Raw genomic sequence first — 57,671 nt, 5'->3', positions numbered from 1 at the left:
ACCTCTCCCGAAACCAGCCATTGCAGCGGTTCGGCTCCCGCGTCCCACCACTGAATGTGGGACTTGATCTGCTCCAATTTGTGAAACGCCCTATCAACGCCACTGCTTTTTCGCAGGGCGGGATATACCTGCGACACCTTCACGCCGTCCGCCAGCAGCGCGAGCTCCAAGGACAATCGGGCACTGTGGTGCAACCCACGGCGTCCCGGAAACGCCGCCAGGTCCCAGAAATCGGCCCAGTGGGTGGGGGCCCATGGCAGGGCCTTGGGGTCGTAAACCAGCGTGGTCGCCCAGATGTAAGTCTTGAACATGGAGAATCTTCCTTTTTTTCCAGGCCAAAACGGCAAGCCTAGTCAGCCGTCGTAACCATTGAGGTGGAATAAAAGGCAGTGTTCCAGGGAGGTTTTTTCCAATCTGACAGCGTAAGTCTCCTCTGGCACCGTCAGATTTCTCAAGATCGAGGTCATGGATGAACAGCAACCTACGCTCCCGGTCACCCTTTGAGCAGGCACTGGCCAAAACCGCCCTGCACCGGATCAACGACTATCGCCTGCCCAGCCTCGATGCCCTGCTGGCCTTTGCCGTCGCGGCACAGATGATGAGCATTGACCGGGCCGCGAAGTCCCTGTCGCTGACCAACAGCGCTTTGCGCAAACGTATCTTCACCCTCGAGCAGTTACTGGGACTGCAGTTGTTCGATCGCCAAGGCGGGCCCCTGGCATTGACCGTCGAAGGCCAAATTTATCTGGATCAGATCACCCCGATACTCACGCAACTACTGGCTGTGCCCTTGCACCGCCGTCAGGCCCAGCGCAAGCAACGGCTGACACTCAACTGCCCGCCCACCTTCGCCCGACAGATCCTGGTGCCGCGCCTGGCGGAGCACAGCCTGGCTCATCCAGATATCGATTTGCAGATCCAGCTCTGTGCACCGCTGACCCGGCGCACAGGTCAGGACATCAATATCTGTGGTGACAGCGCCCATGTGGCGCCCCAACAGCGTCTGCTCAATGAACTGCTGCAACCCATGGCGGCACCGGCCCTGTTGGCACGCTTCGGCTATCTGCACCTGCCACGGGACTTCAGCCGCCTGCCGCTGCTGCGCTCGCCCCTGGAGCCTTGGCGCCCGTGGTTGCTGGAAGCACGCCTGAGCCTGCCGGAACCTGACCATGGCCCGGCCCTGCTGGATCTGGGAATGATGCTGGAGGCTGCCGCCAACGCCCAGGGCGTGGTGCTGGCTCGTCCTTCCCTGGCCCACTCGTGGCTGGCAGACGGTCGCCTGCTACCTCTGGGACGGGTGCGCTGCCAACCGGCCTATCACTACGCGCTGCATCAGCACAGTTCGTCGCCCGCTGCGCAAACCCTCTGTAACTGGCTACGACAGGTATGCCGCGACGCGGTGCATCAGGCGGAGAAGCAATTGCAGAACCCGCTTTGAACGCTGCCACAAAAAAGGGCCTGCACAACGTGTGCAGGCCCTTTTTCCTCAGCGCATCAGTAGCCTCTCAACGGGCCGCCCAGGCGTTGAAGCGTTGCTCCAGCTCCTCGCCATGATCGACCCAGAACCCAGCATCCACCGCCCGCGCGCCTTGCAGGTTGGCCTCGTAGGTCGGCAGTTGCTGCTGCACCGCCTCAGGCAACAGGGGCAGTGCCTGACGGTGCACCGGTCCATAGGGGATGTTCTCCGAGAACACCTTCTGCGCCTGGGGCTGGCTGGCGAAGAGAATGAAATCCTCGGCCAGGACCTTGTTCGGCGAGCCTTTGACCACCGCCCAGTACTCCGGGTCGTACAGGCTCTGGGGCCAGAGGATACTCAACTGCATGCCCTCTTTCTGGGCCATGGCAATGCGTCCGTTGTAGGCCGCGCTCATGACCACATCACCGGCCACCAGCCATTGCGCAGGCTGAGCCCCGGCTTCCCACCACTGGATGTAGGGTTTGATCTGATCAAGCTTGGCGAAGGCTCGGGTCACGCCTTGCGGGGTGTTGAGCACCTGATACAACTGGGCCGGCGCCACACCGTCCGCCAGCAGGGCGATTTCCAGGGTGTACTTGGCACTCTTGCGCAAACCGCGCTTGCCGGGGAAATCCTTGAGGTTCCAGAAGTCGGCCCAGGATTCGGGAGCCTTGGCCAGCTTCTGCGGGGCGAAGGCCATGACCATCGACCAGACGTAAGTGGCCACGCCGCACTCGCTCAGGGTGCCCGGAACGAACTGCGCCGGATCACCGAAGCGGGCCAGGTCCAAAGGTTCGAACAAGCCCTCGTCACAGCCGCGCAACAGCTCCGGGCTCTCCACTTCGACCACATCCCAGCTGGTCTTGCCGACATCGACCATGGCCTTGATCTTCGACAGTTCACCGTTGTACTCACCCGCCACCACTCGGGCGGCGCCGCTCTGGTTGAAGGGTTGGAAATAGGCTTTTTCCTGGGCCTGTTTGGTCGCTCCGCCAAAGGAAATGACGGTGAGGTTCTGTGGTTGAGCCGAAGCCCCGGTGCACAGCAGCACCCACGACAATGCAACGCCGCAACGCAAGGTGTTGGACATGAAACCCATCCTCAAGAAAGCCGGCTCGCCCGCACGAACCCGCACAGCAGGAGCCTGGAAGCGACCGTATTCACGGGCGGTACTGCACCAGGCACTACGAGTCTTGGTCAGCGGTGTAAGGCGCCTCGCAGCACAGGCCACGTGGCCGGATCCTCACCGTTGCGGGCTCTGTGGCCCCGTTCGTTTGGAGTGTTTGCAACCGGTCCGGGGTGAGCGGACGCGGTCTTGCTCGAATGGCGGTTCATCGCTTGCTCCCTGTTGTTTTTGTAGGAAGAACAAATCGATCGGCAGTGCATCGCCGGATGCGCCCGTGGCAGTCGGGCAGGCGTATGCAGGGGGTCATTGTTTCCATAACCCGGAACGTTGCGAAACGAGGTTTTTGTGAGGCACAGGCAAGGGAAAAGCTGCTTTGCGGGCAACTGTTGCAGGTTCTCCCAGGGGTATCAGCCCCGCGGCGAACGCCGCGGGACAGGCAAACAAAACACCCCGCAAGCGCATGACGCTTGCAGGGTGCTGAGGCCGGTCATCAACCGGCAGGCTTGAGCATCAGTCCAGCACGACCAGCAACCCCGAGATCACTCCGATGCCCATCACCGCGGAGAGCAGCATGCTGCTGGAGACCTCCGTCTCATAGGTCTTGTAGCGCGACGCCAGGATGAAAACGTTAACCGCCACCGGCAGCGCCGCCATGATCACCGCAATCTTGACCAGGAAGTCGCTGAGGCCAAATACATACCTGGCGGAAACGAACACCAGCACCGGCAGCACCACCACCTTCAACAGAGCCAAAGCGAGGGCGTCGCCCTTGATCAGGTTCTGATTCCTGTGCACGGCAAAGGCAGCGCCCAGGGCCACCAGGGCCAAGGGGCCGGTAGCATTGGTCATCTGCGTGGCGAAGATCTGCAGCGGACCGGGCAACTGCCATTGCAGCGCAATGAACAGCACCGCCAGCAACACCGCCAGGATCAGTGGGTTGCTGACAATGGAGCGGGTCGTGGTGAGCAGCACCCGGGCCAGGTCCGGCTTGGCCTGTACCTCCTGCTGCGCAGTGAGCTCCATGATCAATGCCCCACCCGCCAGGATCATCAGGTTGTCGGCCATGGTGATCATCAACGTCGGCAAGGCCGCCTCATCGCCAAAGGCCATGACCATCAAGGGCAAGCCCATGTACCCCACCACTCCCGATATGGACGACAGCCCACGCAGGCCGGCTACGCGCCCATTACCGCCCCAGATCAGCCGACCGCCCACCGCGGCGATGATGAAGGTCACCAGGCAAGCCAGGTAGTAGGCGCTGAGCAGCCCCCAGTCCAGCTCGCCGTGATCCCGGGTGCCCAGGGTCTTGATGAAAATGAAGCATGGCAGGAACAGCCAGAACACGACCCCCACGAGGCCCTTTACCGTTTCCTTGCCGATGACCCCGATCCGCACTATCCAGTAGCCGGCGAAGATCATGGCAAACAGCGGCATCACCACCGTAAAGACCTTATCCATGAGCGGCATGCCCCCGAACAATCCGCCGTTCGGCATACAACGCCAGTTGCCGGGGGGTGTAAGTCGAGGCGCGGTAGAAATCCATCACCCCGCCCATGACCCGGCGATAGTGGGACTCGATATCCTTCATGGAGGCCTGCATCTCCACTTTCAGGCTGTCCACTATGGGCCACAGGTCTGCATCGGCAATCGCGGCCACATCCAGTCCTGCCGTTGAATAATGAGTCAGGGCCTGGCGAATGGTCTGCGGATGCAGGCCGACATAGTTGACGAAGTACCCCTTCTCATCATTGGTTTCAAGAAAGTCCGGAATATTCAGGACGCCGTAGTTAGAGAGTGTTTCAAACTTGCCGCTCACCGGCCGATAAACACTGGGCAATTGCAAGAAGGTGTCTTCACATTGATGAGCTGCGTTGATCAACTTATCCAGATCAAGTTCACAGGAACCCAAGTTTATATTATTGACCTTGCACAACTTGACCACTTGTTCCAGGGGCGCAATACCCGATCTATTGCCAAAACCGGCCAACGCCCCTTCAACCATCTGAAAGCCCGAATGAATGGCTTGCATGGTATTGGCAAGGGCCAGTCCGTTGTCGTTATGGGCATGCAGGCAAAACACCAGATGGGGGTAATCCTGCACCAGCTTCGAGCACAGCCACTGGGTCACATGGGGCTGCAGCGAGCCCACCGAATCGTTGATCCTGATGACCTCCACCCCGAGGCTGGCCGCCCAGTCGATCTGCCGGCAGATTTCCCCATAGCGCTGGTCAGACACACCCTTGCGAAAATTGTTGAGCACACTGGCCTTGAACCTGACGGCGCCGATGCTGCGGAACGCCTCGATGGCCCGCTCGAACTCCCGCTCACCCTGCCTGTAGGTGATCATGCCGAAACTGAACACCGTGTCGGCGATCCACTGGCGATGTTGCTGGCGGGACTGGAAATAGGCGAAAGCGGTTTCCCAGCAGTTGAGCAGAATGATGAAGGTGGCCCGGGTATCGGCGGGCAGTTCATGGGCTTCCCGGGCCTGGTGCAGACGGTCCCAGACCAGCGGCTCTTCAGGCCCGCAGCCCACCACGAAATCTCTCAATCCTGCTGCCGCCATGGATTTGAGAATCGCCACCTTGGCGTCCACAGAAATGGGAAAGGCCGTACGTTCAATACCTTCCCGAAGGGTTTCATCCACTAGATAGGGGACCGAATAATCACGATAGCGAAGTCCACTTTCAACCGTCATTGCCCTGCTCCTTGCCGGTTCGATTATTGATATACCCACTCACGTTGAAACTTTGAACAAGTCCAATAACCGCCACACCATATAACACCGACTAAAAAAGACAAACTAAGACAATTCTTAAAAATTCCAGCAACAAACAATGACAAACAACTCACAAGAAGTCGCTTGACATAAACTCTATAAAAGATAACCAGAGAACACTCGACATTGAATAAACACCTGTTTCAATTTCAATACTTCACTCTGTACACAAACCATATTCGCCACCATCCACTTCACTCCCCTTGAACCTGCCAGTGCCTTTGCCCCGGGCCTGGCCCAACACACCCTGCCGGCCACCCTCAGGGAAGGCTAGAATCCCTTCCACCCTCCCCATGCGATTCGACGAGACCCGTTCATGAGCTTCGATTTCGATACCCTGCATCCCCGCCAAGGCACCGGCAGCACCAAGTGGAGCCGCTACCCCGAGGACGTCCTGCCCATGTGGGTGGCGGACATGGACTTTGCCGTGGCGGATGGCATTCTCCAGGCCTTGCACCAACGCCTCGAGCACCCGCTGCTGGGCTACAGCGTGGCCCGGGATGAACTGCGCGAAGCCGTGGTCGCCGACCTCTGGAACAAGTACGCCTGGCGTGTGCAGCCCGACGAGTTGATCTTCCTGCCCGGGGTCGAGCCCGGGTTCAACATGGCCCTGCACGCCTTCGTCCAGCCCGGGCAAAAAGTGCTGGTACAGACCCCCAACTACCGCCCGCTGCGCATGGCCCCGGACAACTGGCGCCTGGACAAGGTCGAACTCCCGTTCCAGCTCACCGAGCAAGGCACCTATGTCACCCCCATGGACGCGCTGCGTCAGGCCTTGCAAGGTGCTGGCGCCCTGCTCCTGAGCAACCCTCACAATCCCTTGGGCAAGGTCTTCCCCCGGGAAGAACTGCAAGCCGTGGCCGACGCCTGTCTGGATCAAGGCGCACTGATCATTTCTGACGAAATCCATGCCGAGCTGTGCTTCGACGGGCGCCGGCATATTCCCACCGCATCCCTGAGCCCGGAGATCGCCCGGCGCACCATCACCCTGATGTCAGCGAGCAAGGCCTACAACATCGCCGGGATGAAGACCTGCTTCGCCATCGTCCAGGACCCGGCCACCCGCCTGGCCTTCAACAATGCCCGCGCCGGCATGGTGGACAGCGTCAGCCCCCTGGGCCTGGAAGCGACCCACGCCGCCCTGACCCACGGCGGCCCCTGGCTGCAGGCACTGCTCGGCTACCTGCAAGCCAACCGTGACTACCTGCTGCACGCGGTGCAGACCCGCTTGCCGGGCATTAGCATGCACGCGCCCCAGGGCACTTATCTGGCCTGGCTCGATTGCAGCGCCCTGGGCCTTGCCGACCCCTACGCCTTCTTCCTCAAGGAGGCCAAGGTCGGCCTCAGCGCCGGGCTGGAGTTCGGCGACGACTGCGGGCAATTCGTGCGACTGAACTTCGGCTGCCCGCGGGCCATGCTTGAAGAAGGCATCCAGCGCCTGCAGGACAGCCTGCAACGGCGCTGATTGCCGCACAAACCCACCCCCGCCACCGCAGCCGCCAGATTCCAGCCCCTGGCGCTGCGCCCTCCTGGCCTAGCCCCGCAACCACGCCCCGCCCTGGCGCAGACGGTGTCCTGACACGCGCTCAATGGATCCATAAAAATCGCTCAATGGATCCATAGCCCCCTAAAACCTCAAGAGCAACCGATTATCGAACAAAATATCCGTGCATTCGTTTGACACTCCTAGAGCGCGAACCCTTTAATGGATCCATTAAATAAAAACAACAAACGCCTGGAGAGACGTCATGTACCCAAAAAATGCCTGGTACGTTGCCTGCACCCCCGATGAATTGCAGGGCAAGCCCCTGGGCCGGCAGATCTGCGGCGAACGAATGGTGTTCTACCGCGCCCATGAAGGCCGGGTGGCCGCCGTCGAGGATTTCTGCCCCCATCGCGGCGCCCCGCTGTCGTTGGGTTATGTCGAGAATGGCAACCTGGTGTGCGGCTACCACGGCCTGGTGATGGGCTGCGACGGCAAGACCGTGGAAATGCCCGGTCAGCGGGTACGCGGCTTCCCTTGCAACAAGACCTTCGCCGCGGTCGAGCGCTACGGTTTCATCTGGGTCTGGCCCGGCGACCAGAGCCTGGCCGATCCCGCGCTGATCCATCACCTGGAATGGGCCGACAACGAACAGTGGGCCTACGGCGGCGGGCTGTTCCACATCCAGTGCGACTACCGGCTGATGATCGACAACCTGATGGACCTGACCCACGAAACCTATGTCCACGCCTCCAGCATCGGCCAGAAGGAGATCGACGAGGCGCCGCCACAGACCACAGTGGACGGCGATCAGGTGGTCACCGCCCGCCATATGCACAACGTCATGCCGCCGCCGTTCTGGCGCATGGCCTTGCGCGGCAACCAGCTGGCCGACGACGTGCCGGTGGACCGCTGGCAGATCTGCCGCTTCAGCCCGCCCAGCCATGTGCTGATCGAAGTCGGCGTGGCCCACGCCGGCCACGGCGGTTACGACGCCCCCGCGGCATTCAAGGCGTCGAGCATCGTGGTGGACTTCATCACCCCCGAAAGCGACACCTCGATCTGGTACTTCTGGGGTATGGCGCGCAACTTCAACCCGCAGGACCAGGCCCTCACCGCCAGCATCCGCGAAGGCCAGGGCAAGATCTTCAGCGAAGACCTGGAGATGCTCGAACGCCAGCAGCAGAACCTGCTCGCCCAGCCCCAGCGCAGCCTGCTCAAATTGAACATCGACGCCGGCGGCGTGCAGTCGCGACGGGTACTGGAACGCCTGATCGCCCAGGAGCGCGAGCCCCGGGAAGCACTGATCGCGGCAAGCCGATAAGTCCCTCTCCGCCCCCGACAGCCAGCCGGCCCGGATGCGGCCACTGGCGAGGACCGACAATGATCGACGTACTGGTGGTCGCGCGCCACAGCGAAGCCCTGGACATCTGCAGCTTCGAACTGGCCGCGGCCGACGCAAGCCCCCTGCCCGCCTTCAGCGCCGGCGCCCATATCGACGTGCATCTGGCCAACGGCCTGGTGCGCCAATATTCACTGTGCAACCACCCCGAAGAACGCCACCGCTACGTGATCGGAGTACTCAAGGACCCCGCCTCGCGAGGCGGCTCAAGCAGCCTGCACCAACAGTTGGAGGTGGGCGCGCGCCTGCGCATCAGCCAGCCACGCAACCTGTTCGCCCTGGCCCCCGGCGCGCGGCGCAGCCTGCTGTTCGCTGGCGGCATCGGCATTACCCCGATCCTCAGCATGGCCGAGCACCTGGCCCACAGCGGCGCGGATTTCCAGCTGCACTACTGCGCCCGTTCGGCCGAGCGCGCGGCCTTTGTCCCGCGCCTGCGGCAATCGCCTTTCGCCGAGCGGGTCAGCCTGCATTTCGACGAACAGCCCGAGACTGCCCTGGATATCGCGCACGCCCTGGGCGCGCCGCAGGATGATCTGCACCTGTATGTCTGCGGCCCCAGCGGGTACATGCAGCACGTGCTGGACAGCGCCAGGGCCCTGGGCTGGAAGGAACAATGCCTGCACCGCGAGTACTTCAGCGCCGCGCCCGTGGACCACAGCTCCGATGGCAGCTTCGCAGTCAAGCTGGCCAGCAGCGGGCAGGTGTTCCAGGTGCCGGCCGATCGCAGCGTGGTCCAGGTGCTGCAGGACCAGGGCATCGAGGTGGCGATTTCCTGCGAACAAGGGATCTGCGGCACCTGTCTGACCCGGGTGCTGGAGGGGGTGCCGGAGCACCGCGACCTGTTCCTCACCGAGGAAGAACAGGCGTGCAACGATCAGTTCACGCCCTGCTGTTCCCGCGCCAAGACCCCGTTGCTGGTGCTGGATCTCTAACGCCTCACGGCGAGGGCAGGATCAACTTCATGCGCTCGTCGGCCAGCGCCGAACCGAAGATCTCGGCGTAACGCAAGGTGGCGTTGGCATGCTCGCGCATCAACGCTTCGGCCCGTGCGCCCTGGCCGTTGACCAGGGCGTCGAACACCGAATGATGCTGCATGTGGGCGTAGTTGAAGCGCCGGTATTCCCGGGCCATGTCCTGGCGGTCCACCGCCAGGGCGGTAACCGAGGCAAACGGCAGGTGGTCGTTGCGCGCCAGGGCATCGGCGATCGCCGGGTTGCCGCTGCCCGCCACGATCACCTGGTGAAAACGCATGTTGAGGTCGTGATAGACCTCCAGGTCTTCCTCGTTGACATAGCCCTTGTCGAACAGCGCATCGCCCTCGACCAGGCAACGTTCGAGAATCGCCCGGCCCTCGGCCGACAGCCCCCGTTCGGCGGTCTGGCGCGCCGCTAGGCCTTCCAGCACCCCGCGCACCTCCACCGCACCGGCAATGTCCTGGGCGCTGACCGAACGCACCTGAAAACCGCGGCCGCCGAAACGCACCAGCAGGCCTTCCTGCTCCAGGGTGCGAAAGGCCATGCGCACCGGCATGCGCGACACCCCGAAGCGCTCGGCGGTAGGCACTTCCATCAAGCGCTCGCCTGCCGCCAGCTCGCCCGAGGCGATCATCTTGCGCAGCGCGACCAGCACCGTTTGACCGGGTTTGCTCATCCGGGCAGCTTCCTGAAAAAAGGTGGGCGGCCATAGTAACGCAAGGCCCGCCGCAACGCGTATCCAGGCGTAGCCTGGCGCCGCCGCCGGGCCACGGCGAGGCGGCGCACAGGCCCACAGGGCCTTGCCTGGCGATCTACCGCAAGACCTCCCGCGCCCTTGCAATCGCCGCCTGCGGCAGCGGCTACAGGCTATTCACAGCGACAACGGGTAGCTGACGATCAGCCGGGTCTGGTCGAAGTCGCTGTTAAAGCTGCGCCGGTTGGTAGCGTTGTTCAGCCGCAGGCTGAGGTTCTTCAGGGTGCCGCTTTGCAGGGTGTAGCTGATCTCGGTATCGCGCTCCCACTCATGGCCGTCCTTGCCGACCTTGGTGGTGGCGTTGTCGCCACGCCCGTAACGCACCATGGCCAGCAGCCCGGGAACCCCGGAAGCGGCGAAGTCATAGTCGTAGCGCAGCTGCCAGGAGCGCTCGCCGGCGTTGCTGAAGTTGCCGTTGAACATGTCGTTGCCCAGGGTCCGGCCGCTGCTGCCGTAGACCGACATCCAGGGGCTGTCACCGCTGACCTTCTGCAACCCCAGGTACAGCGTGTGCCCGGCCCGCGCGGCGGAAAACAGGCCATAGGCGGTGTGGCTGTCGACCCGGCCGATGCGCGCGCTGCCATCGTCGCGGTCGATGAAGTAGCCCAGGTTGCTCCCCAGCACCCAGTCGCCCACCGGCTGTTTGTGCTGCAAGTTGAAATAGCTCTGGCGGTAGATGTCCTGCAGTTGCGAATGCCAGGCGCCGAGCAGGGTGCGCTGCTGGTTGAAGCGGTATTCGGCGCCGGCGTAGTTGAAACCATCGGACTTCACCCCCGGCGCGGCCCAGGCCGAAAGGTCCTGCATGTCCGATGAGTTGCGCAGGCTCACGGCCCGGTACTGCCCGGCCTGCAGGCCCAGGCCGTCGATCTCGCGGGACACCAGCATGGCCCCGCGAAAGGTCTGCGGCAGCAGGCGGCCATCGTCATAGCGCAGCAGCGGCACGTCCGGCAGCAGCTCGCCGAGCTTGAATTCGGTGGCGGAAATCCGCGCCTTCAACGCCGCCCCGGCCCGGCCGAAATTGTCCGCCGCGCGACCATCGTCGTGCACCGGCAGCAACTCCGAGCCGCTGACCCGGCGGCTGCTGTCGAGCTTGAGGCCGAACAGGCCGATGGCATCCAGGCCAACACCCACGGTGCCCGGGGTGTAGCCGGAACTGAACTTGAGGATGAAGCCCTGGGCCCACTCCTCGATCTGCCCCTTGGGCGCGTCGTGGTCGCGAAAATCCCGGTTGAAGTAGTAGTTGCGCAGCAGCAGGTCGGTCTTGCTTCCCTCGAAGAAACCGCTGTCGTCGCCAGCCCAGGAAGGGGCGCACAGGCCCGCTGACAGACAAGCCCCAACCAGGGAACGGCAGAGCATCGGATGACGGGTGTTCATTATTATTGTTCTCCGTTTTTCATAAGCGCAGCCGTGCCCCGACAGGCCGGTAGCGGCCCGTCCGTTCACGGATGCGCAAGTGCCCGGCCTGGGCGGCCGGGGGTTGTTCAGGTCAGCCCGTCAGAAGGGATACTGACGTGGCCGGTGCTGCACGCTAATCCAGTGGTCGCGGGTGAACTCGTCGATCGCCCAGTCGCCGTTGAAGCGCCCCAGCCCGGAGTTCTTCTCGCCACCGAACGGCGCGTTGGCCTCATCGTTCACCGGCACATCGTTGATGTGGGTCATGCCCGCGCGCACCTGGCGGGCGAAGTTCACCCCGCGCTCCAGGCTGCGGGTGAACACCGCGCTGGACAGGCCGAACTCGCTGGCATTGGCCAGCTCCAGAGCGTGAGCTTCGTCCCGGGCGCGCAGCAGCCCCACCAGCGGGCCGAAGATTTCATTGCGTGCCAGGTCCATGTCGGCCCGCACCTCGCCGTAGACATGGGGTGCCAGCAGATTGCCGTTCACCCCGCCCTCGTACAGCGGCTCGGCGCCCTGCTCGCGGGCCAGGGCGATCTTGTCCTGCAAGCCCTGCAACTGGCGGGCGTTGATCACCGGGCCGATCACGGTCTCCAGCGATTGCGGATCCCCCACCTTGAGCTGCTTGACCCGGGCCACGAAGCGCTGGGCAAAGGCGTCGTAGAGCCGTTCATCGACGATGATCCGGTTGATCGCCATGCAGATCTGCCCCTGGTGCAGGAACTTGCCGAACACCGCGGCGTTCACCGCTTGCTCCAGGTCGGCATCGTCGAGCACCACGAACGGGCTGTTGCCCCCCAGCTCCAGGGCCACGTGCTTGAGATGCTCGCCACCACTGGCGATGCGACCGATGCCGCGCCCCACCGGGGTCGAGCCGGTGAAGGTGATCAGCGCCGGCACCGGGTGCTCGACAAAAGCATCGCCAATCTCGCTGCCGGCCCCCACCACCACACTGAACACCCCGGCGGGCAGCCCCGCCTCCTCGAAGATCCTGGCCAGCAGCAGGCCACCGCACACCGGGGTATCGCTGGCCGGCTTGACCACCACCGCGTTGCCCAGGGCCAGGGCCGGGGCGATGGAACGCTGGGTCAGGTGCAGCGGAAAGTTCCACGGGCTGATCACCCCCACCACCCCCAGGGCACTGCGGTAGACCCGGCTTTCCTTGCCCGGCACATCGGACTCGACAATCCGCCCATGCACTCGTGCCGGGAACGACGCCGACTCCAGGGTAATGGCCCGCGCCGCGCCCCATTCGGCCAGGGCCTTGATCCGCGTGCTGCCGGATTCGCGGATGATCCAATTGACGATTTCCTCCTGGCGCCGGTCGAAGATCGCCACCGCCCGGTGCAACACTGCCGCGCGCTGCGACGGGCCCAGGGCCGCCCATTCCGGCTGCACCTGGGCGGCCTTGGCATAGGCCACATCCAGGTCGCTACGGTTGGCCTGGGCCACTTCCAGCAACAGCGCACCATCGAACGGATTGGTCACCGCCAGGGTCTTGCCGGCGGCTCCGGGGCGCCACTGCCCGGCGATGGGTTGCAGATGCAGATCGCGATAGACCGCGTTGGATTCACTCATGAAAAATCTCCTCATGGAACAGCATTCATAAACCGATGTGTCGCCCATAAACCGCCGGTGTAGGCGCTGGCTTGCCAGCGAAGATACCCACCAGAACAACACAAGACTCAAGGCCCTCTTCGCCAGCAAGCCGGCTCCTACAAGATGGCGCGTTGTTCGATCAGCCGCAGCAGGCCGAGCAGGGTTTCGGTGTGGGGCACCGCCACCCCCGCCTCTCGCGCCCGGGCCACTACCTGGCCGTTGATCGCGCCGATTTCCGTGGGCCGCCCGGCCAACACGTCCTGCAGCATCGAGGGCTTGTGGGTTCGGTGGTGGTCCATGGCAAAAGCCACGCTGTCCAGGCAGCGCTGGGCATCCAGCACTATCCCCTGGGAGCCGGCCACGGCCACCACCTCCATGACGATGGCCCGGGCCAGCGCCACGCCTTCCGGCGCCGCGGCCAGCTGGCCCACCGTGCAGCCAGTGGCCGCGCACAGGCTGTTCAGCGCCGCATTGAAGGCAACCTTCTCCCAGATCGACGTCCAGACCTCGGGGTCCACCGAACAATTGAGCCCGGCCGCGTCCAGTACCGCCGCCACTTCAGCGCTGGCCTGGCGCTCACCCTCGTCGAGGGCCAGCACCCGGACCATGCCCTGGCCATGGGAATGCACCTGCCCCGGCCCAAGCATGTCGGCGGGCCAATTGGTCATGCCGATCAGCACCTGCTGCGGGGCCACATGCCGCGACAAGGCTTCGGCGTTGCCCAGGCCGTTCTGCAGGGTCAGCACCCGGGTGTGCCCGGCAATATGCCCGGCAACGCTGCGCAAGGCGCTGTCGGTGTGCAGGGTCTTGGTGAAGACCAGCAGCAGGTCCGGGTGCCCGCTGGCCTGTTCCGGGCGGCAGGCGTTCAAGCCCCTGATGCGCCGCTCGCCGTGGTCGGTGGCCAGCAGCAGGCCGTCACGGTGGATGGCTGCCAGATGCGCGTCATTGATGTCCAGCAGCGTCACCTGCTGCCCGCTTTCCGCCAGCAGGCCGCCAAACAGCGAACCCATGGCACCCGCACCGAGAATGGTGATGTTCATCGAACCTCCTGATTGAATGAGCGTTTCAAGGACGGCGTTCATGACTGGCCCGGCAGGCGCCGGGGGATGTGCCGGCGCACGATCAGCAGCGCGATCAGCGCCATGAGCATCACCGCGCCCAGCAGCGTCAGGTAGCCCTCGGCCCCACCCCGGGTGATCACCAAGGCCCCGGCGAAGGCACTAAGGATCGCCCCCAGGCGTCCGAAGGCCAGGGCCGAGGCGGTGCCAGTGGCGCGCACGCCGGTGGGGTAGATAAAGGCGCACAGCGCGTACATGGTGGACTGCACCGCGTTGACGAATAGGCCGTGCACGCCGAAGCCGAAGATCAGCAAGCCGGTGTCCTGATGGATATCCACCCCCTGCAAGGCAAAGGCGCTGGCCGCGCCACCGGCACAGCAGATCAGCAACGGCCAGAACGAGCCCCAGCGGGTGATGGCCACCGCACAGACCAGCGCGCCGATGACCCCGCCGAGGTTGTAGGCGGTCAACCCGGACCCGGCCACCGACAGCTCCAGACCTTCGGACAGGAGCATGGTCGGCAGCCAGCTGAAGGCGCTATAGACCGCAGTCAGGCACATGAAGAAGGCCACCCAGAGGGCCAGGGTGTCGCGTCCATAGCCACGGGCGAACAAGGTGCGGAAACCGCCCTGCTTCTCGCTCTTCTGCTCCAGGGCATCGGTGTAGACCACCCCCGCTGCCATCGGCCGACCCATGCGCCCGAGCAAGGTACTCAGCTCGTTCCAGCGCTGGGGCCGGCGCGCCAAAAAGCGCGGCGACTCCGGCAGCGTCGCCAGCAAGGCAAAGCCCAGGACGATGGGCAGGCTGCCACCGATGAAAAACAGGGTGCGCCAGCCGTACAGCGGCAACACATGGGAAGCGAACAATCCCGCCAGCATCCCGCCCAGGGGCACGCAGACAATGGTGGCAGTCACCGCCAGGGTGCGCCGCCGCGCCGGGGTGAATTCGGCCGTCACCGTGGTCGCGCTGGGCAGCGCGCCACCGATGCCCAGGCCGGCGATGAAGCGCAAGACCGCCACCGCCAGCGCATTGGGTGCCAGGCCAATGGCGCAAGTGGCCACACCGAACACAAAGACACTGGTAATGATCGCCATGCGTCGGCCGAACCGGTCGGCAAACAAACCGGCGCAGGCACTGCCGATGCCCATGCCGATCAGCCCGGCCGCCACCGCCGGAGCAAACGCCTCACGGGTGATGCCCCACTCCTTGATCATCAGCGGAATGGCAAAACCGATCAGTTGGCCGTCGAAGCCGTCCATGACGATGGACAGCGCCGCCAAGAGCACCACCAGTTTCTGCATGCCGGTGAAGGGGCCATGGTCGAGCAAGGTGCCGATGTCGGCGTGGGTGGAGCCGGCACGCGCCGGCTGGGGCGCGTCGTCTATCACAACAGTGACCGAAGTCGTGTTCATAACCACCTCTTTTTATTCTTCTGGTGAGTCCGCAGGTTGCGGTTGGCAAGGCCGGGCTCGCGCCCGGCGACTAGGCAGCCCTCAGGGTTCGATGGTCAGGGTCGGCACCTCGATCAGTACCGGGCGGTTGCCCGCCAGGGCTTCACTCAGGGCCTGGGCGAACTCCTCGCGGGTGTTTGCCTGCACCGAGTGCACGCCATAGCCGCGGCCGATGGCGCAGAAGTCCAGGCCGGGCACGTCCAGCCCCGGGGCGTCGCTGACCTGCAGCACACCGGCGAACCAGCGCAGGGCGCCGTAGGTGCCGTTCTTGAGGATGATGAACACCACCGGGATCTGGTACTGGGCGGCGGTCCACAGCGCAGTGATACCGTAATTGGCCGAGCCGTCGCCAATGACCCCGATCACCCGCCGCTCGGGGCGGGCCAGTTGCACCCCCACTGCCGCCGGCAGGCCGAAGCCCAGGCCACCGGCCGCCGGGAAGTAGTAACTGCCGGGTTCGCGCATTTCCACTCGCTGCCAGAAGGCACCGACGGTTGAGGTGGATTCCTTGACGTAGATCGCATCCTTGGGTGCCAGCTCGTTGATCACGTCGAACACGGTTTCCGGGCGCAGCAGGCCGTCGCTTTCCTCGACCGGCGCCGGTGCCGGCAAGGCTGCCGGCTGCGGCCGGTCGCACTCTGGCAGCGCCCAGACCAGGGCCTGCAAGGTCTCGGCAATGTCCCCCACCAGCGCATCGCCCATGGGCGCTCGGGCCGCTTCACCGGGATCGCAGGTGATGTGCAGCAACTCGGTGCCCTCAGGCAGGTAGTCCCCCGGGGCGAACTGGTGATAACGGAACACCGGAGCGCCCACCACCAGGATCAGGTCATGCTCCACCAGACAGCGACTGATGCCGGCGATGGCCGCCGGCAGTACCCCGCGAAAACTCGGGTGGCGCGTAGGAAACGGGCAACGGGACGCAGACGGCGCAACCCAGGCCGGCATCCGCAGTTTCTCCGCCAGTTGCACCGCCAGCGCGTTGCTCTGGCTGCCGTCCACATCCGGCCCCAGCACCAGCACCGGGTTGCGCGCCGCCGCCAGGCGCTGTACCAGGCTGCGCAGTTGCGCCGCTGAAGGCAGCCCGGCGCTGGCCACCTGGCGCCGCGCCAGATGCTCGACCCCGGCCGGTGCCGCGCGTGCCCAATCGTCATAGGGAATCGACAGATACACCGGGCCCTTGGGCGCCTGGTTGGCCAGGTGAATCGCCTGGCTCAAGGCCCGGGGCACGTCCTCGGCACAGGCCGGTTCATGGCTCCACTTGACCAGCGGCTTGGGCAACTGCGGCGCATCGACGTTGGCCAGCATCGCCTCGACACCGATCATCGACCGCACCTGCTGGCCGGCGGTGATCACCAGCGGGCTGTGGGAGTACCAGGCATTAGTCAGCGCGCCCATGCCGTTGCCGGTGCCCGCCGCCGCATGCAGGTTGACGAACGCCGGCCGGCCACTGGCCAGGGCGAAGCCGTCGGCCATGCCGACCACCGCGCCTTCATGCAGGCCGAGGATGTAGCGGAAGTCTTCAGGAAAGCCCTTGAGAAAGGGCAGTTCGTTGGAACCCGGGTTGCCGAACACCGTGGTCAGGCCGTGTTGCCGGAGGATGTCGTAGGAAGCGCTATGGACGGTTTTCATAGGGACCTTTGCCGCTGCTTTTTTAGAATTTGAGTTACTCTTGCAGCCGCGATTAAATTGATCAAATCGATACTATTTCTATTAAAAATAAGATCCATCTATATCCATGAGGCACCATGAGCCACATCGATCTGAACCTGATCCGCACCTTCGTCACCCTCTACGAAGCCCGCAGCGTGACCCTGGCCGCCGAGCGCCTGTTCGTCACCCAACCCTCGGTCAGCTATGGCCTGGCGCGGCTGCGGGAGCTGTTCGACGACGGCCTGTTCAGCCGCAGCCGCGACGGCATCCAGCCCAGCCAACTGGCCGATGAGCTGTACCCGCCCCTACGCCAATCTCTGACGCGGATCGAAAACACCGTGCACAGCACCCGGCGCTTCGACCCGGCGACCACCGAGCGACGCTTTCGCATCGCTCTCTCCGACCTCGGCGAAATGGGCTTTCTGCCGCTGATCCTGGCGCGTCTTAACCAGCAGGCCCCGGAAGCCGAAGTCGAGGTCCTGCCGCTGCAGGTGGACCAGGCCGGCGAATGGCTCAGCAGCGCCAAGGTCGACGCGCTGATCTGCCGCAAGCCCCTGACCGGCACCCGCAGCCAGGTACTGATCCGCGAGCGCTACGTGTGCCTGCTCAGCGACCGCCACCCACGCATCGGCCAGCACCTGAGCCTGGAGCAGTTCCTCGCCGAGCGGCACATCGCCGTGACCCGCACCACCGGCCACGGCAGCATCGAGGACGTGCTCAAGCAGATGAACGCCAAGCGCCGCATCAGCCTGCAGGTGCCGCACTTCTCGGTGCTGCCCAAGATCCTGCCCGGCACCGACCTGCTGGCGGTGCTGCCGGCGCAGATCGCCCGCCTGTTCATTTTCGAAGGCGGCCTGCAGCAACTGGAGCTGCCGTTCCCGGTGGGGGAATTCGACGTGTCCCTGCACTGGCACCCCAACAGCGACAGCTCCGCCGCACTGACCTGGTTCCGCCAGACCGTGACTGCGGCGATCATCGACGGCCAGTCTTGAAGCGGCGCCCGCTGCCGCATCCAGTTGCGCGAGCTAGGCCAGGGCCGCTTGCGCCTGCGGCGCTGCCGGGCGCAGCAGTAACAGGCAACCCGCCGCCAGCACGAAGACCACGGCAAACACCCCATACAGGTGCAGCGGCTGCCAGCCGGCATCCAGCAGCATCCCGGCCACCGTCGGCGAGACAATCGCGCCAATGCGCCCGATGCCGATCCCCCAGCCCACCCCGGTAGCCCGCACCGAAGCGTCGTAGACCACCGGCGACAAGGCATACAGACCGGCCACGCAGCCGTTGGCGAACAGCCCGATCAGCAGCCCCAGGCCCAGGGCCGCGGCAATCGACGAGGCACTGCCGACAAACAACACCAAGAGCCCGGCGGTCACCAGCATGAACAGCGACAGCACCCGGGTCAGCGGCCAGCGCGAAGACAAGCCGCCGATCAGTGCCGCGCCGAAGATCCCGCCAACACTCAGCAGCACCCCGCCGGTGATCCCCTGCTGCGCCGAAAGCCCAGCGGCCACCAGCAGTTTCGGGGTCCAGCTCATGACGAAGTAGAAACCGAACATCACCAGGAAAAACAGCAGCCAGATCAGCAGCGTGGTGCGCCGCATCGGCCCGGCGAACAACTGGCCGAAGCCGCTGACGGCGCCCTCCTCGCGCAGCGCCGCAACGGGCAGCCGCGCCAGCGTCGGGTGCCCCAGGCGATGGGCCAGGCGATTGACCCGCAGCAGAGCATCGGCCGGGCGCCGGGCCAGGAGAAAGTCCAGGGATTCAGGGAGCCAGAGCAGCACCAGAGGGATCACCAGCAAGGTGACGATGCCGCCAAACACAAACACCGAACGCCAGCCCCAATGGCTCAGCAGCCACACCGCCAGCAAGCCGCCCAGGGTCGCCCCCAGGGCATAGCCGGTGGATTGCAGGCTCACCGCCAGACCACGCCAGCGGCGGCTGGCGTACTCGGCGGCGATCACATTGCTGCTGGCCAGGATGCCGCCAATGCCCAACCCGGTCAGGCCGCGCAACAACGCCAGTTGCAACGGGCTCTGGCTGGTGGCCGAAAGCAACATGCCGACACCGGACAGCAACAGGCACCCCAGAATCAGCGGCCGGCGGCCGAAGCGATCGGCCCAGGGCGCGATAAACAGCGAACCGCCGGCCATGCCGAACAACCCGGCACTGAGCAGCAGGCCGATCTGCGCACCGTTGAGTTGCCACTCGGCGGACACCGAGGCGGCGGTGAAGGCCATCACCAGCACATCGAAGCCGTCGATCATGTTGAGGACGATGCAGATACCGATCGCCAGACACTGGAACGCACCCATCGGCCCCTGATCGAGCCGTTGCTTGAGATCGCGGTTCATGGGTGCACCTGCCATTCGGCCATGAGCCGAAGCGCAACACCCAGCGAACCTGTGCACACAGACAGCCAGCGCGCGCCAGCCAGGTGGCCGCACGCCGTCGAAAAGACATTCATGACGAAACCCTTTTTGTTGTTTTTATTGCGGACGGTCAGGAGGGCTCCTGCCATCGCCAGGTCGCCAATAAAGCGCCTAATGGATCCACTAGCAAGAGAGAAACGGACTGAAAAAGTCGGTAAAAACACTCGAAATCGACCTGAAACGAGCGAAATGACCATAAGGATCAAAGACTTATGTACCGGACAAGCCCCCCGGATTAGCGGGCGATTATCGCCCACCCGCGTTCACCCAAGGGACTAAAACCGCTAAAGACAGTGCACTTAAGGGCGCTTGAGCTTCACAACGGCCTGACACCGGCCCTTTCAGGACGCCGAGCGCCCCGCAAGGGCCAGCGCCCTCCCGGCACCCACCTTCACCGCTGATCCATCAGCGCCTGATCGTCGCCGCTGACACCCACCAATGGATCCAATAAAACGAGCCGCATCAAATAAACGCCAACTCCGCCCGGGCGTTGCGTACTGCCGTCATCCGCTGTTCGACCTGGGGCAACAGGTAGCTGAAAAAGAACCCCGCCGTCTCAAGCTTGGCCCCACGCAGCGGATCGCCCTCGGGCAGCCTGCGCGACACCCGTGCCGCCCGCGCCCAGGCAAGTGCCAGTAGGCTCAGGCCACACAACGCCAGAAAATCCCCGGCCGCGCGATACGGGTACTCGGCATCCTCCAGCGCCCACTGTTGCACCTCGCCCACCCGTTCCTGCAACGCCTCGGCCAGATCCCCTAACGACCGGGCAAACCCTGCGCACTCGGGCAACTGTGCGCCGCGCCCAGCCTCGGCGCACAGTTGCTCAAGCAACAGCGCGAAGCCCTGTCCCCCATCCCCAAGCACCTTGCGCAACAGCAGGTCGTTGGCCTGAATCTCGTTGCTGCCTTCGTAGATCATGGCGATGCGGCTGTCGCGCAGGGTCTGCTCGATGGCGAACTCGGCGACGTAGCCGTAGCCGCCGAAGACCTGCAAGGCGTTGCTGGCCTGACGAAAGCCCTGCTCGGTAAAGAAGGCCTTGATGATCGGCGTCAGCAGTTGCGCCAGTTGATCGGCCTGGCGCCGGACCTGGGGCTCAGGGTGATGTTCGGCCTCATCCAGCAGGTGCGCAGCCCAATAACCGATGGCCCGCAAGCCCTCGCTGGTGGCGCGCAATTCCAACAGCACGCGGCGCATGGCCGGGTGGTAGCGAATCGGGTCGGCGGCCTGGGCGGCGACACCGGCGGGGCGCAATGGCGCACGCATCTGTTGGCGTTCGCCAGCGTAGTCGCGGGCGTTCTGCCACGCCGCTTCGACATGCCCCAGGCCCTGCAGGCCCACGTGCAGGCGCGCCGAATTCATCATCACGAACATCGCCGCCAGGCCGCGATGGGCCTCGCCCACCAACCAGCCCTGGGCCGCCTCGAACACCAGGGAACAGGTGGCGCTGCCCTTGATCCCCATCTTGTGTTCGATGCCGTCGCAGCGCACGCCGTTGCCCTGGCCCCGCTCGAGGCGCTTGGGCACCAGGAACAGCGAGATTCCCCGGCTGCCCTCCGGCGCGCCCGGCAGCCGGGCCAGCACCAGATGCAGGATGTTGTCGGTGAGGTCATGCTCGCCGCCGGAAATGAACAGCTTGCTGCCGCTGAGGCGATAGCTGCCGTCGGCCTGGGGCTCGGCACGACAGCGCAACAGGCCGACATCACTGCCGGCCTGGGGCTCGGTCAGGCACATGGTGGGCAGGCTCGCGCCACTGATGATCTCGGGCAGGTAGCGCTCCTGGAGCCAGGGCGCGCCGTGGGTCTTGAGGCACAGGTAAGCGCCATGGGCGATGCCGGTGTACATGGCCCAGGCGTGGTTGCTGGCGTAGAGCATCTCTTGCAGCGCCGCGTCCAGCAGCTGCGGCAGGCCCTGGCCACCCAAAGCTTCGGCGCAGACCAGGGCCGGCCAGCCGCCCTCGACATAGGCCCGATAGGCCTCGGCAAAACCCTCCGGGGTGCTGACCTGCCCGTCCGCCCACTGGCAGCCCTGGCGATCGCCTCTGGCGTTCAGCGGGGCCAGCACGTCCTGGCTGAAACGCGCGGCCTGCTCCAGCACCTGCAGCGCCAGGGGCAAGTCCAGCACGTCGAACGCCGGGCTCCGACGCCACGCTTCGGGGGCCTCCAGCCAGTGCTCAAGGACAAATTGCATATCGCGCAGCGGCGCATGGTAGCTCCACATGGGGACACCTCATCGAGTAGAAATAGAGTGGCCCGCCAGGGGCGGCGGGCCGGTCGGACTCAGCCGCGCCAGGCCGGGTTTTCGATCAACAGCGCCATGCCCTGGCCACCACCCACGCAGGCGGCGGCGATCCCGTAGCGCAGGTTGTGCTCGCGCAGTTGCCGGGCCAGGGTCAGCACCAGGCGCAGGCCACTGGCGGCCAGGGGATGACCCAGGGCCAGGGAGCCGCCCTGGGCATTCAGGCGATCTCTGTCCAGCTCCAGCTCCCGGGCCACGGCCAGCACCTGGGCGGCCTGAGCCTCGTTGATTTCAAGGCGACCGATCTGCTTGAGGCTCAGGCCACTGCGCTGCAGGAGCAGGCGGATCGCCGGGGCCGGGCCGATGCCCATGCACTCCGGCGCCACCCCGACCACCGCACTGGCCAGCAACAGCGCCAGGGGTGGCGTGCTGCAGGCCGATGCCCGCCCGACCAGGGCCGCCGCCGCGCCATCGACCACCGCGCAACTGTTGCCGGCGGTCTGCACCCCGCCCTCGTGGATCGTCCGCAGTCGCGCCAGGGCAGAAAGCTCACTGGGGCGCGGATGACTGTCCTGGCTGACTGCCTCGACACCCCGTGGCAGGCGAATGCCGCGCGCTTGATAGCCGTCGAGCTCGAAGGCCTGCTGGCTCACGGCGACGATTTCCGGCGCGAACCAGCCCGCCTGCTGGGCCGCCAGGGCCCGCTGATGGCTGGCGCAGGCATAGCCGTCCACGGCTTCGCGGGTCAGCCCATAACGCCGCGCCAGGTTGTCGGCGGTGGCGATCATGTCCAGCCCCGGCGCCGGGTCGTACAGTGCCTCCCATAAAAAGTCCTTGAACTGCACCGCCGCCCCCAGGCGGAAGCCGCCGCGATGGGTGTAGGCGGCAATCGGGTTGCGCGACATCGATTCACTGGCCACGCACAACGCCAGTTGCACCTCGCCCCGCACCTGCTCGGCTGCCTGGCGCAGCAGCTCGAAACCGGTGGCGCAGATGCGCTGCACCCCCAGGGCCGGCACCGCTTGCCCGACACCGCTGTACAGGCCGATGTGCCGAGGCAGCAGGTAGGCGTCGAAACTGGCCTGGGCCATGGAACCGGCCAGCACGCTGTCCACCGCCCGGGCATCGATGCCGGCGCGCAACAGTACCTCGCGCCCGACCTTGATCCCCAGATCGATCGGCGAGATCTCCGCCAGGTCCCCGCCAAGGTCGACCCAGGGCGTGCGCAACGCCTCAAGGATCGCCACATCGGCAAACCCGCTGTACTGCCCGGCGCCGTTCATAGCTTGGGCTCGGCGCGCAGGATCGACGGCTCGCGGCCGCGATACAGGTCCTCGACCTGTTCGGCACGCCACTGCAACACCGCGCGCTGGTTGATCGAGCCCTTGTCGGTGATTTCCCCGCGGTCGATGGACGCCGGCTCTACCTGTAGGGCGATCCACTCCAGGCGGCTGGCATTGCCGCTGGCCTCGCGATTCAGGCGCTGCAACCAGTCGCTGAACCACTGGCGCACCGGCGCGCTGGCCAGCACCTGGGCATCGCTGGCCTCGGCGCCCAGCGCCGCCAGCCGCCGGCATTCATACAGGCGCGGGAACACCAGGGCCCCCAGGCACTCGCGATCGGGTGCCGCCACCACCAGGTCCTGGACATAGGGCGAGCCTTCGAGCACCGCGCGATTGCGCAGCGGGCCGACGCTGACAAAGACCCCGGACGACAACTTGAAATCCTCGGCGATGCGCCCGTCGAACATCAGCCCCAACTGCGGGTCGTGGGGGTCGGCGAGCTTGAGCGCATCCCCCGAGCAGTAGAAGCCCTGGGCGTCGAACACCTCGGCGGTCTGCTGCGCCGCGCGCCAGTAGCCGGGCATGATGTGCGGCCCGCGAAAACGCCCTTCGAGCTTGCCGTCCACCGGCACCAGGCGCACTTCGCAACCCGGCGCCGGCAGGCCGATGTAACCGGCCATCGACAGCGGCCCGGTGGTGAAGGTGCAAGACGGCGCGGCCTCGGTCATGCCGAGCCCGGCCATCATGCGGATACGTTCGCCGCAATGCTGCTCGGCAACCCGGTCGAGACGGTCCCAGACACTTTGCGAAAGCCCGGCGGCGGCGAAGAAGAACAGGCTCATGCGCTTGAAAAAACACTCGCGCAGCTCGGCATCCTGCTCCAGGGCATTGACCAGCTCCTCCCAGCCCTTGGGCACGGTCAGGTAGGCGGTGGGCGAAATCTCCTTGAGGTTGCGCAAGGTTTCGGCAAAGCCCTGGGCCGTGGGCTTGCCATCGTCCAGATAAAAACTGCCGCCGTTGTAGAGCACGATGCCGACGTTATGGCTGCCACCGAAGGTGTGGTTCCAGGGCAGCCAGTCCACCAGCACCGGCGGCTCTTCACCGAACACCGGAAAAGTCTGCAACAGCATCTGCTGGTTGGCGCAGAGCATGCGCTGGGTGGTGATCACCGCCTTGGGCAGCTTGGTCGAGCCCGAAGTGAAGAGAAACTTGGCGATGCTGTCGGGGCCGGTGGCGGCAAAGGCCGCATCGGCCTCGGCACCACCGGGCTCGGCCAGCAGGCTGGCGAAGCTCGCCTGGCGCCGCCCCGGCACCTGGCCACGCACGCAGATCAGCGGCGTCTCGGGCGGCAGCACCGCGTCGATGGCCCGCTGGTAAGCGCCAGCATCGCTGACAAACACCAGCCCCGGCTGCAACAGGTCGCAGACATGGCGCAGCTTGGCAAAGTCCTGGGACAGCAGCGAATAGGCCGGCGACACCGGACAATAGGGAATCCCGGCGTACATCGCGCCCAGGGCCAGTTGCAGGTGTTCGATGTCATTGCCCGAGAGCAGCGCCAGCGGCTTGTCGGCCGACAACCCGTAGCCGAGCAGGCCCTGGGCGATGGCGCGCACGCTGTCGAGCATCTGCCCATAGCTGACCCGGCGCCAGTCGCCGCCGGCCTCGCGGGCGGCAATGAAGGTCTGCTCGGGACGCACCCGGGCCCAGTGCAACAGACGATCGAGCAAGCGCTGCGGCAAGGGCGCCAGGGGTTCCAGGGAACGCATATGCAACACGCCCTGCTCTTCACTGACGGCAACCGCCGGCCGGCCAATGGACACCTGACGGTAACGCGGCGGTTCGGCCACGGGTGGGGATGGCGCTCTGAATTGGCAACTCACGTACATGTCCTCCATCAAGGCACGCCTGCGCCGCGCACGCAGGGCGACAGCTGGCAAGCGTGGCAGCCGGTGGCTGCGGCCTTGTTATTGTTATGCCTGGCCGGCACACGGGCCGCGTGCTCAAGGCACCGCGCCCGTGGCGACGGATCAGATCGGGTAGTGCCGCGGGCCGTTCTGCAAGGTGACCCAGCGCAATTGGGTGAAGTGCTCGATCGAGGCCTTGCCGCCAAAACTGCCGTAGCCGCTGGACTTGACGCCGCCAAACGGCATCTGCGCCTCGTCATGCACGGTGGGCCCGTTGATATGGCAGATGCCCGACTCGACCCGTTGCGCCAGGGCCAGGGCACGCCCGGTGTCGCGGCTGAAAATCGCCGCCGACAGGCCGAACTCGGAATCGTTGGCCAGGCGCAACAGTTCTTCATCACCGCTGCCGCGCAGTACTACCGCCACCGGGCCGAAGGACTCTTCGCGGTACAGGCGCATGGCGTCGGTGACGCCGTCGAGCAGGGTCGGCTGCAGAATGCTGCCGTCCAGTTGCCCGCCGACCACCCGCCGCGCGCCCTGCTCCAGGGCGTCGTCGATCAGCGCCTTGATGCGTGTCCCGGCGCTGGCATCCACCAGCGAGCCGAGCACCGAATCTGCGGCCGCCGGATCGCCGGCGCACAGGCTCTCGACCTTGGCCGCCAGCTTGGCGACGAAGGCATCGGCCACCTTGGCATCGACGATCAGGCGCTCGGTGGACATGCAGATCTGCCCCTGGTTGAAGTAGGCGCCAAACGCCGCGGCCGCGACAGCCGCATCCAGGTCGGCATCGTCCAGCACCAGCAGCGGCGCCTTGCCCCCCAGCTCCAGCAGGGCCGGCTTGAGGTGGCGCGCCGCAAGCTCGCCGACAATCCGCCCAACATGGGTCGAACCGGTGAAGTTGACCCGGCGCACCGCCGGGTTGGCGATCAGCCGCTCGACAATCGCCGCGGCATCGGCCGGGGCATTGCTGATGACGTTGACCACGCCATCGCCCAGGCCGGCGTCCTGCAGCACCTGGCCGATCAGGCGATGAGCCGCCGGGCTCAGTTCGGAAGCCTTGAGCACCACGCTGTTGCCACAGGCCAGGGGCATGGCAATGGCCCGGGTGGCGAGAATCACCGGGGCGTTCCACGGGGCAATGCCCAGCACCACGCCGCAGGGTTGGCGCAGGGCCATGGCGAAGCTGCCGGGGACATCCGAGGGAATGACTTCGCCGTTGATCTGGGTGGTCATCGACGCTGCTTCACGCAGCATGTTGGCCGCCAGGCGGACGTTGAAGCCGTACCAGTTGGCCATGGCCCCGGTCTCGCCAGCGGCGGCAATGAATTCGCCGCTGCGGGCCTGCAATTGCTCGGCGGCCCTGAGCAGACGGCTGCGGCGTTCGTTGGGGGCCAGGGCCGCCCAGGCGGGGAATGCGGCCTGGGCCGCGGCCACGGCGGCGTCGGCATCGTCCAGGGTCGCGGCGGCCACGCGCGATACCACAGCGCCGGTCACCGGGTTGCGGCGTTCGAAGGTTCGACCGTCGCCGGCGGGGCGCGACTGGCCACCGATCAGCAGGGGCACGTCCAGCATGGTGATTCCTCTTGTTATCTTTGTCGGGAATACAGCGCAGCGGTGTAACAGTAATGCCAGGGGCATGGCGAACAGCGGGATGCGCCCGCCGTTCGCCGGCCGGGCTCAGCGTTTATACGCCTGCAGGCCGGGCTTGATGCTCTTGTCGTCGAGGAACTGCTTCATGCCCTGCTCGCGTCCGCCTTCGGTATCCAGCAGGCGCGACTGATCGAGCTTGGCGTACAGGTAGTCTTCGTTCTGCTCCCAGGTCAGCTCGCGGCAACGCTTGAAGCCATGCTTGGCGGCACGCAGCACCACCGGGTTTTTCTCCAACAGATTGCGCGCCAGCTCGATCGTGACTTCACGCAGTTGCGCCAGGGGCACGCTGTCGTTGACCAGGCCCATTTCTGCGGCTTTCTGCCCGCCAAAGGTCTTGCCGGTCATGATGTAGTACAGCGACTGGCGATGACCGACGGTGTCGGCCATGGCCTTGCTCACCAGGTTGCCCGGCGGGATGCCCCAGTTGATTTCCGAGAGGCCGAAGGTCGCCTCATCGGCGCAGATCGCCAGGTCGCAGGCAACCAGCGGGCTGAAGCCGCCACCAAAGCACCAGCCGTTGACCATGGCAATGGTCGGCTTGGCGTACATGCGCAGCAGTTTCCACTGCCACTGGGAGGCTTCGCGGCGGATTTTTTCCTGAAGGATCTCCGGGCCGGCATCCACCTCGCGAAAGTACTCCTTGAGGTCCATGCCGGCAGTCCAGGCTTCACCGGCGCCAGTCAGCACCAGCACGCCGGCGGCCGGGTCCTGCTCCAGGGTTTCCAGCACGTCGATCATTTCCCGGTTCAGGGTCGGGCTCATGGCGTTGCGTTTTTCCGGGCGATTGAGGATGACCCAGGCAATGCCGTCTTCGATTTCGACCTTGACCGTTGTCCAGCGACCTTCGTAGTTGCTCATGGCGATGCTCTCTTGTTCTGGCTTGAAGATGGATCGAAATTAAACCGCAAATATAGTTATGTCAATTAACCATTAATCAGATTAACCATTTTCCTTAGCCCTGGAAAAATCCTTCTGCAACGCCTGCCAACATAGGCAAACGTAGCTATCAGCGGCCGACCCCGGCAAACTGGATAGCCTTGTTAACCGACCCAGGATGTTTTTGTCATGGCCAAGCCTGCTCCCCTCGCCGACCCGCGCGAGGCCCCACCCGCCAACGCCGAGGTCCAGGCGCCGCTGGATTCGGCATTGGACGAACTGATTGGCTACGCCATGCGGCGCGCCCAGCTCAAGCTGTTCCAGAACCTGATCGGCCGGCTCTCGGCCCACGACCTGCGGCCCGCACAGTTCTCGGCCCTGGCGATCATCGACAGCAACCCGGGGCTGATGCAGGCCGATCTGGCTCGCGCCCTCGCCATCGAGCCGCCGCAAGTGGTGCCCCTGCTCAACAAACTGGAAAGCCGCGCTCTGGCGGTGCGGGTGCGCTGCAAGCCGGACAAGCGCTCTTACGGGATTTTTCTGAGCAAGACCGGCGAAACCCTGCTCAAGGAGCTCAAGCAGATCGCCGCGCAAAGCGACGTCGACGCCACCTCGGCCTTGAGCGCCGGGGAGCGCGAAGAGCTGCTGCGCCTGCTGAAGAAGGTTTACCAGGACTGAACCCAAGGTGCCGGCACAGGGCCGGCACGCTGACGCAGCAAGGCGCTTGCGGGCCTACCAGATCGGCAAGGTGTAGAGCACCAGGAAGCGGGTCTGGTTTTCATCGCGGAACGCCGCGCCCGCCGGAAAATCATTGCGATAGATCGACTTGCGCGCCACCAGCCCGAGGTTCTTCAACGGGCCGCTCTGCAGCACGTACCCCAACTCCATTTGAAACTCGCGCTCCTTGCGCTCACTGGCATTGAAGGCCGCCAGCTCGATATTGTCGCCGCGCACGTAACGCAGCCGACTCTTGAGCCCGGGCAGGCCGGAGGCGGCAAAGTCATAGTCGTAGATGGCTTGCCAGGTGCGCTCCTTGGCATTGAGAAAGTCCGAACTCATGGTCAGCTCGCTCATGCCCATCAACTCGGTGCCGGAGATGTAGGGCGTGGCCGTGTCGCCGCTGGAATACATGTAGCCCAGGCTCACCCGGTGCCCGCCGAACTTGTAGCCAAACAGCGCCGAGAGGTTGCGGTTGTCGACCCGGCCGGCCTTGGCACTGCCGTCTTCCCGGCTGAAAAAACTGCGCAGGTCGCTGCTCAGCACGCCATCGCCCAGGGGCAGGTTGTGCAGCAGGGCCAGAGTGTCCTGCTGGTAGAGGTCGGTCACCTGCGCGTGATAGGCGCGCAGGCTGAGGTCCTTGTTGACCTGGTAGTCGCCCCCCAGGTACGCCAGGTGCGAGGTGCTGGCCGTGGCATTGAAACGCCGGTTGGGCGAGGCAATGGTCATGGCCTGGTAGTCAGTGGAGTCGCGCTTGTTGATGCGGTCGATGTAGCCGGTGTTGAGGGTCAGGCCGTCGATATCCCTGGAACTCAGGGTGGTGCCGCGAAAGGTCTGCGGCAGCAGGCGCGACGGGCTGGCAAAGGCGAACGGCAGGAAGATCGAGACATCGCCGGTCTTCACCGTGGTCTGGGCAAAGCGCAGTTTGGCGGTGGGCGCCAGCCGCGAGTATTCATCGGCGGCGCGCTTGTCGCTGGCCGACACCGGCAGCAGTTCGGTGCCGCTGCGGTCCGGCGAGGAATCGAGCTTGACCCCCAGCAGCCCGCGCACATCCAGGCCGAAACCGACGCTGCCCTCGGTGAACCCCGACTCCATGTTCATGATGAAACCCTGCGCCCATTCCCGCGCGGCGGTCTTCGCCCCATCGTCCTTGTAGTCGCGATCCAGGTAGTAATTGCGCAGGGTCAGGGTGCCGTGGCTGTCATCGATAAAACCCGCCGCCCAGAGTGGGCCAGGCAACAGGCTCAAGCCCAGCAAGGCCAGAGCCAGCCGCGTGGGGCGACTGGGCACACAGGAAGCTGACGCCGCAGCAACGGCGTTGGTGGGGATATTTGGCATGTCCGATGTCCATTTTTTGTTGTTGTTTTAGGTGTCGAGCGAGGGCCTGGCAGCCGACGTCGCGGACAGAGAATGGAAACAGCCCAAGCCTTACGTCAACCACAAATGACCGATAATCGAACATTAATAATATTATCTATTTTTTAAACAAATCCTTATTGCCAGTTTATCTATCTGATTTAAATCACTTTATTCGCATTTATTGGCTGAAATTAAGGCGCTATTCATTTTTTAGTTATCTTTGTTATCTTAATCACCAGCCACCAGTACCGGCGCATTCAGGCCCGGCGTCCGGTTGGCCACCACAACAAAAACAACAATGAGGTTTGCCCATGGACAGTCCATCGCGTCGTTCGACGCTGACCATCGCTTTGTGCTTTATCGTTGCGCTGATCGAGGGGTTCGATCTGCAAGCGGCCGGCACCGCCGCTGCCGGATTGCGCCAGAGCTTCGCCCTGGACCCGAAGATGATGGGCTGGGTGTTCAGCGCCGGGATCATCGGCCTGCTGCCCGGGGCGTTCTTCGGCGGCTGGGTCGCCGACCGTATCGGGCGCAAGAAGATCCTGGTCGGCGCGGTGCTGCTGTTCGGCCTGTTCTCGCTGTGCACGGCCTACGTCGAGAGTTATTCGAGCCTGCTGCTGGTGCGTTTCATGACCGGCCTCGGCCTCGGCGCGGCGCTGCCCAACCTGATCGCCCTGTGCGCCGAAGCGGTGAGTGAACGCCGCCGGGGCACGGCCATCAGCATCATGTACTGCGGCGTGCCCCTGGGTGGCGCGCTGGCGGCAGTGGTGGCGATGTTCTCCAGCGAACATTGGCAGACCACCTTCATCATCGGCGGCCTGGCGCCGCTGCTGGTGGTGCCGCTGATGGCCGGGTTGCTGCCCGAATCCAGTGCCTTTCGCCAACACACCGCCAGCGCCGGCACCCAGCGTGCCTCCACCGCCCAGGCGCTGTTCGGCGAAGGTCGCGCGCGCACCACGCTGGCCCTGTGGCTCAGCTACTTCTTCACCCTGACCGTGATGTACATGCTGCTCAACTGGCTGCCCTCGCTGCTGCTCGAACAGGGCTTCAGCAAACCCCAGGCGGGCCTGGTGCAGATGCTGTTCAACATCGGCGGCGCCCTCGGTTCGTTGCTCGGCGGCCTGCTGCTGGACCGTTGCAACGGGCTCAAAGTGGTGCTGTTCGTGTACGCCGGGTTGCTGGCGGCGCTGGCCGGGGTCGGGCTGTCGCAGGGCATTGTGCCAATGGCCATGGCCGGGTTTGCCGCAGGGCTGTTCGTGATGGCCGCACAATTGGTGCTCTACGCGCTGGCACCGCCCTCCTACCCGACCGCAGTGCGTGCCACCGGCGTGGGCGCTGCCGTGGCCATCGGCCGCCTGGGCTCGGTGGCCGGGCCCCTGGCCGCCGGGCAGATCCTCGCCGCCGGCGCCGGCACCGCCGGGGTCCTGCTGGCCACCTCGCCAGGGCTGGTCATCGCTGCGCTGTCGATCCTCACTGTCATCGCCCGGGCCAACGCCACGCCCGAGCTCAAGCCAGCGCATTGAACCTTGCATAGGGCGGTTACCGGGTTCCCGGTAGCCGCTGCAAGAAGGTTCGACAGCGGCTGCGCAATGTTCGAGGACGGCCCTAGAACCCCACCGTGGCCGACACCAGCCAGGTGCGCGGCGTCGACAAGGTCAACCCCGCCGCGCTGTCGGACGAGGTAGCGGCCGAGGCCCAGTAGGTGGTGTTGAGCACGTTCTCGACACTGGCGCGCAGGGTGATCGGTTTTTCGCCCAGCTCGAAGGCGTAGCGCGCCCCCAGGTCATAGCGTTCCCAACCAGGGATTTTCTGCTGGTTGGCTGGGTCCAGGTATTGCGAACTGGAGTGAATCGCCCGAGCGGTAAGGGTCAGGCCGCGCAAGCTGTCGATGTCCCATTCGGCGCCAAGGTTGGCGTTGACCACCGGCGAACCGGTGCCGCGATTGCCGTCATACAGGCCCTTGCCGGTTTCGGTCTGCACACTGTCGAGCAGCATCAGCCCGCCCAGCAGGCGCACACCGTCATGGGGTTCGCCGAAGACATTCAGCTCCAGGCCCTGGTTGCGCAACTGGCCATCGGGCTTGAAGTTGTTGTTCTCGTCGTAGACATACGACGGCTGCTGGATGCGAAACAGGCTGGCGCTCATACCGAAGCTGCCCAGGTCGTACTTGGCGCCGACTTCCACCTGTTTGCTGCGGTACGGCGCGAACACTTGATTGGCATTGGTCGCCGTGGTCGGCGCGGTTTCGCCCTGGCTCAGGCCTTCCATGTAATTGCTGTACAGCGACAGGCGATCGCTGACCTTGACCACCAGGCCCAGCGCCGGGGACAGGGCCTTTTCATCATTCACCGGCTCGTCACGCACGCCGTTGCTCCAGGTGCTGACCTGGACCCGCTGCAAGCGTGCGCCCAGGGTCAGCAGCACCTGGTCCTCGGCAAAGCTCAGGGTGTCGGCCAGGGCCAGGCTGGTGAAACGGTTTTCCGTGTGGGTGCTGGTGTCGATGCGGTTGGGGCGCCCGGGCAACGGCAGCTCCACCGGCCGGTAGAGGTTGCTGACACGGCGCAGGTAGCGCTCGCCGGCGTTGTCGAAATCCATGTTGAAGCGGTTCAGACTCAGGTTCACCGTGTGCCCGATCGGCCCGGTCTGAAACCCGCTGCGCAGGCCGATGACGGCGGTCTTGACGTCTTCATCGCGACGGAAGGTACGCGGGGTCACGGTGAAGTCGCCCGCGCTGTTGGTCACCTGCACCGCATGACGCAGAAAGTCGTAGTTGCCTTTGCGCGCCCCCAGAGCGGCATACACCATCAGTGAATCGCTGAGGTCGTACTCGCCGCGCAGCGCGCCGAAGCTGTCCTTGGAATGGGCGTAGGTCCAGGACTGGGCGATGTTGTGTCGGATGTCTTCGGCCTTGGGCATTTTCGCCGTGGCCGCCACTTCGACCCGCTCGATCGGCGCGTCAGCGTGGCGCTCCTGGTGCCCCAGGTCCAGGGACAGGCGCAGCCGCTCATCACGCAGGTCGAGGCCGATGACTCCGGTTTCACGCTGGAGTTGCTGGTGGTCCCACTCGGTGTCGCCGGACTGGCGCACACCATTGAAGCGCAGGCCAAAGCGGTTGCCCTCGCCAAAACGCCGGCCGATGTCCACCGCGCCACCGGTCTGCCCGGCGGACGCGTAGTTGGCGGTGAACTCAGTCAAGGGCGTGTCCTGGGCGCGCTTGGGCTCGATGTTGATGCCGCCCCCCACACTGCCCCGGGGCGCAATGCCGCCCAGCAGCATGCCCGGCCCCTTGAGCACATCCAGGCGGCCGACCATTTCCATGTCGATGGCGTAGGTCGGCAGGATCCCGTACAGGCCGCCGTAGGACACGTCACTGTTGAACAGGCTGAAGCCGCGCACCGAGAACTGCTCGAAACGCCCGCTGGCCGGGTTGGTGGTACGGACCGAGGGGTCGCTGGCCACGGCGTCGCCGAGGGTTCGCGCCTGTTGGTTCTTCAGCGCCTCGGCGGTGTAGGACGTGAGGTTGAACGGGGTGTCCATGAAATCGCGGTCGCCGAGCAGGCCCTGGCCACCCTTGCGATCCACCTGGCCACCGGCATAGGGCTCGCCGCTGCCTGGGAGATCGCTGCCGAGAATCGAGGTGGCGGGCAGCGCCAGGCCGCCTGCCTCGGGGACCGGCGCCAAGGTGTAGGCCTGTTCGCCCACGGCGTGCAACTGCAGACCCGAACCCTGCAGCAGTCGGGCAAAGCCCTCCTGCACCGCGAACTCACCGGAAAGCCCGGGGCTGCTGCGCCCTTCGACCAGCCCCGGGTCCACCGCCAGATCGACGCCGGACAGCCCGGCAAACCGGGTCAGGGCAGCGCCCAGGCTGCCGGCCGGCACCTGGTAGCTGCGGCGGCCACCCTCCTCGGCCCAGCTCAAGGGAACCAGCAACGGGCTGGCGCTCAGGCTCAGCATCAGACTCAGACGCAACAAGGGACGCACAGCAGCAGGCATGACGCGGGGCATTGAAGAGGCTCTCTTTTTCGTTCACTTACCTGCAATGACAGGCACCTGGAAAAAAGGGGACAGCCCTCAAGCCAGTTTTTTACGCGAGCGCAGCGTGACCCAGAACCGCGTCCGCGCCTGCACCTCCAGCGGTAGGCTGGCGGCCAGCAAGGCCAGCACCCGGTCAGTGTCATCGACGCGGAAACTGCCGGTGACCCGCAGCGCCTCCAACTCCGGGTCCCAACGCAACACACCGCTGCGGTAACGACTCAACTCGCGCAAAAAATCCCCCAGTGGCTGGTCCTGGGCCATCAATACCCCTTCGCGCCAACCGGGTATCGCACTGTCGAAGACTTGCAGCAACCCGGCGCCGGAAGCCTGCAGACTAACCTGCTGTCCGCCGTGCAAAGTCAGGGCAGGCCCCTGCAAAGGCTGCACCTGCACTACGCCACTGAGCACAGACACCCGACAGCCGATGCGCTCCTGACGCACGCAGACTTCGCTCTGGCTGACCCGCACCCGGCCGAAGTCGGTGTACAGGGTCAGGGCCGAGCGGCCCGGCACTTTGAGCGCCATCTCGCCCTGCACCAGGGTCAGGCGGCGCGCCGCCAGGTCCAGGTCCACCGCCGTGGCGGTATTGAGTTGCAGGAAACTGCCGTCGGCCAGGGGCACCTGTTTGCGCTCGCCAGTGGCGGTGTACAGGTCGGCGCGCCACACCTCCAGGGGCAATTGCCGGCTCAGCCACCAGGCACTCGGCACCAGCAGTGCCACCCCCAGGCCGCGCTTGAGCAGCGCCCGACGTCCCGGTTGCGGGCGATCGAGGCTGGCCAGGGCCAGGGCCGTGGGCAGCTCGGCGAAGCGTTGGCGCAGCAGTTGGGCTTTCTGCCAGGCCTGTTCGTGGCTGGCGCAGCGCTCGCGCCATTGTTGCAGGCCCTGCTGGTCGCTCTCGCTGGCGCTGCCCGACTCCAGCAAGGCCAGCCAGCGCGCGGCGGCGCGGGCGACCTGACGCGGATCGCTGCCGGTGGACGTGGTCACAGCTCCACCAGCAGGCAGTGTTCGTAGGCTTGGGCCATGTAGCGCTTGACCGTGCGCTCACTCACCCGCAGGCGCTCGGCAATCTCGCGGTAACCCAGGCCTTCCAGCTGGCTCCAGAGAAACGCCCGGCGCACCCGATGCGGCAGGCCATCGAGCAGCTCGTCCAGCGCCTGCAGGGCTTGCAGAACGATCCAGCGCTGTTCAGGCGAGGGCACGCAGGCCTCGGGCAGGGTCGCCAAGGCGTTGAGGTAAGCCTGTTCGAGACTGCGCCGCTGATGGAAGTTGATCAGCAAGCGCTTGCCCACGGTCAGCAGATAGGCCCGTGGCTCCTGCAACTGGGCCAGGGGCTGGGTGCTGCCGAGCACACGCAGGAAGGTGTCCTGGCTCAGGTCGGCGGCATCCCAGGCGTTGCCCAGGCGTCGCCGCAGCCAGCTTTCGAGCCAACTGCGGTGATCACGGTACAGGTTGTCGAAGGTGTGCTCCGTTGGCAGTACGGCGTCATTCATGGCAAGGGCACCCGGCGTGGCACGTTAAATCAAATGAGACTCATTCTATTTAATATCGCTCGCCGACACACCTTCTTTCATTGCCTTTGCCGTAGCTGCCCCGCCCCGCTCATGCCTCATCTGCGGACTTGCCATGTTCAGACGAACGCCGCGCTGCCCCTGACAGCACGAACGCCACAACCGGCTACCACAGCGCAATATGGGAATCTGCCTGGGATTCAGTGCCGCCACAGATCACGCCGCTGACCGGGTCGCGCAGGATGATCTGGCCGCGTCCGTAGTGGGCCCGGTCGTGGGCGATCAACGCCTCAGAATGTCAGGCAGATTTTCCCCAGGTGCGCGCCCGAGGCTTCATGGGCGAAGGCCTTGGCGATCTCGGCCAGGGGGAAGGTGCTGTCGATCACTGGCCTGATGCCGGTGGCTTCCAGGCCACGGACCATCTCGATCTGCTGCTGGCGACTGCCGACGATCAAGCCCTGCAGGCGCTGCTGCTTGGCCATCAGCGCCGCCGTCGGCACCGGCCCGGCCCAACCGGTGAGCACACCGATCAGGGCGATATGACCGCCGATACGGCAAGCGGTGATGGACTGCGGCAAGGTGCCCGGCCCGCCCACTTCCACCACATGGTCGACGCCCCGGCCGCCAGTCAGTTTGAGTACTTCGTCACCCCATTCAGGCTGGGTGCGGTAGTTGATGGTGTGGTCGGCGCCCAGCTCACGAACCTTGGCCAGCTTGGCGTCCGACGAAGAGGTGGCAATCACCGTAGCACCCATGGCCTTGGCCAGTTGCAGGGCGAAGATCGACACTCCGCCGGTGCCCAGTACCAGCACGGTTTCCCCAGCCTTGAGCCCGCCGTCCACCACCAGTGCACGCCAGGCAGTGAGACCGGCAGTGGTCAGGGTCGCCGCTTCGGCGTGGCTGTAGCCCTTGGGCGCATGGGTGAACCAATGGCTGGGCTGGATCACCACTTCACGGGCATAACCGTCGACGCCGTCGCCCGGCGTGGTGCTGAAGTCGGCGATGGCCGGGCCACCGTCATGCCAGTGGGGGAAGAAACAGGAGACTACCGAATCCCCAACCTGGAACTCGCTGACACCTGCGCCCACCGCTTCCACCACCCCGGCACCGTCGGCCATGGGAATCCGTCCGTCGGCGGTGGGCAGTGCGCCAGTCACCACCGCGTAGTCGTGAAAGTTCAGGGAACAGGCATGAATACGCACACGGATCTCACCGGCACCGGGCTGGCCGGGATCCGGCTGCGCCACGGTTTTCAGGTTGTCCAGGGATGCCGGCAGGCTGAGCTTGATGGCTTGCATGGGGTGCTTCTCCACAGATCGGTAATGTCTTCAAGACCGACGCTCAAGGCGTCGGCACAACCAGGGGGCTCACCCTAACACCGATGCCGACTCTCTGTTGCCACCGGGGCGCCAACCAGCGAGCTCAAGCCAGCACCCGGCAGCCGCCTCGATCAAGCTGCGCCGGCCCGCACGAAACACTGTTCAGTCACCGCTGCACCCCACTGCTCGCCCAATTGCTCCTGCACCAGTTCAAAGCCGTATTGCTCATAGAGCGTGCGCGCCGCATCCAGGCCCTTGAAGGTCCACAAGCGGGTGGCTGTAAAACCCCACTGGTCACAGAACCCCAGGGCCTCGACCAGTAGCCGTCGGCCCAAGCCCTGGCCACGCACCGAATCATCGAGGATGAAGCAACGCAGGATCGCCTCGCCGTCCGCGCCCTCCCCGTCAATGGCGATGGAACCGACAATCCGCTCACCCTGCAGCGCCACCCAGACCTGATTGCGCGGGTTGTGCAAACGTCCCATCAGCTCAGCCATGTCCGCTGCCACCAGGCTTTCAAAGGCCTGGCCGAAACCGGCGCGGGCGGCGTAGTAGCAGGCATGCATTTCGGTAATGCGGCCAATCACCCCCGGCCTATAGCCACGAGCGATGGACCAGCACGCGGGCGGCTCGGGCGCCTCGCCCAGGCGCACCGCACGCAGTGCCCGGGCGTAGTCGGCGATGCCCGTCGAGGCGCAAAGCTGCTGGTCCGCGCTCAGGTGCACCAGGGCTGCGGCCACCTGGGCCTGGGCAAAACGGTCGATACCGTTCAGGGTCTGGCGTCCCTGGGCGGTGAGGTGCAGGCGCTTCGAGCGGGCATCCTGTGCATCGGCCTGTTCGCTGATCTCGCCGGCCTCCACCAGCTTGCGCACCAGACGACTGACGCTGGATTTTTCCAGCCCCAGCAGCGTCACCAGATCGCCAGCGGTCAAGGCATTGCCCTGGCCGATCTCCAGCAACGCATGCACTGCCGAGGGCGAGTAGTCGGTGGCGGCCAGGGTGCTGTGCATGAAGCCCAGCTCACGGACCATCTGCCGGGAAGCCTGGCGCAATTGCGGGATGAAACCTGCGGATGGGCTCGACATAAAGGTGACCTCGCTCGTGGAATATTTAGTTGTAACCTACAACTATATGACCGACAAGCCCGGCGTGCTCAGACCCTGGCCGGCAGCGATAAAAACTTGAGCGCTCACTAATGAGAAGCATTACCATAAACACCCTTTTCGCCCGCCTCGGTCCCGGAACCCCTATCGATGGTGCCCAACTCTTCGCTACAGCACGCCGTGGGCGAGCTCTACGTCCAGCATCACAACTGGGTGGTGCAACTGCTGCGACGCAAGCTCGGTAACCAGGACCAGGCCATGGACCTGGCACAGGACACCTTCCTGCGGATTCTGCACAGCGAACAGCTGCCGGTACTGCGTGAACCCCGGGCCTATCTGAACACCGTGGCCAGCCGGCTGTGCGGCCAGTATTTCCGCCGCCAGGCCCTGGAGCGGGCCTACCTGGAATCCCTGGCGCAGTTGGAGCCGCAACACCAGCCTTCACCAGAAACCCGCCTGCTGGTGCTCGAAGCCCTGGACGCCGTGGGTCAGGTGCTGGACGGACTGGGCCATCGGGTGCGGGAAGTGTTTCTGCTGTCCCAGCTCGAAGGCCTGACCTACCCGCAGATTGCCGAGCGCCTGCAGCTCTCGGTCAACGTGGTACAGAAAGCCATGCTCAAGGCCTACCGCCACTGCTACGCGGCGGTGTACCCGGCATGAGCGCCTTTGAGCCCATGGACGATCAGGGCGCGCTGGATCACCGGGTACTGGATCAGGCCCTGGAATGGCTGGTGCTCCTGCAGTCGGGCACCAGCAGCGTCGAGCAACAGGCCGGGTGCCTGGCCTGGCGCCGGGCCGACCCGCAACATGAACTGGCCTGGCAACGCCTGGCCGGGCTCGGCCAGGACCTGCGCGACAGCACCCGCAGCCTGCCCGCCGCTCGCACCCGGCAGTTGCTCCAGGCCCGCAGCCACCCCACGCGACGGACCTTGCTCAAGGGCGTCGTCGGCCTTGGAGTGGTGGCCGCCAGCAGTTGGAGCGTGCGTGAGCGGCTGCTGTTGCCGCAGCTGTTCAGCGACTACCACACCGCCACCGGCGAACGCCGCCAACTGCAACTGGCCATCGGCACGGCGCTGCAGTTGGACACCCGCACCACGGTGGATCTTCAGGACCGCGTGCAAGGACCGCAACTACGGCTCAACAGCGGGCGCCTGCTGCTGACCCTGGGCAACGCCGCGCCGGTGCGGATCGTCACCGCCGACGCCAGGATCAACCTGGCACCGCTGTCGCAGTTGATGGTCAGCGTCGGCTTGCCGGGACACCACGGCACCCGGGTGCAACTGCTGAGCGGCAGCGCCTCGGTCAGTCTGGCTCAGGGGCCCGGACAGGTCCTGGGCCCGCGCCAGCAGGTGGACATCGAGCAACGCATGAGCCCCATAACGCCAGTGGCCCCCGCGGCCAGCGCCTGGACCCAGGGCCTGCTGATCGCCGAACGCATGCCGTTGGGCGAGGTGATCGCCGAACTCGACCGCTATCGTCCGGGCCTGCTGCGCTGCGCCGCCGAGGTCGCCGGGCTGCGGGTATCCGGTTCGTTCTCCCTCGACCAGCCGGACGCCAGCCTCGACTTGCTGGCCCGAACCCTGCCCATTCGCATTCAGCGGGTCATGGGCTATTGGGCCTCCGTGACGGCAGCCTGATTTTTTTCCAAGACGGCGGCAGTTTTTCCAATCTCACGCATCAAGACCAGGGAAGAAGCTGGAAAACAGCTCGGCGCCAACCCTTCCCAACCCATGGACTTTCTTATGCACATCCGCCTCACGCCCCTTGCCGCGGCCCTGCGCCCGTTCCTCATCGGCCTGTCGATCGCCAGCACCAGCCTGCCGCTGCTGGCCGCCGAGGCCAACGCCGAAGTGGCCGACAGCCAGCGCCACGACTACGCAATCGCCCCAGGCAACCTGGATCAGGTACTGGGGGCTTTCGGCCAGCAATCCGGGGCCATGATCGCCGTCGATGCCAGCCTCAGCGCCGGCAAGCACAGCCCAGGCCTGAGCGGCCGCTTCGCCATCGGCGAAGGCCTGCAACGCCTGCTGGCGCCCCTGGGCCTGCAAGCGGTGGCCGAAGGTGCGGGTTATCGAGTGCTCAGGGCCGGCGGCGGCGAACGCGTGGAACTCGGAGCCACCACCGTCAGCACCAACCAGCTGGGGACCATCACCGAAGGCTCCGGCTCCTACACCCCCGGCACCATCGCCACCGCCACCCGGCTGGTGCTGACACCCCGGGAAACCCCGCAGTCGATCTCGGTGGTAACCCGCCAGGCCATGGACGATTTCGGCCTCAACTCCATCGACGACGTGATGCGCCATACCCCGGGCATCACCGTGGCCACCTACGACAGTGACCGCACCAGCTACTTCTCTCGCGGCTTTGCCATTCAGAACTTCCAGTACGACGGGATTCCGATCCTGCAGGACGCGCAGTACTCCTCGGGCCATACCCTCACCGACACGGTGATCTATGACCGCGTGGAAATCCTCAAGGGCGCCACCGGCCTGCTCACCGGTGCCGGGGGCCCCGGCGGCACCATCAACATGGTGCGCAAGAAACCCACCGCCGAATTCGCCGGACACATCGACCTGGGGGCCGGCTCCTGGGACAACTACCGCTCGCAGGTCGATGTCAGTGGCCCCCTGACCGACAGCGGCAATGTCCGCGGCCGGATGGTCGCCGCCTATCAGGACAAGAAATCCTTCCTTGACCACTACCAGCGCCAGACCAGCGTCTACTACGGCATCCTCGAGTTCGACCTGTCGCCGGACACCCTGCTGACCGTCGGCGCCGACTATCAGGACAACGACCCCAAGGGTTCCAGCTGGTCGGGCAGCAGCTCGCTGTACGACTCCAAGGGCAACGCCATCAGCACCTCGCGCTCCTACAACAACGGCGCGAGCTGGAGCCGCTGGTCGCAATACACCCGCACCGTGTTCAGCACCCTGGAGCACAGCTTCGCCAACGGCTGGGTGGCCAAGGCCCAGTACAACCACCAGATCAATGGCTACAACGCCCCCCTGGGTTCGTTGATGTCGCCCAATGCCGAGACCGGCATCGCCTCGCTGCTGACCCGCAAGTACACCGGCGAAACCGTCAGCGACAGCGGCGACCTCTACGCCACGGGCCCCTTCGACCTGCTGGGGCGCGAGCATCAGTTGGTGGTCGGGGCATCGATTTCCAACTCGCACTGGAAAGGCCGGGACTTCACCAACGCCACCAATCACAACAATTTCTACGACTACTTCAACTGGGACGGGCACAGCCCCAAGCCCGACTGGGGCAGCATGACCAAGAAGAACGACGAGACCACCCGCCAGAGTGCCGGCTACATGACCGCGCGCTTTAGCCTCAACGATGATCTTTCGTTGCTGCTGGGCAGCCGGGTCAACAACTACGAGGTCAGCGGCACCAGCCAGACCAAGGACACCGGCAAGGTCATTCCCTACGCCGGGGTGGTCTACGACCTCGATCAGAACTTCTCCGTCTATGCCAGCTACACCGAGATCTACCTGCCCCAGGACGACTACCGCGACCGCAACGACAAGGTGCTCAAGCCCGACGAAGGCACCAACTACGAGGTCGGCCTCAAGGGCGAGTTCTTCGACGGTCGCCTGAACTCCAGCCTGGCCTACTTCGAGGTGCATGAAGAAAACCGCCCGGTGGATGACCTGGCCTATAACGCCAACCCCACTACCCCCGGGCTGGACTATGCCTCCAAGGGCATCAAGTCCAAGGCCAAGGGTTATGAAGCGGAAATCTCCGGAGAGCTCGCCCCCGGCTGGCAGCTGCAGGCCGGTTACACCCACAAGATCATTCGCGACCAGAGCGGGGCCAAGGTCTCCACCTGGGAACCGGAAGATCAGGTCAACCTCTACACCAGCTACAAATTGACCGGCAGCCTCGACAAACTGACCCTGGGCAGCGGCGTCCGCTGGCAGGGCACCGGCTGGAAGATACTCAGCAACTACGGCAAGGGCACCGAGGAAAAATTCGCCCAGGACCCTTACTGGCTGGTGGACCTGATGGCCCGCTACCAGATCACCGAGAACGTCTCGGCCACCCTCAACGTCAACAACCTGTTCGACAAGAAGTACTTCACCAACATCGGCTTCTACAACTCGTCGTACTACGGCGACCCGCGTAATGTGATGCTCAGCACTCGCTGGAACTTCTAAAACCTCAGCCGCGTCGTGGCCCACTGCGTTAGCGGCTGGCCACGGCGCTGCCCCCCTCCCGTAGCATTTGCTAACCCTTGCCACTGACCACTGCGCCGAAATCCCTGCAGCCATCCCGGCACATCTGTTAAAACGCGTTTTCGACTGTTCTGTGGTGAAGCCTTCCATGTCCCCAACCCTGTCCCAGCGCCTGCGCCGTCGCTGGTTTCCCCTGCTGTGCATGGCCGCGCTGCTGGTCGGCCTGCCGGTGAGCTGCGCGGTGCTCGAACACAAGGAACGCCAACTGGTGTTTCGCATCGAGCCTGGCACGGCCGGGTGGTACCGCGGCCTGCCGAGCACGGTGCAGGAGCTCGAGCTCAAGCCGAAAAACTTCAAGCCCGGGCAGAACATCCACGCCTGGTGGTGGCCGGCGCAACGCGCCGATGCCCCGGCGATCCTCTACCTGCACGGAGTGCGCTGGAACCTTACCGGCCAGTTGTTTCGCATCGAGCAACTGCACGCCCTGGGCTACTCGGTGCTGGCCATCGACTACCGGGGTTTTGGCCAGAGCCACGGCGACCTGCCCTCGGAAACCAGCGTCTATGAAGATGCCAGAGTGGCCTGGGAGCGGCTCAAGGCGCTGCAGCCCGATGCCAGCAAACGCCTGATCTACGGTCACTCCCTGGGAGGCGCGGTGGCCATCGACCTGGCTGCCGAACTGGGGCGCAATGCCGCCGCCGACAAGTCCCCGATTGCCGCTCGCGGGCTGATTGTCGAATCCACCTTCACCACCCTGGCCGATGCCGCAGCAGCGGCGACCAAGACCTCCCTGCCGGTGCGCTGGCTGATGTCGCAGAAGTTCGACTCCATCGACAAGATCCGCGAGATCGGCATGCCCTTGCTGGTGGTCCACGGCCTCAAAGACGACTACGTGCCGCCGCGCCTGAGCCAGCAACTGTTCAAGGCCGCCCTGGAGCCGAAGAAACTGCTGCTGGTGCCCGGCGGCACCCACAACAACAGCATGAGCCTGGCGGGCAAGGACTATGGCCAGGCCATCAACGCCCTGCTGAGGGCCAAGCCCAACCACAAAGTCGCCGGCCCGCCCCCCAGCGCCGTCCCCACCAGCTGAAGCTGGCTTGTGTAGGAGCTGGCTTGCCAGCGAAGGGGCCCGCAAGAGCGCCACATTCCCTCGCTATAAACCGCGCCCACCGGCCGCTACGCGGTTCGCCGGCAAGCCGGCTCCTACAGGTGCACACCTGCTCATCCGTAGGAGCTGGCTTGCCAGCGAAGGGGCCCGCAAGAGCGCCACATTCCCTCGCCACAAACCGCGCCAACTGGCCGCTGCGCGGTTCGCCGGCAAGCCGGCTCCTACAGGGAGAGGCCGCGTTTTTCGTAGGTGCTGGCCGGTTGCGGACGCAGGGCTTCGCCGATGGTGCGCAACTTCAGGCAGGTTTCCTGATATTCGCTCAGAGGGTCCGACTCGCCGACGATGCCGCAGCCGGCAAACAGGTGCGCCTGGTTGCCGCGAATCAGCGCCGAGCGCAGGGCCACGGCAAACTCACCATCGCCCTCGGCGTTCAGCCAGCCCACCGGAGCGGCGTACCAGCCACGGTCCAGTTGTTCATGCTCGCGGATATAGCCCAGGGCCTTGGCCCGGGGCAGGCCGCCCACCGCCGGGGTCGGGTGCAGCGCGTCGACTATTTGCAGCAGGTCCACCTGGGGCCGCAGCCGCCCCAGCACCGGGGTCAGCAGGTGCTGGACGTGGGCCAGGCGGTGCAGTTGCGGCTGCGCAGGAATTTCCAGCATGGCGCAATAGGGCTGCAGCGCTTCGCGCAGGGTCTGCACCACCAGGGCGTGTTCGTGGCGATCCTTGGCGCTGTCCATCAGGCCCTGACCCAGTTCGGCGTCCTGTTGATCGTGCTGGCCGCGGGCGCAGGTGCCGGCCAGGGCCACGGTGCTCAAGGTGCCCCGGGCCACGCGCACCAGACGTTCTGGGGTGGCGCCGAGGAAGCAGCTGTCGCCTCGGCTGAAGGCAAACAGGAAGGCCTGGGGGTAGGCCGCCCTGAGGTTCTCCAGCAAGGGGCCGCAGGGAATGCTGCGCTGGGCCCGCAGGCAGACTTCCCGGGCCAGCACCACCTTGCTCAGTTCACCGGCGTTGATCCGGTCGATGGCGCCGGCGACCGTGGCCTGCCACTGCTCGGCGCCCAGGGCATCGTCGTCCTGCCGGGTGCCCGCCGGCACCTGCAGTGACGGTGCATGGGCATAGCGGGCCTGCAACAGGTTCCATTCCGCCGCAAGGCCGGCAGCGCAATGGGCCACATCGGCACCAGGCTCGATCCACAGGCTGAACAGCCAGTGTTGCTGTTCGCCTTCGCGCAACAACAGAATCCGCGGCAGCACCAGGGAGGTGGCGGCAAACGACTGCCACTGGGCGCTGCGCGGCCCCTGGGGGTCAAAGGCGAACCCGCCGCACAGATAGGCCTTGCGCGGGCCGACCTGATGGGCCTGCTCCAGTAGCTGGTGCCAGGCCTGGGTAGTGGCGGCAAAGCGCTCGGCGGCCGGCGGGCTGATTTCCTCGGTGCAGCCGAATCCCGCCAGGGCCAGAGCGCCCTGGTCGCTGGACCAGAACAGGCTCTGGCCGAACACCTGGCGGTTGGCGGCAAACAACCGCAATGGCTCCAGGCGCTCGGCGGCGAGGCTGAACACCACCAGTACCGCGCGACTATTGCGCCGAGCCTGGGCCTCGCCTTCGCGCAGGGCCTGGGTCAGCCCGGACAGGCACGACTCATTCATCGCCAACTCCTTGTTCAAGCCCGCGCTGGACGCGCCAATGGCGCACTTGCTGGGCGATGTTCCAGTGGATGATCTGGGCAAACAGCGGCACCACGAACATCGGGTCCAGGCCTGCCTGCTCGGCCCATTGCTGACGCTGCGGGAGCATCGCCGCGACCCGCTCCGGCGCGGCGATGCTGTCCTGGGTCGGTTTGAATTGCGCGGCCGCCTTGACGTAGGCCAGGCGTTGGCCGAGGGCCTGGATGATCTGCTGGTCCAGGGTGTCGATCGCCCAGCGGATGTCATCCAGGGCGCTGCATTGCTCGGGGGTTTTCATGTCGATTACTACCAAAGGAAAATTCACGGGGTCGAGGGCCAGCACTGCCACGGCTGCTCGCCGTGGCCCGCCAGCAGCCGGGTCAGGTGCCGCAGCACTTCGGCCTGCTGCTCGCGCAAATAGAAGTGCCCACCGGGGAAACTCTGGAAGTCGGTGACCTGGGCGCTGACCTCGGCCCAGGCATAGGCTTCGTCCGCATCGACTTCAGTGTCCTGGCCGCCCAGGCACACGCTCAGGGGCAGGTCCAGGGCACGGCCGATGTCGCCGCGATAGGACTCGATCAGCCGATAGTCATTACGCAGTGCCGGCAGGTACAGGTCCCGCAGCGTCGGGTCGTCCAACAGTGACGGCGCGCCATCGGACAGGCGCTGTACATCCGCCAGCAACGCCTCGTCCGACCCCAGGTGCAGCTCGCTGTGGCGCTGGCGATGGGGCGCCGGGTGTGCGGACACAATCAGCCGCTGAGGGGCCGAGCCTTGCTGCTGCATGCGCCCTGCCACTTCATAGGCCAGGGCCGCGCCCATGCTGTGGCCGAACAGCACCAGCGGCCGGTCCACCAGGTCCGACAGGGCCCGGGTGATAGTGCCCGCCATCCACTCCAGGCTGCCGGGCCAGGTTTCGCTCAGGCGCTCCTCGCGCCCCGGGTACTGCACGCTGATCAGCTCGACATCCGCCGGCATCTGACGGCGCCAGTCATTGAAAAAACTCGCACTGCCGCCGGCATGGGGCAGGCACACCAGCCGGCAGCGTGGCGGTTGCGGCTGCGGGTAACGGCGCAGCCAGGCACTGGGAGCCTTTCTCACAGCACACCCTCCTCTAGCTCGACCAGTGGGGTACCGGCGCTGTGGCCCAGGCTGACCCGGGTGTCCGGCAACCACTGACAGACCTGTTCCAGGCAGGCCTCGGCATCCAGCACCTGGGCCGCGTAGTGCAGGCCTTGCGGCAATAGCTGCCAATGCAGCGCGCAGAACGCCGCAACGCTGCCGGTCAGCCGCGAACCGTCGCCGGCCCGCAGCCAGGCGCTGGCCTGCTGCTGGCGGCCGTCACGCAGGCCGTCGACCTCCACCGCCAGCAGTTGGTACGGCCGCCGTCCAGCGACATCCAAGGCGCTGGCCTGAACCAGCGCGGCCACATTCTGCGGACAGTGGCGCGCTTCTGGCGCCGAGCCCTGGATACGCTGCAGGGCGGCCGCCAACTGCCCGCCCTCGAACAGGTTGAAGCCCTGGCCGTGAGGCACTTGCAGTTGGCTGAACAAGCGCTGCTGCTCGGTGCTCAGGTAGGGATAGGCCTGCACCCCGGCCACCGGCAGCCAGTCCCGTTCCAGGTGCTGCTCGGCACTCGCCGTGCTGCGCACCACCTGTCCCTCGCGCCAGCCGCACTGGGCCTGGCCAAAGCCGTTGCCCAGGCTCAACAGGAAGTCCTCGGCGGCCGTGGCGGACAGACGCCCCAGGCCACCGGCATAGCAGCGCATCTCATCCACGCGTTGGAAGGACTGCGCCAGCAACCGCGGGAACAACCCCGACAGCCCCGGCAGCATGCCCGCCGACAACAGCACCCGGCGCCCTTCGGGCACCTGCCCGGCCAGACGCTCGTGCAGCGGATCGTCGCCGCCCACATCCAGGTAGTCGGCGCCCGCCGCCAGCGCGACCCGGGCCACCCGATCGAGAATCCGGTAGCTGGGCCCGGCGCAATTGATCACCAGGGCGCAGCCGGCGCAGAAATCGGCCAGGCTCGACTCATCCCACAGGTCCAGGGCGCGCACTTCGGCGCACGCCCCCAACTGCTGGTTCAACTGCTCGGCCTGCTGCGGGGCACGCCCGCCCAGGCGCAGCGCTACGTGGCCGGCCAACAGCTGCGCCACCTGACGACCGACGCTGCCATAGGCCCCAACCAGTCCAATGACCGCCCCACTCATGCCGCCACCTCGGTGACGGCATCGAAGGCCTGGGCCACGGCTTGCACCTGGGGCTGCTGCATGCAACTGAAGTGATCCCCGGGCACATCCACCACCCGCAGCTCACCCAGGCACAGGGCCTGCCAGTAGGCGCTCATGTCGCGGTGCATGCCGGGCAGCACCTGAACCTCGCCGCTCTGGCGAATGAACAGCATGTCCCCCTGATACGGCGTGGCTTCATGCAGAGCCACCGCCGCCAGGCTGTGGCGCAGCACCCGCAGTTGCTCCTGCAGCCAGTCCAGGTCACTCAGTTGCGAACCGGCATGGCGCATGGCCTCGGCAATTGCCTGCAGGCGCTGCTCCGGGGTCTTCTCTGCCAGGCGCTGCAGACAGGCCAGGGCCGAGGTGCATTGGCCATCGTCGCTCAAGGCCAGCAGCGAACCCTGGGGCACCCGCCCCGGGGTCTGGGCCAGAACCCGGGCGATGCTGCGTTCCATGGCCTGTTCGTCCTCGGGGTAACCCAGGGCCAGCGGATCGGCCTGCATCACCCGGGCGAACACGTACTCGGCCAGCAGGTCATCCTCGATCATGAACGGCACCCGGTAACTGCTGATCACGCTCAGTTGCAGCACCTCGATGGAGCGCGCCGCCAGGCACGCCGCCAGTTCGGTGGCCAGCAACCCGCCCAGGCAGTAGCCGACGATGCTCACCTGGCGCCGGCCTTCGGCCTGCAGGGTGTCGGCATAACGTTCGGCCAGCTGACGAATCGCCGTGGCCGGCTCCAGCGCCAGGTAACCCGGCACATCGTTGAGCACCAGCCCTTCCAGGGGCGCTTCCTCCCCCAGGGCAGCGAACAGCGCACGGTACGGCGCCAGGGTGCCGCTGCCGTCGTGGACGAAGATCCGCGTCGGGCCCTGGGCCTTGTCGCAGATGCGCACCAGAGGCGAATCGCTTTGTACCCCTTGCCCGCGCAGGTAGTCGGCCAGGGCCGCTACCGTGGGCTGGTTGATCAACTGCCGCAGCAAGTCGCTCCAGGGCAACTGCCGGGCCTGGGGCAAGGCTTCGCGCAGGCGGCCCACCACTTGGGCCACCAGCAGCGAGTCGCCGCCGAGCTCGAAGAAGCCCTGCTCGCGGCCTACCGCCGGCACCCGCAACAGGGTCTGCCAGACCTCGGCGATGCTGCGTTCCAGATCGTCCAGGGGCGCCGCGCCGCTGTTGACCTGTTGCTCGGGCCCGGCCACACCGATCCGGGCCAGGGCCTGACGGTCGACCTTGCCGTTGGCGGTCAGGGGCATTTCATCGAGAATCTGCCAGTCCGCCGGGATCATGTAGTCCGGCAGACGCTGGGCCAGATGGGCACGCAGTTGCTCGGGCTCCAGGGTCTGGCGCTCGCTCTTGAAGCGGGTGATGAACAGGTGCTGACCGATCTGCGACATGGCGTCATCGGCCTGGGGCAGGCACAGCGGGGTTTCGCCCCCGGCCTCCAGCAGCAGCTGCTGCCACTGCTCGCGACGGATGAAAGTGGTGTCCAGTTCCGCGCGGAAATCTTCGAAAGCGCTCAGGCCTTCCTTGAACTCCATGGAGGCCATGATCTGGTAAGTGTCGCGAGTGGCCTCGATGAAGATCAGCCAGCCACCCGGGGCCAGCATCTCCCGCAGCCGCGCCAGCACCCGGCTGGCATGCCGCGAGTTGTGCAGCACGTTGGCGCAGAGAATCACGTCCAGGGAGTTGGCAGCCACGCCCTGGGCCCAGTGATCCTGGTTGAGGTCGAACAGCCCGTAGCTGACCCAGGGATAAGCAGCGAAATGCTCCCGGGCCTCATTAAGGAAGAACTGCGACAGGTCGGTGAACTGGTAGTCCACCGGCAGGCCGTCCAGGGCCGGGATCAAATCGGCGCTGGTGCCGCCGACCCCGGCGCCGATCTCCAGCAGGCGCAGGCGCTGGCCGGCGGGACGCTGGCGGATGATCTCCTGCACCGCGGCGCACACTGCCTGGTTCAGGTACTGGCTGATCAGGTTCTTGCGGTAGGCGCCCTCGGCGGTGTCGGTGCGGCCCTCGGGGAACAGCAGATGCAGCGGGTCCAGCTGGTCGCTCATCAGCGCCGGCAGTTGCTCCTGGCTCTCGCGCAAATAACGCAGGACCTCGGCGCCCCAGCCCACGGAAGGCTCCAGGGCTTCGATGCGCTGCCACAGCTGACGGTATTCCTCGCGCTGCACCCGCAGGTCCGAGTAGCCACCGGACTGCCGGTCATGCTGCACCAGCCCTTCTTTGGCCAGGGCCTGCAACCAGCGCCGGATCAAGCGCTGGTTGCGCGGCGCGACTTCGCTCAAGGCCAACACCTCTTCCAGGGAGTGACTCTGTCCCGCCTGCTGGAACAGCCCGGGACGCTGCAGGGCCAGGCCCATGGACAGCAGCGCGGCGCGCTCGACACAGGCCGACATCTCGCTGACCAGGGCATCGCTCAGATCGCCGCGCACGGCCTGGGCCGCTGCCTGGGTGCGCGCCTCCAAGTGCTCCGGCCACGCCAGCGGCATGTCCCGCAGACTGGCCCGCAGGCAGGCCTGCAGACGCCGATCGAAGGCCCCTTCGCCCGCGGCCACCACCACCGCGGACTCCACATGGGGATGGCTGAGCAAGGCGCTCTCCACCTCCGCCAGTTCGATGCGATGGCCGCGGACCTTGACCTGGAAATCCTCGCGACCGAGGAACTCGATCAGGCCATCTTCCAGGTAGCGGCCCAGGTCGCCGGTGCGGTACAGGCGCTCGCCACTGCGGGGATGATCGACAAAACGCTCGGCGGTTTTCTCGGCATCCCCCAGATAACCCAGGGCCAGGCCGCTACCTGCGATGTACAGCTCGCCGGCCACGCCTTGGGGACGGTCGCGGCCCTGCTCGTCGAGGACCATGAACCGCTGGTTGGCCAGAGGCGCGCCGTAGGGAATGCTGCGCCATTGCGGATCGACCTGGGTGATCGGGTAGTAGATCGACCAGATCGCCGCTTCCGTGGCCCCACCGAGGCTGATCAGCCGCAACTGCGGCAACAGTTGCGCAGCCTCCGCCGGCAGGTTCAGGGGAATCCAGTCCCCCGACAGCAGCGCCAGACGCAGGGCCGCAGGAGCCATGGACGGCACCGCCTGCAGGTAGTGGGTGAGCATCTGCAATTGCGCCGGCACCGAGTTCCACAGGGTCACCCCATGCTCCCGGGCGCACTCGGCCCAGTGCGACGGATCGGCGCGGCGTTGCGGGTCCGGCAGCACCAGTGCGCCGCCTACTGCCAGCAGGCCGAAGAGGTCGTACACCGACAGGTCGAAGCCCAGGCTGGCCAGGGCCAGGACCCGATCCTCGGCGTTGATGGCAAAGCGCTGGTTGATGTCGACGATGGTATTGAGCGCCGCCTGATGGCTGATCATCACGCCCTTGGGCACCCCGGTGGAGCCGGAGGTGTAGATCACATAGGCCAGTTGCTGCGGATCGATGTCCTGCACCGGCAACGGAGCTTGCGCCGCCAGCGGGCTCTGATCGACCTGGATCACCTGAGTCACCCGCGCCGGCCAGCACAGTTCATCGCTCAACCAGGACTGACTGAGCACCCGGCCGACCTCGGCGTTGTCCAGGATCAACTGGCGCCGGGCTTCGGGCTGATTGGTGTCCAGGGGCAGGTAGGCCGCCCCCGCCCGCAGAATGCCCAGCACCGCGATCACCTGCTCCAGGCCCTTGTCCATGCACACCGCGACCCGCTCGCCCGGCTGGCAGCCGGCCTTCAGCAGGGCCTCGGCCACGGCCTCGGCGCGTCCGGCCAGTTCGCCGTAGCTCAGTTGCCCGGCGCCCTGGATCAAGGCCACACGCTGGGGCGTGGCGGCCGCCTGACGCCAGAACGGCTCATGCAGCCCTCCGGCGGGCAACGGCGCCGCTGTCTGGTTCACCAGCTCGCGCTGCAGGCGCTGGGCCGCCGGCAATTCCAGGCAATCGTCCAGGGTCCAGGCCGAGGGTTCCCGGGCCAGGCGCTTGAGCAACCGTTCGAAGGTATCGAACAGGTCGTCGAGCAGCGCCTCACTGAATACCCCTTCGCGAATGTCCCAGTTGATCGCCAGACCGTTGTCCCGTTCGCTGACCTGGCAATCGATCAGCACCTGGGGAGTCTGGCTGATGCCGAACACCAGCTCGGCTCCCGGCATGAAGGCCCCGCCGCCGCTTTCGCCACCCGCGCCCAGGGTGCTGGTGAAGGCGTACGGCATCAGCGCCGCATCCTGACCCTTGCGCCGCGCCAGCTCGCGCAGCACTTCGATGCCCGAGCACAGGCGATGGTCCATGTCCTGCCACAGGCGCTCCTGCAACTGCTGGCTGCGCTGGCCGAAACTGCCCCCTTGCAGGGTCTGCACTTCCAGCAGTTCCACCGAGCTGAAATCCCCCACCAGGCGATCCACCTGGGGGTGCAGCGACAAGCGATTGAGCAGGGTCAGGCTCAGGCAGAAGTGCCCGCGACGGCTCCAGCGGCCCAGGGTTTCGGCATAGGCCGACAGGATCGCCGCCGACACGCCGACCCCGGCGGCGGCCGCATTCAGGCGCAGCGCGTTGCAGTCCCGCGCTTCCAGGCTCATGGCCCGGCGCTGGAAGCGTGGCCCGGTGGGTGCTCCCAGCAGCGGCAGCTCCGGCGCCCCCGGCAGGCTGTCGACCCGCGCCCACCAATAGTCACGGTCGCGCTGGTAGCGCGGTTGCTCGCGCAGGCGCCGCTCGCCCAGCACGTAGTCGCGGAAGCTGATCTGCGCCGGTGCCGGCAGGGCCTCGCCACGGTACAGCTGCTGCAACTCGGCCAGCAGCATGCGCACGCTCTGGTAGTCGCACACCAGCAGATCCACCGACAGGTGCAGCCGCGAGGTGTCGCGGCCCTGGCTCACGCACAGTTCGATCAACGGCCATTGCTGGGGCGTGGCCCGGCGCAGTTCCATGCGCTCGCGCAAGGCCTGCAAGGCACTGCCGTCGTCCTGGCTCAGGTCGTGGCTCGCGATGGTGTAATGCGGCACCTGGGGCAGGATGCGCTGGTAGCCCTCCTCCAGCACCACCGCGCGGAGCATCTCGTGGCGGGCGATCAGCTGGTTCCAGGCCTGTTCCAGGCGCAGCGGGTCGAGGTCCTGCTGGGCGAACTCCAGATAACCGTGACAGGCCACGCCGCCAAAGCTGAACGCCGTGGTGCGGCCCAGCAGATAGGCCGCCTGCACATCGGTCAGCGGGAAGGGTTCTTCCCGGGCCGGCAGATCGGCCTCCAGGGTCGGCATCTGCGCCGCCTGCAGCTGTTGCAGCAGCGCGTCCTTGTGTTGCCGAAGCTGCTGCAGGCGCGCTTCGTCCATGACCCCGGCCGGAGCCCGATAGCGCAGGCGGCCCTGTTCTTCCCAGAGCTCCACGCCCAGTTGTTGCAGATCCTGTTGCAGTTGCTGCAGCGTCATAACACGCCCTCCACCATTGCGTTCTGATTGACGGGCCGCTGTTCCCGGCGCGAGGCGAGCAACTGCCCCTGCAGGGCCACGGTGGCCGCGTTGAAAAAGTCCTTGAGCGACAGTTCCAGCTGGAACTGCCGAGCGATGCGTTCGATCAAGCGGGCTGCCAGCAGGCTGTTGCCGCCCAGGGCGAAAAAGCCCTGGTGCCGGCCCACCTGTGGCACCTCCAGCAACTCCTGCCAGAGGGCGGCTACGGCCTCTTCCCACGGCCCTTGCGGGGCCTCGCAGCTCTGTGGCTGGATGCCGCGCCGCTGCTCCTGCAACAGCCACAGCAAGGCGGCGCGATCGACCTTGCCGTTGCTGCTCAGCGGCAGTTCGGCCAGGGTCAGCCAGCTGTCCGGGAGCATGTGTTCGGGCAGCCATTGACCCAGCCACTGCCGCAGGGCCTGGGGCTGTGGCAGCGCCTCGTTGGCCACCAGCACCGCCGCCAGCTGCGGCTCGCTGCCGGGCAGCACCAGGCTCAGGGCACGGCTGATGGCCGGGTGGCGTTCCAGGGCCGCGTCGATTTCCGCCAGCTCGATGCGAAAGCCGCGGACCTTGACCTGATGGTCCAGGCGCCCGAGGAACTCCAGGGTGCCGTCGGCCCAGTAGCGCCCCTGGTCGCCGGTGCGGTACCAGCGTCCGCCGTCATGCTCGACAAAGCGCTGGGCACTGAGGCTGGGCAGGCCGCGATAGCCCGCGGCAACGCCGGCGCCGCCAATCCACAGCTCGCCGGGCACCCAGTCCGGGCAATCCCGGCCCTGGCTGTCCACTACCCGGAAGCACTGGTTGTCCAGGGGCCGGCCATAGGGGATCGAACGCCAGTGCCCGGGCACCGCTTCCACGTCCTGGTAGTTGGACCAGATCGCCGCCTCGGTGGCGCCACCCAGGGCCACGAACTGCAGGTCACGCCCCGCCGCCTGGCGCAGGCGACGGGGCAGATCGAGGCCGACCCAGTCCCCGGAAACCATGGCCAGGCGCAACGACGCCAGGCCGGCACCGTCCCGTACCTGCAAGGTCAGCATGTCCAGCAGCGCTGGCACCGAATTCCACAGAGTGACCCGCTGTTCGCGGATCAGGCGCAGCCATTCCTGGGGCTCCTTGCGCATGGCGTCGGCCGGCAGCACCAGGGCGCCACCGACACTCAAGAGGCCGAACAGGTCGTACACCGACAGGTCGAAATCCAGGGCCGAGACGCCCAGCACCCGATCCTCGGCGCTGACCCGATAACGCCGGTTGAGCGCCTCGATGGTGTTCATCGCTGCCTGGTGCGAAAGCTCCACCCCCTTGGGTTCACCGGTGGTGCCAGAGGTGAAGATCACATACGCCAGGGCATCCGCCGCAAGCGGTAACGGCTGCGCCAGGGCAACTGCCGGGCGCGCCTGGGCCAGGGTCACCACCCGCAGTGCGGCGAGCCAGATGCCGCCGTCGCGGTGAGCCGTGTCGGTGAGTACCACACGCACCCCGGCACGCTGATAGATCACGTCGCGCCGGGCCGGCGGCTGCTCGATGCCCACCGGCACGTAGACCGCACCAGCCGCCAGAATCCCCAGCACCGCGATCACTTGCTCGCGGCCCTTGGGCAGGGTGACCGCCACCGCCTCGCCGGGCTGCACGCCCCACTCCACCAGGGCGCCCGCCAGCTGCAGGGCTTGCCGGGCCAGCTCGGCATAGCTCAGCTGGCCCTGGTCACAGATCAGCGCCAGCCCCTCGGGATGGGCCTGGGCCTGCTGGAAGAAACCCTGGTGCAGTAGCCGGGCCGGGGTCGCGTGCCGGCAGTCGTTGACCGCGCTGCGCACTCGCTCCTGCTCGGCCGGCAGGGGCAACGGCGCCACCTGTTGCCAGTCATGCTCGCAGAGCCACAGCAGCAGACCGCGATAAGCCTCGAACATCTGCTCCAACAGGCCCTCAGGGAACAGCCCCTGCACCGCGTCCCAGTTCAGCAGCAGGCCGTCGGCCATGGGGTAGCTCTGGTGATCCAGCCACACCTGGGGCGTCTGCGACAACGCCCAGCCGGGCTCGCCCAGTTGCTGGCGGCAGGTGTCATCGACAAAGGCCGGACCCAGGTTGCAGGCAAAGACCACCGGTGCGCCCTGACCGCCGCCCTGGCGCAGGCGTGCACGCTCGCGCAGCACCTCGACCCCGGGCCAGGCACTGTGGGCGATATCCCGGTGCAACTGAGCCTGCAGTGCCAGGGCCTGCCGGCAGAAATCCAGGGGCTGGCGCTGATCCACTTCCAGCAGCACCAGATTGGAGAAGTCCGCCAGCAGATGGGGCACGCAAGGGTGCAGTTCCTGGCGGTTGAACAGCGGCACGTTGAGCAGGAAATGCTGACTGGCACTCCAGCGCCCCAGCACCTGGGCATAAGCACAGGCCAGCACGCTGGCCAGGGTCAGTCCATGCTGCCGGCCCTTGTGCTCCAGGACCTGCAACTGGTGTTTATCCAGGCGCATGGCCAGACGCCGGAAGCGTGGCGTGCCCAGTTGCTGCGGCTCCTGGGCCAGGGGCAATTGCGGGCCGTCGGGCAGATCCTCCAGGCGCGGTAGCCAGTAGTCCCGGGCCGCCGCCAGTTGCGGCGCCCGAGCCGCCTGTTCGGCCTTCAGGTAGTGGGCAAAGTCCCACTCCAGGGCCGGCAGTTGCTGTTCGAGACCGGCATGGATCAGGGCCAGATCCCGCAGCAGGATGCCAATGCTCAGGACATCCGCCACCAGCAGGTCGATGTTCAGGTGCAGACGGCTACGGCCTTCGGGCAGCAGGCTCAGTTGCACATCGAAGACTTCCCCGCGGCCGACCTCCAGGCAGCGATGGGACAGGCGCTGACGAATCTGCTCCAGGGTCTGGGCCACGACCACGCTGCCAGCCTGGCGCAGGTCGTGAACGCTGAGCCCGGGCCAGGGGCTCTGCGGCAGGATGCGCTGGCAGGTGTCATTGACAAAGCAGGCCCGCAGCATCGGATGACGCTGGCACAGGCGGCGCAAAGCCTGTTCCAGACGCTCAGGCTCCAGGCCCTGGCCATCGAGCTCCTGATACAGGTGGCAACCCACGCCCCCCAGGGGCATGCCCGGATCGCGACCGAACCAGTAGGCCTGTTGCAGGGAGGTCAGTGGAAAATCAGGGTTTTCGCCGGCGCCGGCTACCGCCTGCAGGCGCGGCGCCGCGAGGCCGCGACGGGCCTCGATCAGCGCCCACCAGGCGTCCAGGGTCGGGTGCTGGATGAGTTCGGCAAAGCTCAGGGTCACGCCCTCGGCGGCCAGCAACGCCGGCAGGCGCATGATGCTCACCGAATCGAGGCCCTGCTCGATCAGCGAAGCATCCGCCTCCAGGTCCTCGGGCTCGTAGTTGAGCAGCCGCGCAATGCCTGCGCAGAGTCCTTGGGGTGAATGACTCAGGCTGGCGTGCGCTGGATGAGCGCGTGCCAGTGCTGGGTTATCAGTCATGGTGGACGGTCCTATGGGGTACGGAAGGGGTGGGTCGCAAGCGCCAGCGATTGATCGCCTCGCGCTCGTGGAACAGTTCGCGATAACGGCCCGCAGCCGCCATCAGTTGGGCATGGGTGCCGCGCTGGGCCAGGCGGCCCTGGTCCAGCAGGAAGATCTGCCCGGCATCGGGGGCCAGGGTCGGCTTGTGGGTCACCAGCAGCACCGTGTGCTTACGCGCCAGTTGCAGCAGGCTGCGGTTGACCCGTGCTTCGCTGATGGCGTCCAGGGCGGCGGTGGGTTCATCCAGCAGGATCAGGGTGGCGTCCTTGAGCATGACCCGGGCCAGGGCCAGGCACTGGCGTTCGCCGCCGGAGAGGCTGACGCCGCCCTCGCCCACCCGGGTCTGCCAGCCCTGGGGCAGGCGCTGGGCCAGGCGGTCTAGGCCGGTGGCGTGGGCGGCGGCCATCAGTTGCGCCTCACTGGCCTCGGGGCGTCCCAGGCGCAGGTTGTCCAGCAGGCTGGCGGCCAGCGGCGGACAGTCCTGGAACATCAGGGCAATGTCCTGGTCGCGCTGCCGGGCCGAGAGCTGGCGCAGGTCCACGCCCCCCAGCAGGATGGCGCCGCTGCTGACATCGCAAAAACGCGCCAGCAAGCGCAACAGGCTCGACTTGCCGGAGCCCGAGGCCCCCACCAGCAGGTTCAGGGAGCCCGGTTCCAGCTCGAAGCTGATGTCCTGCAGGACCGCACGATCCTGGCGAACCAGCCCCAGCTCTCGCACCTCGACCCGTTGCCCCTGCGGCGTCTGGGGCTCGGCCGGCTCCGGCAGGGGCGCCAGGCTCAGCAACTGGCACAGGCTGTCCACGCCGTGGCGAGTCTGGCGCAAGGTGGTGCCCAGGTTGACCAGGGCCCCCATGGGCTCCACCAGGCAGCTGGCAAGCACCGCCAGGGCCAGGTATTGCACGGCCCCGAGGCTGCCGCCGAGCACCGCATAAAGCCCGCACAGCAACACGGCGGTGTAGCCGGCCTGGAGCACCACCACCAGCCCCAGGGCCGCCGGAAAGGTGCGCCAGTGGGCCCGGCGCTGAGCCTGACGCTGTTGCTGCAAGGCTTCGCCCAGCAGGCTGAAGCCTTCAGCGTTGCGCCCGCAGGAGCGCAGCAGCGGCTGCTGACGCAGAAACTCCAGGACCCGCGCCGCCGCTTCGCCGGCCGCCGCTTCGCTGAGGCGCTCGGCCTGCCCGCCCCAACGCACGCCCCAGTGATAGAACAACAGCAGCAGGGGCACACTGGCCAGGGCGGCCAGGGCCATTGAACGGTCGTAGAAAAACAGCGCCAGCAGCAACGCCAGGGGCGTCAGCAGGGCATTGGCCATGGGCTGCAACAGGTGCGCCGGGGCACTCATGATCTGCGCCACGGTATGGGTCACCAAACGGTTGAGCTCGGCACCGCGACGCTCGACGAACCACTCCAGGGGCAGGCGCGCCAACTGCTGGCCGATGCGCAGGTTCAGCGACTGCGCTGCCGCAGCCCCGGCCCTGTAGCCGGCAAGCTGGGCATAACGACGCAACCACAGGCACAGCCCGGCGAACCCGGCAAAGGCCCCGGCCCAGAGCCAGGGCGCCTTGCCCGACGCGGCGTCGAAGCCACAGGCAAACGCCATGGGCAGCAAGGCCAGCGCCAGGCCCTGGGCCAAGGCACTGGCCGCCATGGCCAGCAGCGCCCGGCGCAGCAGGCCGGCTTCCTTGGGCTGCAAGCTGCGTAACAGGGCAGCGATCATGGCAGGGCCCTCGCCAACGCGGCAGCGCCAAGCTGCTCCGCCGCCCACAGTTCGGCATACACCCCCTGCTGATCCAGCAAGGCCTGGTGCCGACCGCACTCCAGCAATTGCCCGCCCTGGAGCACGGCAATCTGATCGGCGTCCTGAATGCTGCTCAAGCGATGGGCGATCACCAGCACCGTGCGCCCTGCCGCCAACCGCGACAGGGCCTGCTGGATCGCCGCTTCGGATTGCGGATCGCTGGCCGCAGTGGCCTCGTCGAGTACCAGGATCGGTGCCTGGCTGAGCATGGCCCGGGCAATGCCCAGACGCTGGACCTC

The 57,671-nt window shown here is 66.0% G+C and carries 41 protein-coding genes and 1 pseudogene (2 of these 42 cut by a window edge); 11 read left to right on the top strand and 31 right to left on the bottom strand.

Features of this window, described 5'->3' with window-relative positions:
* Window positions 1-311, bottom strand: partial view of an extracellular solute-binding protein gene (locus tag FW796_RS25455; protein ID WP_446440258.1) — the 5' portion only. The gene continues 307 nt to the left of window position 1, outside the view; 311 of the gene's 618 nt are visible here — the first part of the coding sequence; its start codon is at window positions 309-311; its stop codon lies off the left edge, out of view.
* 158 nt (window positions 312-469) lie between these two features.
* Here FW796_RS25455 and FW796_RS25450 point away from each other — a divergent pair, with 158 nt between their 5' ends.
* Window positions 470-1,438: a LysR substrate-binding domain-containing protein gene (locus FW796_RS25450; RefSeq protein WP_346635517.1), complete on the top strand. Its 969-nt coding sequence runs from the start codon at window positions 470-472 to the stop codon at window positions 1,436-1,438.
* Window positions 1,439-1,505: 67 nt separating this feature from the next.
* Here the strand turns inward: FW796_RS25450 and FW796_RS25445 are convergent, their stop codons facing one another.
* The 3 genes from FW796_RS25445 to FW796_RS25435 all read right to left on the bottom strand — a co-directional run bounded on the left by FW796_RS25445 (window position 1,506) and on the right by FW796_RS25435 (window position 5,280).
* Window positions 1,506-2,546 carry an ABC transporter substrate-binding protein gene (locus tag FW796_RS25445; RefSeq protein ID WP_346635518.1) on the bottom strand — a complete coding sequence of 347 codons (1,041 nt, stop codon included), beginning with the start codon at window positions 2,544-2,546 and terminating at the stop codon, window positions 1,506-1,508.
* Window positions 2,547-3,092: 546 nt separating this feature from the next.
* Complete coding sequence (locus FW796_RS25440; RefSeq protein ID WP_446440257.1) at window positions 3,093-4,040, bottom strand: AEC family transporter; 948 nt, start codon at window positions 4,038-4,040, stop codon at window positions 3,093-3,095.
* Window positions 4,033-5,280, bottom strand: coding sequence for a pyruvate carboxyltransferase (locus FW796_RS25435; RefSeq protein ID WP_446440256.1), 1,248 nt, complete (start codon window positions 5,278-5,280; stop codon window positions 4,033-4,035). Before FW796_RS25435 ends, FW796_RS25440 begins: the two co-directional genes overlap by 8 nt.
* 397 nt (window positions 5,281-5,677) lie before the next feature.
* On the opposite strand from FW796_RS25435, the gene FW796_RS25430 reads away from it, so the two are divergent.
* From FW796_RS25430 to FW796_RS25420, 3 genes are all read left to right on the top strand, one after another.
* A complete protein-coding gene (locus tag FW796_RS25430) occupies window positions 5,678-6,826 on the top strand; it encodes a MalY/PatB family protein (protein ID WP_446440255.1) in 1,149 nt (382 codons plus the stop codon).
* Between the two features lie 283 nt (window positions 6,827-7,109).
* Window positions 7,110-8,168, top strand: a complete 1,059-nt coding sequence (locus tag FW796_RS25425; protein ID WP_446440254.1) for a Rieske 2Fe-2S domain-containing protein — start codon at window positions 7,110-7,112, stop codon at window positions 8,166-8,168.
* A gap of 59 nt (window positions 8,169-8,227) precedes the next feature.
* Window positions 8,228-9,178: a PDR/VanB family oxidoreductase gene (locus FW796_RS25420; RefSeq protein WP_346635523.1), complete on the top strand. Its 951-nt coding sequence runs from the start codon at window positions 8,228-8,230 to the stop codon at window positions 9,176-9,178.
* Between the two features lie 4 nt (window positions 9,179-9,182).
* On the opposite strand, the gene FW796_RS25415 is transcribed toward FW796_RS25420, so the two are convergent.
* The 6 genes from FW796_RS25415 to mdlC form a co-directional block, all read right to left on the bottom strand.
* Window positions 9,183-9,896 carry a GntR family transcriptional regulator gene (locus FW796_RS25415; RefSeq protein ID WP_346635524.1) on the bottom strand — a complete coding sequence of 238 codons (714 nt, stop codon included), beginning with the start codon at window positions 9,894-9,896 and terminating at the stop codon, window positions 9,183-9,185.
* A 195-nt stretch (window positions 9,897-10,091) separates the two neighbouring features.
* Window positions 10,092-11,348 carry an OprD family porin gene (locus FW796_RS25410; protein ID WP_446440253.1) on the bottom strand — a complete coding sequence of 419 codons (1,257 nt, stop codon included), beginning with the start codon at window positions 11,346-11,348 and terminating at the stop codon, window positions 10,092-10,094.
* Between the two features lie 120 nt (window positions 11,349-11,468).
* Window positions 11,469-12,944: an aldehyde dehydrogenase family protein gene (locus FW796_RS25405; protein WP_446440252.1), complete on the bottom strand. Its 1,476-nt coding sequence runs from the start codon at window positions 12,942-12,944 to the stop codon at window positions 11,469-11,471.
* Window positions 12,945-13,081: 137 nt separating this feature from the next.
* A complete protein-coding gene (locus FW796_RS25400; protein ID WP_346635527.1) occupies window positions 13,082-14,005 on the bottom strand; it encodes a ketopantoate reductase family protein in 924 nt (307 codons plus the stop codon).
* Window positions 14,006-14,043: 38 nt separating this feature from the next.
* The gene (locus FW796_RS25395; RefSeq protein ID WP_346635528.1) at window positions 14,044-15,435 is read right to left on the bottom strand and encodes an MFS transporter; all 1,392 of its coding nucleotides are present in this window, start codon (window positions 15,433-15,435) and stop codon (window positions 14,044-14,046) included.
* Window positions 15,436-15,516: 81 nt separating this feature from the next.
* Complete coding sequence (mdlC, locus tag FW796_RS25390) at window positions 15,517-17,103, bottom strand: benzoylformate decarboxylase (RefSeq protein ID WP_446440251.1); 1,587 nt, start codon at window positions 17,101-17,103, stop codon at window positions 15,517-15,519.
* A 116-nt stretch (window positions 17,104-17,219) separates the two neighbouring features.
* Here mdlC and FW796_RS25385 point away from each other — a divergent pair, with 116 nt between their 5' ends.
* Entirely contained in the window at window positions 17,220-18,116 is an 897-nt protein-coding gene (locus FW796_RS25385) for a LysR family transcriptional regulator (RefSeq protein WP_446440250.1), read from the top strand.
* Between the two features lie 33 nt (window positions 18,117-18,149).
* Here the strand turns inward: FW796_RS25385 and FW796_RS25380 are convergent, their stop codons facing one another.
* From FW796_RS25380 to FW796_RS25355, 6 genes are all read right to left on the bottom strand, one after another.
* Window positions 18,150-19,475, bottom strand: a complete 1,326-nt coding sequence (locus tag FW796_RS25380) for an MFS transporter (RefSeq protein ID WP_346635531.1) — start codon at window positions 19,473-19,475, stop codon at window positions 18,150-18,152.
* Window positions 19,476-20,015: 540 nt separating this feature from the next.
* Window positions 20,016-21,770, bottom strand: coding sequence for an acyl-CoA dehydrogenase family protein (locus FW796_RS25375; protein ID WP_446440249.1), 1,755 nt, complete (start codon window positions 21,768-21,770; stop codon window positions 20,016-20,018).
* 59 nt (window positions 21,771-21,829) lie between these two features.
* A complete protein-coding gene (locus FW796_RS25370) occupies window positions 21,830-23,071 on the bottom strand; it encodes a thiolase family protein (protein WP_346635533.1) in 1,242 nt (413 codons plus the stop codon).
* A complete protein-coding gene (locus tag FW796_RS25365) occupies window positions 23,068-24,951 on the bottom strand; it encodes a feruloyl-CoA synthase (RefSeq protein ID WP_446440248.1) in 1,884 nt (627 codons plus the stop codon). The genes FW796_RS25370 and FW796_RS25365 overlap by 4 nt, the downstream gene beginning before the upstream one ends.
* 147 nt (window positions 24,952-25,098) lie before the next feature.
* On the bottom strand, window positions 25,099-26,547 hold the full coding sequence (locus tag FW796_RS25360; protein WP_446440247.1) for an aldehyde dehydrogenase: 1,449 nt from the start codon (window positions 26,545-26,547) through the stop codon (window positions 25,099-25,101).
* A 105-nt stretch (window positions 26,548-26,652) separates the two neighbouring features.
* A complete protein-coding gene (locus FW796_RS25355) occupies window positions 26,653-27,483 on the bottom strand; it encodes a p-hydroxycinnamoyl CoA hydratase/lyase (RefSeq protein WP_346635536.1) in 831 nt (276 codons plus the stop codon).
* A 207-nt stretch (window positions 27,484-27,690) separates the two neighbouring features.
* Between FW796_RS25355 and FW796_RS25350 the strand changes: the two genes are divergently transcribed.
* Entirely contained in the window at window positions 27,691-28,179 is a 489-nt protein-coding gene (locus FW796_RS25350) for a MarR family winged helix-turn-helix transcriptional regulator (protein WP_015635949.1), read from the top strand.
* A 54-nt stretch (window positions 28,180-28,233) separates the two neighbouring features.
* On the opposite strand, the gene FW796_RS25345 is transcribed toward FW796_RS25350, so the two are convergent.
* Window positions 28,234-29,556, bottom strand: coding sequence for an OprD family porin (locus FW796_RS25345; protein ID WP_446440246.1), 1,323 nt, complete (start codon window positions 29,554-29,556; stop codon window positions 28,234-28,236).
* Window positions 29,557-29,888: 332 nt separating this feature from the next.
* Between FW796_RS25345 and mhpT the strand changes: the two genes are divergently transcribed.
* The gene (mhpT, locus tag FW796_RS25340) at window positions 29,889-31,100 is read left to right on the top strand and encodes a 3-(3-hydroxy-phenyl)propionate transporter MhpT (protein WP_446440245.1); all 1,212 of its coding nucleotides are present in this window, start codon (window positions 29,889-29,891) and stop codon (window positions 31,098-31,100) included.
* An 82-nt stretch (window positions 31,101-31,182) separates the two neighbouring features.
* Here mhpT and FW796_RS25335 read toward each other — a convergent pair whose 3' ends face one another.
* The 6 genes and pseudogenes from FW796_RS25335 to FW796_RS25310 form a co-directional block, all read right to left on the bottom strand.
* Window positions 31,183-33,582: a TonB-dependent siderophore receptor gene (locus tag FW796_RS25335; protein WP_446440244.1), complete on the bottom strand. Its 2,400-nt coding sequence runs from the start codon at window positions 33,580-33,582 to the stop codon at window positions 31,183-31,185.
* Between the two features lie 66 nt (window positions 33,583-33,648).
* Window positions 33,649-34,596 carry a FecR domain-containing protein gene (locus FW796_RS25330; protein WP_446440243.1) on the bottom strand — a complete coding sequence of 316 codons (948 nt, stop codon included), beginning with the start codon at window positions 34,594-34,596 and terminating at the stop codon, window positions 33,649-33,651.
* On the bottom strand, window positions 34,593-35,102 hold the full coding sequence (locus tag FW796_RS25325; RefSeq protein ID WP_346635540.1) for a sigma-70 family RNA polymerase sigma factor: 510 nt from the start codon (window positions 35,100-35,102) through the stop codon (window positions 34,593-34,595). Before FW796_RS25325 ends, FW796_RS25330 begins: the two co-directional genes overlap by 4 nt.
* Window positions 35,103-35,286: 184 nt before the next feature.
* Window positions 35,287-35,394 (bottom strand): annotated as a pseudogene (locus FW796_RS25320) (hypothetical protein); the annotation flags it as partial.
* Window positions 35,395-35,410: 16 nt separating this feature from the next.
* On the bottom strand, window positions 35,411-36,418 hold the full coding sequence (locus FW796_RS25315; protein ID WP_404937109.1) for a zinc-dependent alcohol dehydrogenase family protein: 1,008 nt from the start codon (window positions 36,416-36,418) through the stop codon (window positions 35,411-35,413).
* A 152-nt stretch (window positions 36,419-36,570) separates the two neighbouring features.
* The gene (locus tag FW796_RS25310; protein ID WP_446440242.1) at window positions 36,571-37,524 is read right to left on the bottom strand and encodes a bifunctional helix-turn-helix transcriptional regulator/GNAT family N-acetyltransferase; all 954 of its coding nucleotides are present in this window, start codon (window positions 37,522-37,524) and stop codon (window positions 36,571-36,573) included.
* A gap of 168 nt (window positions 37,525-37,692) precedes the next feature.
* Between FW796_RS25310 and FW796_RS25305 the strand changes: the two genes are divergently transcribed.
* From FW796_RS25305 to FW796_RS25290, 4 genes are all read left to right on the top strand, one after another.
* Complete coding sequence (locus FW796_RS25305; protein WP_446440241.1) at window positions 37,693-38,202, top strand: sigma-70 family RNA polymerase sigma factor; 510 nt, start codon at window positions 37,693-37,695, stop codon at window positions 38,200-38,202.
* Complete coding sequence (locus FW796_RS25300; protein ID WP_446440240.1) at window positions 38,199-39,179, top strand: DUF4880 domain-containing protein; 981 nt, start codon at window positions 38,199-38,201, stop codon at window positions 39,177-39,179. Before FW796_RS25305 ends, FW796_RS25300 begins: the two co-directional genes overlap by 4 nt.
* A gap of 105 nt (window positions 39,180-39,284) precedes the next feature.
* On the top strand, window positions 39,285-41,705 hold the full coding sequence (locus FW796_RS25295) for a TonB-dependent siderophore receptor (protein WP_337152848.1): 2,421 nt from the start codon (window positions 39,285-39,287) through the stop codon (window positions 41,703-41,705).
* Window positions 41,706-41,871: 166 nt separating this feature from the next.
* The gene (locus FW796_RS25290; RefSeq protein ID WP_346635544.1) at window positions 41,872-42,813 is read left to right on the top strand and encodes an alpha/beta hydrolase; all 942 of its coding nucleotides are present in this window, start codon (window positions 41,872-41,874) and stop codon (window positions 42,811-42,813) included.
* A 239-nt stretch (window positions 42,814-43,052) separates the two neighbouring features.
* On the opposite strand, the gene FW796_RS25285 is transcribed toward FW796_RS25290, so the two are convergent.
* The 8 genes in view from FW796_RS25285 to FW796_RS25250 are tightly spaced (at most 23 nt apart) and all read right to left on the bottom strand, a layout consistent with a single transcriptional unit that may run on beyond the window.
* Entirely contained in the window at window positions 43,053-44,477 is a 1,425-nt protein-coding gene (locus FW796_RS25285) for an isochorismate synthase (RefSeq protein WP_346635545.1), read from the bottom strand.
* The gene (locus tag FW796_RS25280; protein ID WP_185073334.1) at window positions 44,470-44,793 is read right to left on the bottom strand and encodes an isochorismate lyase; all 324 of its coding nucleotides are present in this window, start codon (window positions 44,791-44,793) and stop codon (window positions 44,470-44,472) included. Before FW796_RS25280 ends, FW796_RS25285 begins: the two co-directional genes overlap by 8 nt.
* A 23-nt stretch (window positions 44,794-44,816) precedes the next feature.
* Window positions 44,817-45,596 (bottom strand): thioesterase II family protein, encoded by a 780-nt coding sequence (locus FW796_RS25275; protein WP_446440239.1) that lies wholly within the window; start codon window positions 45,594-45,596, stop codon window positions 44,817-44,819.
* Entirely contained in the window at window positions 45,593-46,708 is a 1,116-nt protein-coding gene (locus tag FW796_RS25270) for a saccharopine dehydrogenase NADP-binding domain-containing protein (RefSeq protein WP_446440238.1), read from the bottom strand. The genes FW796_RS25275 and FW796_RS25270 overlap by 4 nt, the downstream gene beginning before the upstream one ends.
* The gene (locus FW796_RS25265) at window positions 46,705-52,128 is read right to left on the bottom strand and encodes an amino acid adenylation domain-containing protein (protein WP_446440237.1); all 5,424 of its coding nucleotides are present in this window, start codon (window positions 52,126-52,128) and stop codon (window positions 46,705-46,707) included. The genes FW796_RS25270 and FW796_RS25265 overlap by 4 nt, the downstream gene beginning before the upstream one ends.
* Entirely contained in the window at window positions 52,125-55,595 is a 3,471-nt protein-coding gene (locus FW796_RS25260; RefSeq protein ID WP_446440236.1) for a non-ribosomal peptide synthetase, read from the bottom strand. Before FW796_RS25260 ends, FW796_RS25265 begins: the two co-directional genes overlap by 4 nt.
* Window positions 55,588-57,351 carry an ABC transporter ATP-binding protein gene (locus tag FW796_RS25255; protein ID WP_446440235.1) on the bottom strand — a complete coding sequence of 588 codons (1,764 nt, stop codon included), beginning with the start codon at window positions 57,349-57,351 and terminating at the stop codon, window positions 55,588-55,590. The genes FW796_RS25260 and FW796_RS25255 overlap by 8 nt, the downstream gene beginning before the upstream one ends.
* Window positions 57,348-57,671 carry the 3' end of an ABC transporter ATP-binding protein gene (locus tag FW796_RS25250; protein WP_404937118.1) on the bottom strand. Its footprint extends 1,428 nt past the window's final position, so the window shows 324 of its 1,752 coding nt (coding positions 1,429-1,752); its start codon lies off the right edge, out of view; it ends in the stop codon at window positions 57,348-57,350. The genes FW796_RS25255 and FW796_RS25250 overlap by 4 nt, the downstream gene beginning before the upstream one ends.

Source organism: Pseudomonas sp. 910_21, assembly GCF_052850735.1.
Note: the sequence above shows the minus strand (reverse complement) of the source record. Positions and strands in the feature narration are given on the sequence as shown.

Excerpts from the sequence above, each read along its gene's own strand:
- FW796_RS25400 (WP_346635527.1), bottom strand. The coding sequence starts at position 14,005 with ATGAACATCACCATTCTCGGTGCGGGTGCCATGGGTTCGCTGTTTGGC.
- FW796_RS25355 (WP_346635536.1), bottom strand. The coding sequence starts at position 27,483 with ATGAGCAACTACGAAGGTCGCTGGACAACGGTCAAGGTCGAAATCGAA.
- FW796_RS25290 (WP_346635544.1), top strand. The coding sequence starts at position 41,872 with ATGTCCCCAACCCTGTCCCAGCGCCTGCGCCGTCGCTGGTTTCCCCTG.
- FW796_RS25405 (WP_446440252.1), bottom strand. The coding sequence starts at position 12,944 with ATGAGTGAATCCAACGCGGTCTATCGCGATCTGCATCTGCAACCCATC.
- FW796_RS25370 (WP_346635533.1), bottom strand. The coding sequence starts at position 23,071 with ATGAACGGCGCCGGGCAGTACAGCGGGTTTGCCGATGTGGCGATCCTT.
- FW796_RS25315 (WP_404937109.1), bottom strand. The coding sequence starts at position 36,418 with ATGCAAGCCATCAAGCTCAGCCTGCCGGCATCCCTGGACAACCTGAAA.
- FW796_RS25410 (WP_446440253.1), bottom strand. The coding sequence starts at position 11,348 with ATGAACACCCGTCATCCGATGCTCTGCCGTTCCCTGGTTGGGGCTTGT.
- mdlC (WP_446440251.1), bottom strand. The coding sequence starts at position 17,103 with ATGAAAACCGTCCATAGCGCTTCCTACGACATCCTCCGGCAACACGGC.
- FW796_RS25255 (WP_446440235.1), bottom strand. The coding sequence starts at position 57,351 with ATGATCGCTGCCCTGTTACGCAGCTTGCAGCCCAAGGAAGCCGGCCTG.
- FW796_RS25420 (WP_346635523.1), top strand. The coding sequence starts at position 8,228 with ATGATCGACGTACTGGTGGTCGCGCGCCACAGCGAAGCCCTGGACATC.
- FW796_RS25375 (WP_446440249.1), bottom strand. The coding sequence starts at position 21,770 with ATGTGGAGCTACCATGCGCCGCTGCGCGATATGCAATTTGTCCTTGAG.
- FW796_RS25325 (WP_346635540.1), bottom strand. The coding sequence starts at position 35,102 with ATGAATGACGCCGTACTGCCAACGGAGCACACCTTCGACAACCTGTAC.
- FW796_RS25435 (WP_446440256.1), bottom strand. The coding sequence starts at position 5,280 with ATGACGGTTGAAAGTGGACTTCGCTATCGTGATTATTCGGTCCCCTAT.
- FW796_RS25440 (WP_446440257.1), bottom strand. The coding sequence starts at position 4,040 with ATGGATAAGGTCTTTACGGTGGTGATGCCGCTGTTTGCCATGATCTTC.
- FW796_RS25335 (WP_446440244.1), bottom strand. The coding sequence starts at position 33,582 with ATGCCCCGCGTCATGCCTGCTGCTGTGCGTCCCTTGTTGCGTCTGAGT.
- FW796_RS25385 (WP_446440250.1), top strand. The coding sequence starts at position 17,220 with ATGAGCCACATCGATCTGAACCTGATCCGCACCTTCGTCACCCTCTAC.
- mhpT (WP_446440245.1), top strand. The coding sequence starts at position 29,889 with ATGGACAGTCCATCGCGTCGTTCGACGCTGACCATCGCTTTGTGCTTT.
- FW796_RS25295 (WP_337152848.1), top strand. The coding sequence starts at position 39,285 with ATGCACATCCGCCTCACGCCCCTTGCCGCGGCCCTGCGCCCGTTCCTC.
- FW796_RS25265 (WP_446440237.1), bottom strand. The coding sequence starts at position 52,128 with ATGACGCTGCAGCAACTGCAACAGGATCTGCAACAACTGGGCGTGGAG.
- FW796_RS25425 (WP_446440254.1), top strand. The coding sequence starts at position 7,110 with ATGTACCCAAAAAATGCCTGGTACGTTGCCTGCACCCCCGATGAATTG.
- FW796_RS25270 (WP_446440238.1), bottom strand. The coding sequence starts at position 46,708 with ATGAGTGGGGCGGTCATTGGACTGGTTGGGGCCTATGGCAGCGTCGGT.
- FW796_RS25450 (WP_346635517.1), top strand. The coding sequence starts at position 470 with ATGAACAGCAACCTACGCTCCCGGTCACCCTTTGAGCAGGCACTGGCC.
- FW796_RS25310 (WP_446440242.1), bottom strand. The coding sequence starts at position 37,524 with ATGTCGAGCCCATCCGCAGGTTTCATCCCGCAATTGCGCCAGGCTTCC.
- FW796_RS25415 (WP_346635524.1), bottom strand. The coding sequence starts at position 9,896 with ATGAGCAAACCCGGTCAAACGGTGCTGGTCGCGCTGCGCAAGATGATC.
- FW796_RS25445 (WP_346635518.1), bottom strand. The coding sequence starts at position 2,546 with ATGTCCAACACCTTGCGTTGCGGCGTTGCATTGTCGTGGGTGCTGCTG.
- FW796_RS25345 (WP_446440246.1), bottom strand. The coding sequence starts at position 29,556 with ATGCCAAATATCCCCACCAACGCCGTTGCTGCGGCGTCAGCTTCCTGT.
- FW796_RS25395 (WP_346635528.1), bottom strand. The coding sequence starts at position 15,435 with ATGAACACGACTTCGGTCACTGTTGTGATAGACGACGCGCCCCAGCCG.
- FW796_RS25260 (WP_446440236.1), bottom strand. The coding sequence starts at position 55,595 with ATGACTGATAACCCAGCACTGGCACGCGCTCATCCAGCGCACGCCAGC.
- FW796_RS25285 (WP_346635545.1), bottom strand. The coding sequence starts at position 44,477 with ATGAATGAGTCGTGCCTGTCCGGGCTGACCCAGGCCCTGCGCGAAGGC.
- FW796_RS25350 (WP_015635949.1), top strand. The coding sequence starts at position 27,691 with ATGGCCAAGCCTGCTCCCCTCGCCGACCCGCGCGAGGCCCCACCCGCC.
- FW796_RS25430 (WP_446440255.1), top strand. The coding sequence starts at position 5,678 with ATGAGCTTCGATTTCGATACCCTGCATCCCCGCCAAGGCACCGGCAGC.
- FW796_RS25280 (WP_185073334.1), bottom strand. The coding sequence starts at position 44,793 with ATGAAAACCCCCGAGCAATGCAGCGCCCTGGATGACATCCGCTGGGCG.
- FW796_RS25360 (WP_446440247.1), bottom strand. The coding sequence starts at position 26,547 with ATGCTGGACGTGCCCCTGCTGATCGGTGGCCAGTCGCGCCCCGCCGGC.
- FW796_RS25300 (WP_446440240.1), top strand. The coding sequence starts at position 38,199 with ATGAGCGCCTTTGAGCCCATGGACGATCAGGGCGCGCTGGATCACCGG.
- FW796_RS25305 (WP_446440241.1), top strand. The coding sequence starts at position 37,693 with ATGGTGCCCAACTCTTCGCTACAGCACGCCGTGGGCGAGCTCTACGTC.
- FW796_RS25380 (WP_346635531.1), bottom strand. The coding sequence starts at position 19,475 with ATGAACCGCGATCTCAAGCAACGGCTCGATCAGGGGCCGATGGGTGCG.